The organism is Ruminococcus sp. 5_1_39BFAA (assembly GCF_964240875.1).
In the GTDB taxonomy this organism is placed as follows: Bacteria; Bacillota; Clostridia; order Lachnospirales; family Lachnospiraceae; genus Blautia_A.
Genome location: NZ_CAXSVO010000003.1, coordinates 115344 through 173014 on the forward strand (window position 1 = coordinate 115344; position 57671 = coordinate 173014).

The following is a 57671-nucleotide window of genomic DNA, read 5'->3' on the forward strand; positions in this document are numbered from 1 at the left end:
ATACATATTCTCTCATTTTTTTGCATACCTTATTATGATGTTTCTCTATAATATATGCAGATATTTTAATTTGGGGAGTTTTATGGTATATGAAAAGAATCCGGAGCAAATTTCCCTGCTCCGGATTCTCATATATAGTTTCTATTGTCTGGGCTTCATGTGCAGCCACTGTAACCTTTACCAGGTTAATTCCAAATACAGATCTTTGTACTGCTTTGCGGAATTATCCCAGGACAGGTTTTTATCCATATCTCTCTGGACCATTTCATCCCAGCACCAACGGTTTGTGAAATACAGGGATTTTGCTCTGTTGATGGCATCCAGCAATAAGCCGGCGTCATAATAATCAAAGGTAAAGCCATTTCCAGTATTGGAATACATATTGTACGGCTCTACCGTATCCTTCAATCCGCCTGTCTCACGAACGATCGGGACAGTACCGTAGTGCATGGCGATCAACTGCGTTAATCCGCAAGGCTCAAACTGTGAAGGTACCAGAAGGGCATCCGCACCTGCATAGATCCTATGAGCTCTTGTCTCATCATACATGATATTGGAGCACACATTTCCCTTATAAGCGTTTTCATAATACCGGAAGGAATCCTCATATACTGCATCTCCGGTACCAAGCACGACGATCTGCGTATGCTCATCCATGATCTGCGGAATAATGGCATTGACCAGATCCAGTCCCTTTTGGTCTGTCAGTCTGGAAATCAGTCCGATGACAAATTTGTGGTCATCCTGAACCAGCCCCAGCTCTTCCTGCAGCTTCTGTTTGTTTTCCTTTTTCTTATCTAATACATTGGTGATATCATAGTTTTCATACAATCTGGAATCGGTGTATGTATTCCAGATATCATAGTCAATACCGTTTACAATGCCTCTCAGCTTGCCGGAATGATATCTTAAATGGGCATCCAGCTTTTCGCCGTAGTATGGTGTCTGGATCTCACCTGCATAAGTGTCGCTGACAGTTGTAATGATATTGGAATATGTCAGACCGCCTTTTAACATATTGGCGTCTTCATATCCTTCTTTTAATGCGTCCTTGTTGAATACATAATCCGGCAGTCCTGACCAGTACCGGATCGTAGGGATGTTATAAATTCCCTGGAACCGCAGGTTGTGAATGGTCAGAATGGTTTTTGCGGAAGCCAGCTTCGTATTTTCGAACAACGTTCTCAAATATACAGGAACTAACGCAGCCTGCCAGTCATGGCAATGAATAATATCCGGAGTCCAATCCAAATAGTTCAATACAGCAAGTGCTGCTTTTGCAAAGTAGCAGTATTTCGGAATATCATCCACCAGATTGGTATATGGATTTCCGCTGCTGAAAAACTCTTCATTGTCAATAAAGTCATAGACTACGCCGTCCCAGACATATTCCATGATTCCTACATAATAGGATTTTCCATCGGCGCATAAATCCATTTCGAAGGAACCTCTGTATACCATTTTCTCCTGATATTTCCATGGAATACATTTGTAACGTGGAAGAATTACTTTCACATCGCAATTCTGTTTTACCAATGCCTTGGGAAGTGCATACATAACATCTCCCAAGCCTCCGGTCTTTACAAACGGATAGCACTCTGAGCCTATGAAAGCAACACTCCTTCTGGGTGTGGTGTAGACTTCTGCCTTTGGCTCTTCTGCTTTCAGTGCTTCAGCAGGCTCAGCCTTGGGCTCTTCGTCTTTGATTTTCTCTGCAGGTTTTTCCTCGGATTTTTCTGGTTTGGTTTTCCTGGCAGTATTTTTCTTTGGCTTTTCCGTCTTATCCTTCTCAGCAGTTGTTGTCTTGGATTTTCTTGTTCTTGTTTTTTTAGCAGGCTCAGCCTTTGGCTCTTCCTTGGTTTCTCCGGCAGGCTCAGCTTTAGCCTCCTCTGCCTTGGCCTCCTTTACTGGCTCAGCCTTGGGCTCTTCTGCTTTAGCCTTTCTGGTTCGCTTCGTAACCTTTGGCTCTTCTGCTTTCACCTCTTTGGCTGCCTCGGCCTTGGGCTCTTCTGCCTTGACCTCTTTGGCTGCCTCAGCCTTGGGCTCTTCTGCTTTCACCTCTTTGGTCGGCTCGACCTTGGGTTCTTCTGCTTTCACCTTTCTGGCACGCTTAGCAGTCTTGGTTTCTGCTGCTTTCACCTCTTTGGCTGGCTTAGCTTTTGGCTCTTCTGCTTTAACTTTCTCAACGGCTGCCGCTTTCGTTTCCTCGACTTTGGCTTTTTCAGCTTTCGGCTCTTCCACTGCTTCTGCCTTGCTCTCTACAGAAGCTGCTTCTGATACAGCTTTCTTAGTCTGCTTTTTCGCCGGAGCTTTTTTCGTAGTCGTAGTTTTTTCTACTGCCTTTTTTGTCATGTGGCACCTCCAAAAATAATCCTAATAAATGGTTCTTAAAACACTATTTTATGACTGAAGCACAATTTAATAGTTCTGTTTATCAGTAAGTATACCACAAATACTACCCACAGGCAAATATACGAATAATTTTAATTATGTGCCTTTTCATAGTTTAAACCCAGCAATACCTTCCTATACAGCCAAGCTGACAGATTATAAAAATCTACGCAATATCCTTTCTGCCATACTGCCAGAATGCCGCCCCGATCCCGACAATGGCAAAGGCAATGCCCACAGCCAGATATTTTCCGCTTAAGGCTTCATTGGCTATGATATCCGCGCTTTCCGCATAGGAAAAGGGGGTGATATATTTTAAAAACTCGGCTTTTTTCGTAAGATTGGCTATGAGGTTCAGGAAATAAAAAATTGCTGCAAGGCCCAGTCCCAAGCCGATTTCGCCCCGGCGTACAAAGGCTGATATGCCGAAGCAGATCGCCCCCACCTCGATCTGCATAATAAAATATGCAAGAAATAAAAGTGCCAAAAGACCAGCGTCCACTGTCTCATCAATGAGCAGTACCGAAATTGCTGTGATCACGATCACCACTGCATTGAGGATTAAAATCTGCGTAAATACTGCGCAGAGCTTTTGTCCGATGATTTTTATTCGGCTGTTGGGATGGGTCAGCAAAAACTCTGCCGTATGGTCTTTTTCCTCCTTTGCAAGTGCAGAAGCTCCAAGCAGAGCGGCAAAAAAAGCGCCGCCAAGCCCAAGGATATTTCCGCACTCCACTCCGAAGAATCCGATAAACTCTCCGAAATTGATCCTATCCATTCCGAATGCCTGGGAAAAACCGCCCATCCGGGCAAATATGGCACTGACCACGCTCATCTGATCTGCCATTTCCGGATAGATCAAAATGCACACAGCCATGAGAAAGGCGACTGCCGCGGACCAGATAATCAGTGAGATCCTCCCTGTTTTCAGTTCATGCTTCCAAATCGTCATCTCTTTCCCTCCTCTGTATAGTAATGAAGGAAAATCTCCTCCAGATCCGGCTCTGCTATAGATAAATCATGGACTTTTCCCACAGAAAGGACTTTCAGCAGCTTTTCCATACTTCCGCTGTACAGAAAGCTTGTGCTGCCCTCTCCCTGCTTCAGGTCCCGAAGCCCGCTAAGCCCTGACAGATCCACTTCTCCATGCACGGAAACCCTTTTGGCGCTAGTCCTTGCCAAAGCCTCCACACTGTCACAGGCGATCACGCGTCCTTCCCGGATAATGGCAGCTCTCGTACAGTTCCTCTGGATCTCGGAAAGCACATGGGAGGAGAGAAAAATAGTAGTCCCTTCCTGGTTCCGCTCTCTCAGAATGTCAAAAAACGCTCTCTGAATCAGAGGATCCAGACCGCTGGTAGGCTCGTCCAGGATCAACAGCGCGGGATCATGCTGCAGGGCGCAGACAATCCCAGCTTTTTTGCGGTTTCCCAAGGAAAGCTCCTCCACCTTTTTGGAGGTATCAAGCTGCAGTCTTTCACACAGCTTTTCCGCTTCTGCCCGGCAGTCTTTTTTTCGCAGATCTGCGGAGAGCTTTAACAAGTCCCGGACACGCATTCCGGCGTAAAATGCTGTTTCAGAGGGCAGATAGCCTACACAATCCAGTATTTTTTCTTTTTCCTTCTCAATGTCCATGCCGAAGATTTCTCCGCTTCCGCTGGTTTTCTTCAAAAGTCCCAAAAGGGTTCGGATGGTGGTACTCTTTCCGGCGCCGTTCGGTCCGATAAAGCCAAAGAACTCCCCCTGCTCCACGCTCAGGCTGCAGTCCGTGATGCCCCTTGCCTTTCCGTAATATTTGCATAGCTTTTCTGTTTTAATTGCTTTCATCCTTTTCCTCTTTCCTCAGGTATATCTTTTTCCAGAATGCGATCATGTCCATAAAGTCCTGCTCTATTTTATCCCCGTCCATGGTTGCGTCTGTTCTGAGCATTTCCCACATATATCCCTCTGTGGCAAGATACATTTCACGATACATCATCTTAAGATCCAGGCCCGGAAGAAACTGCTCTGCGTCCAGGCTTTCCAGAACATCCGCTGCCTTATAATTCAGCAGCTTTTGGTAGCTTTCCCAGATGGCTGGGCGCACCGCAGGATCCTTCTCATAAAATGCCTTGATTGCAAATGTCCACATATATGGATATTCCTTGAAAATCTGAAGCTTTGCCCGCATTCCCCGAAGCATCATCTCAAAGAAATCGGTCTGCTCATAACAGCCGTACTTTGCCAGATACCGGATCGTAACCTCTCCGCATGTTTCCCAGAGAAAGAGATACAGCTCACGCTTGTTATAAAAATAGTGAAACAGCAGGGATTTGCTGATTCCTGCCTCCGCCGCAATCTCACTCATAGGGCTCTTTTTATACGAATTCTGAGAAAACACCCGGTAGCCCGCATCCATAATGCTTTTTTGCTTTTCCTCTGGCAGTGCAAAAAACTTTTCATTCATTCCGGTACCTCCCTTAACCGTTCCGGTCAATTACTATTATACCCCATTGACCGTTTGTGAGAAGACCCCTTCTTTTATTTTTCTTCCCCCTGATATTCCAGAATGTCCCCGGGCTGACAATTCAGTACCTTACAGATAGCGTCCAGGGTGGAAAAACGGATTGCTTTTACCTTGCCTGTTTTCAGATTGGATAGATTTACATTGGAAATCCCTACCTTTTCGGACAGCTCATTCAGGGACATTTTCCGGTCTGCCATCACACGGTCAAGCCGTAATATTATTGCCATGTTTTCACCTTCCTGTATATCATAAAGTTTCATCGGAAAACTGCTGAAGCTCACAGCCTCTTTCAAAAATATCACTCATAAGAAGGACGATCACCCCCGCCAGTATCCACTGGGGAACAAATGGATTGTTCATATAAAACGTATGATAGGCAATCGCAGCCATCCCGGTCTGCATCACCAGTTTCTCCAAAAATCCCATGAGAACCATCAGAATTCCGGCTCTTCTGGCATATTTCGTTGTCTTTGCCACAAAGGGTGAGTGGGAGCTGCGGATCGTCTTCAGCAATTTCGCCAGATAAGCCAGCAGCACCAGATAGGGAATATCCCGCACCAGTATGGAAAGTCCCAAAAAAGCCTCACAGAAGGCTTTATTGCTTACAATTTCTCCGTACATGGGCAGATACTGCATCCCGCAACGGACAATCCCTCCCATGCTTGCAAACTCATATGCGTATCCTGTATTTTCCAGTACGATCTCTCCCGCAGGAAGCCGAAATAGTTGGATCATACTGACCACTGTCATAATCAGTGAAAAACCAAACCAGACCATCCCAGCCTCTGCACATAACTGGCACACATAATGGTGAGGAAGCTGCCACTTATCCGGATATTCCTGGTTTTCCATTTTTTTCTGTCTTTTTCTCATCTCAATCCTCCTTATTTCTTAAGCAGTCACAATATATCCTGTTATTTATGGACTCACCTTTTATAGCTGGATTATATCACGAGAATTCATGAATATCAATATATTTTTAATGATTATCGTTAAATTTTGAAGTAATAAAAAGCCCCAACCACATAACACATGCTATGCAGCCGGGGCTTATTTCTTTATCCCAACGGCTCTGCGCCGTTTCAGGGTATATCCTTTATTTTACTACAAAGTTTACAATCTTATTAGGAACATAAATCTCTTTTACCAGATTTTTGCCCTCCATGAAAGCAGCAATTTTCTCGTCCGCTTTTGCGATAGACAATGCTTCTTCCTTATCACAGCCCGTCGGGATCACAATGGTGCCGCGGACCTTACCGTTTACCTGCACACCGATCTCAATGGTAGACTCTACAGTTTTACTCTCATCGTATTCCGGCCACTGGGACAGGGACAGGAAGCCTTCTCCGCCTAAGCTCTCCCAGATCTCCTCGCAAAGATGAGGTGCAAACGGGCACAGCAGCTTGATAAACACGATCAGGTCATCTCTGCTGATCTTGCCTGCAGCATAGATGTCATTGATCAGGGACATCATGGATGCGATGGCTGTATTAAACTTCATTGCCTCAATATCGGAGGTAACCTTCTTAATGGTCTTATGGAACTTCACTTCCATATCCGGTGCAGAAGCTTCCTCGGTCATAATATCCGTCAGACCTGCCACCCTCTCCAGGAAACGCTTGCAGCCGCGCACGGAACTGTCATTCCACGGAGCAGCAGCGCCGTAATCACCCATAAACAGTACATAGGTACGAAGCGCATCCGCGCCGTACTCCTTCACAATATCCAGCGGGTCCACTACATTTCCCTTTGATTTGCTCATCTTGTCCCCGTCAGAGCCAAGGATCATGCCCTGTGCGGAGCGCTTTGCGTATGGCTCCGGAGTATTCACTACACCGATGTCATACAGGAAATGATGCCAGAATCTGGAATAGATCATATGTCTGGTAACATGCTCCATACCGCCGTTGTACCAGTCAACAGGCATCCAGTAGTCCATTTTCTTTCTGTCTGCCAGTGCTTCGCTGTTGTGCGGGTCAATATAGCGCAGGAAATACCAGGAGGAACCAGCCCACTGAGGCATTGTATCTGTCTCTCTCTTTGCATCTGCACCGCACTTCGGACACTTGCAGTTTACGAAGGACTCAATCTTTGCAAGAGGTGACTGTCCGTCCTCTCCCGGCTGGAAGTCCTGAATCTCTGGCAGACGAAGCGGAAGCTCCTCATAAGGTACCGCTACATCGCCGCACTTCGGGCAATGAACGATCGGGATCGGCTCTCCCCAGTATCTCTGGCGGTTGAACGCCCAGTCTTTCATTTTGTACTGCACGCCAGCCTCACCGATGCCTTTCTTTTCAATTTCCTCCAGCATCCGTTTGATGGAATCCTTTTTATTGGTATATCCATTCAGGAATTCGGAATTGATCATCTCGCCGTCTCCTGCATAGGCTTCCTTGGAGATGTCTCCGCCTTTGATTACCTGAATGATATCAATGCCGAATTTTTTCGCAAAATCATAGTCTCGCTGATCATGAGCCGGAACAGCCATGATCGCGCCTGTGCCGTAGCCCATCATTACATAGTCTGCAATATAAACCGGAATCTTTTTGCCGTTTACCGGGTTGACAGCATCAAGTCCCTCAATCCTTACACCAGTCTTATCTTTGACAAGCTGGGTTCTCTCAAACTCCGTCTTCTTTGCACATGCCTCACGGTATGCCTTGATTTCGTCAAGGTTTCCGATCCTGTCCGCATATTTGTCGATCAGAGGATGCTCAGGCGCAATAACCATAAAAGTAACGCCGAAAAGGGTATCCGGTCTGGTGGTATAGATTCGCAGTGTCTCGTCAATGCCGTCCACTGTAAAGTTTACAAAGGCACCTTCGGAACGTCCGATCCAGTTAATCTGCTGCTGCTTGATATTTGCAGGATATTCAACCTCATCCAGTCCTTCCAGCAGCTTGTCCGCATACTGGGTGATCCGCAGATACCAAACGTCCTTTGATTTCTGCACAACATCGCTGTGGCAGATATCACATTTTCCGCCCTGGCTGTCCTCGTTGGACAGAACTACCTTACAGGACGGGCAGTAGTTTACCAGCGTCTTATCACGGAAAACAAGCCCGTTCTCAAACATTTTAAGGAAAATCCACTGGGTCCATTTATAAAAATCCTCCTGGGTCGTATCAATCTCACGGCTCCAGTCAAAGGAGAATCCCACACTCTTTAGCTGATTGGAAAACTTCTCGATATTCTGGTCTGTAATGATACGCGGATGGGTGGATGTTTTGATCGCATAGTTCTCCGTAGGCAGACCGAAGGCATCGAAGCCAATGGGAAACAGTACGTTGTAGCCCTGCATCCTGCGCTTTCTCGCAATTACCTCCACGCTGGAATAGGCTTTGATATGACCTACGTGCATACCTGCACCGCTTGGATACGGGAACTCTACCAGGCCGTAAAATTTAGGCTTGTCGCTTCCGTCAACCGCCTTAAATACTTCTTTTTCTTCCCACTTTTTCTGCCACTTCGGTTCGATTTTCTTAAAATCGTGTCTCATTTGCGGTTCCTCCATACAAAATTCTTTCATAACTCTACTCATTCTAATCCAATCATTTCCTTTTGTCAATGCCCGGAAAGCCCATATTTACAGGCATTCTATTCTCCCAATGCCTTCAGTGCCGCCTGAAGCTGGTTATCATCCTCGCGGCTGATATTCTCTTTGTTCAAAAGGCTTGTGTCAAGTTTTACCTCCACGTCCGGTTTGATCCCCACTTCATGGATGTCATTTCCGTTTGGCGTATAGTATTTCGCCGTCGTCAGCTTAACGGCGCTTCCATCTGAGAGCGGGATGATCGTCTGTACGATTCCCTTTCCGTAGGTGGTGGTGCCCACAATGGTGCCGATTCCATAATCCTGCACAGCTCCTGCAAAAACCTCAGCAGCGCTGGCGCTCTCTTCATTCACCAACACAGACAGTGGGATTTCAAGAGGCGTTTTTCCTTCACACGTGTGCTCCTGCCTGTTGCCGTATTTATCTTCCATATAAACGATCATTCCCTCTGGCAAAATCTGTTCCAGGACTCCGCACACGGAGCTTAGTACGCCTCCTGGATTGTAGCGCAGATCGATCACCAGCTTCTCCATTCCCATTTCCTGAAGTCCGCCAAACTGTTCCTCAAACTGCTTCGGCGTAACCATGGCAAATTCTGAAATCCTCAGATAGCCAACGTGGTCCTCCAGCATATCCGAATAAATGGTAGGCAGCTCTACATCCGTAACGGAAACCGTGATTTCCAGAGGTTCTTCCACATCCGTGCGGTGGATGGTCAGAACCACATTTCCATCCTCATCATTTTTTATCATCTGTGAAACCTGGGCGGTGGTTTTTTCTGTAATGTCCTCTCCGTCAACTGCACTGATCACATCGCCAGCCTCCATTCCTGCCAGCTCTGCCGGACCGCCCTCATAGCATTCTGTCACCAGGATGCCTCCTTCGCTGTTTTCTGTGATCACAACTCCGATTCCTGAATAAGAGCCTTCATTTTCTTTGTTTTCCCGGTCATACTCTTCTTCTGTGTAATATCTCGAATAAGGATCTCCCAAACCGTAAAGCAGTCCTGTGTAAAGGCCCTCTGCCAGCGCCTCCTCATCCTTCTCTTCCAGATAATTTGCATCTATGATCTTCTCCAGATACTCCAGCTTTGCCTTTGTACTTTTATCGCTCACCACGGAATCGGAAGCAGATGCCTTCATCCATCCGGTAAATCCTCCCACTGTCAAAGCGCCTGTTAAAAGCGCTCCTACTGTCACGCCCTTCAAAAACTCCCTGTTTGTCATTCCATACTCCTGTCTATCTACTGATATAACACATTCCCGCGCCGAAGCGCGGTTACGCCAGCAACCATATTCCTCTTGCGCGCAGTGCGCATTCTCGCATAACATGAAAGAAAAGGCTGCCGGATCCTCGACAGCCAATATCTCTTCCGTATTCTGATTGTAAAACAGTTTTCTCACACCTTCAAGTGTTTTCTTGTTGTCCAGAAGCTTCCTACAAGACCGATTCCGATTCCAAGTCCCAGACCTATCGGAAGCAGTGTACGGTAAATTTCTCCTGCCGGAATAAATTCAACCACTCCAGTCAGCACATTAAATCTGTTCAGTACGTAAGAAATAGCACTGTTGTATCCGAAGTAAAGACCTACAAGAGGAATTGCCGCACCGATGATGCCCAATACCACACCCTCCAGAACAAAGGGTGAGCGGACAAAACCGTCTGTGGCACCGATGTATTTCATAATTCCGATTTCCTCTTTTCTGACAGATATACCTACTGAAATGGTATTGCTGATCAGGAAAATGGATATCAGCAGAAGCACAGCGATAATAGCGATGGATACATAGGAAACAAGACGGTTAATAGAACCAAGGGTTTTTGCCGCCTGCTCCGACTGATTGACCTCGCGGACATTTTCCAGACTCTGGATATATGCCACCAGCTCGCTCTGCCTGTTGATATCATTCATGTATACATGGTAATTGGAGGAGTTGATCAAAGGGTTATCATCCTTAAAGCCATCTGCCATATCAGAGCCTCCGAAATAATCCTGCTTCATCTTTTCCCACGCTTCATCCGCAGATTCAAATTCGATCCTTGCCACCTCAGGTCTTTGTGCGATCAAAGCGCCCACCGCTTCCATCTGCTCCTGGGTCGTTCCTTCATTGAAGAATACGGTAACCGGTACTTCTTCCTCAACCTTATGGGCAATGCTGCTCACATTGTTCACAATGGAGTAAAATATGCCGAACAGCAGGATGCATGCTGCCATGGTCAAAACGGATGCAATGGAAAACATCCAGTTACGTTTGATATTTTTAATACCCTGTTTCAGGGTAAACCAGATTGTACTAGGCCTCATAATACTCTCCCTCTCTCTCGTCACTGACGATCACACCGTTATGCATAGTAAGAACTCGCTTCTTCATGGTGTTTACAATTTCCTTATTATGGGTTACCACCAGGACTGTAGTTCCACGCTCGTTGATCTCCTCCAAAAGCTGCATGATCTCTTCAGAGGTTTTTGGGTCAAGGTTTCCTGTAGGCTCATCGGCCAGGAGAATATCGGGTCGGTTTACGATGGCTCTGGCAAGTGCCACTCTCTGCTGCTCGCCGCCGGATAACTCGTCCGGGAAAGCCTTATATTTTCCCGCAAGCCCTACCTCCTGTAAAACCTCCGGTACACGCTTCCTGATCACACGGGTAGGACGGTTGATGACACGCTGGGCAAATGCCACGTTTTCATATACATTGCGGTCACGGAGCAGACGGAAATCCTGAAATACCACGCCCAGCTTTCTGCGGTATTTTGCAACACGGCGGTGCTTCATACCCTCCAGCCGCTCTCCGCTTACGATGATCTCTCCTGATGTGGAATCAAGTTCCTTCAAAAGCAGCTTGATCAGGGTGGATTTTCCCGAACCGCTGCTTCCCACTATAAACACAAACTCACCCTTATCCACATGCAGATTCGCATGATTTACAGCCGGTAGCCCCTGACCGTAGGATTTGGTTACATCTATTAAATCAATCATGATATCCTCCTTCAGATCCTGTGATTATTTCTGAATTGCGTGTGCGCCTTTGCGCATGTAACTTTTTCGTAACATTATTGTAATATATTTATAGATAAAACGCAACCCTTTTTTGCCGCTTTTTTATCCGGTAACCTATTATACACAGTGAACCTCCTGAAATCAAGGTATTTCACAAATGTTACACAAAAACGCCGCCAATCCGTTGCGGCTTTGAGCAGGAACTGGAGTTTTTCTTTGATGATAAAGTCAGAAAGGAGAAAATTAAAACAACGTTTCAAAGCAGAAGGAAATGAAACCGTGATAAATTGTCACGGTTTGAAAATGAAGGCGCCGGATGGAAAAATGCGGAAAACAGACTGTGCTATCTTAACAAACATTCTTACGCAGGCCTAAGCTGTCAACCTGTTTAAATCTGCCATAAAAAAACTTTGTCTACCGCTTCTAAAAACGGTAGACAAATGGTTGACAAATTATGAATTTTAAAGTTTAAAAACACCACAAAGCCGCATTAGTATTCCAACGTCTCCATATACTTCATATACCGTACTACCATCAGAGCAATCTTAAAGGTAATGGCATCCTCAAAGATACGGAGATCCAGTCCTGTGCTTTTCTGCAGCTTATCCAGACGGTAAACGAGAGTGTTTCTGTGAATGTAAAGCTGTCTGGAGGTCTCAGACACGTTCAGGCTGTTCTCAAAGAACTTGTCAATTGTAGTAAGGGTTTCCTCATCAAAATCATCCGGGGACTTGCCGCCGAAAATCTCTTTGATGAACATCTTACACAGCGGAATGGGAAGCTGATAGATCAAACGCCCGATTCCAAGAGAGCTGTATGCGATCACATCCTTTTCCGGTGAGAAAATCTTTCCTACATCGAGAGCCATGCGTGCCTCTTTATAGGAGCGGGATACTTCCTTCAGCTCGCCTACGATGGTGCCGTATGCAATATGTGTGTCATTCTCCCTGCCAAGTCCCAGTGTATCCAGGATCGTCTGGGCAAGCTTATCCATCTCTTCGTAGCCTTCGCCTTCTTCCAGCTCCTTGACAATGATCACACTCTTCTCATCCACTGCTGTGATGAAATCCTTACTCTTGCCGCCAAACAGGCTTTTCACGCTCTCAATCGAACTATGCTCCTTTTCCTGCTGCAATTTCAGGATCATAACAACACGGCGCACATCGGCTTCAATGTGGAGCTTTTTCGCACGGTTGTAAATGTCAACCAGAAGCAGGTTATCAAGAAGCAGATTTTTAATAAAGCTGTCTTTGTCAAAACGTTCTTTATAAGCTACTATCAGACTCTGAATCTGGAAAGCGGCCAGTTTTCCTACCATATAAGTATCTTCGTCGTCACCGTGGGCTACCAGGATATATTCCAACTGATAGTCGTCACACACCTTGAAATACTGGTATCCTTTTACAAGCTGGCTGTCAGCCTGAGACTCCACAAATGCCTGGATATCCGCTGGCTGAATTACAAAATCACTAAAGGTAGACGCCAAAGTCTTACCGTCTGTATCAATGACACAGAACTCCGTTCTGGATATCTCTTTAAGCCCTTCAAGTGTATTTTGCAGTACCTGATTCGATATCATTCCCTTCAATCCCTTCTCGCGTAAAGTGTATGCTTTCTTAAGTTCTTTTCCAAAAAATCTTTCATACCTAGAGATATTTTAATACAAATTCACCAAAAAAGAAAGAGGAAAATAGAAAAAATTTACAAAAACTTGTGCAAAATTTATGCTTTTTTCTCTATAAAGCCCTCACCATGGACCTCACGCGCATCTGAGACAATAACAAAAGCCTTTGGATCAATGGCATCCACCCGCTCTTTCAGGGTCACAATCTCTTTTCTGTCTACCACGCAGTAGAGCAGCATTTTATCCTGCCCGGAATACATTCCCTTTCCATGAATGCCTGTCACGCCCCGGTCCAGCTCCTTCATGATCATTTGCGCGATTTCCTCCGGTTTCTCGGTGATGATATACGTCTGTTTTGAGAATTTCAAACCCTCGATCAGCCCATCGGAAACCTTCGTCACCAGAAATACAGCGATGATGGCATAAAGTGCCTTTTGTACTCCGAACACATACATACCCACCAGCACCACCAGGGCATCAATGACCTGCATGATCTGTGCAATGGAATAATGCCGCATTTTTCTCTGAAGCAGGGCTGCCATCATATCCGTTCCGCCTGTGGTGCCCCGTCCCAAGAAAACAAGGCCGATACCAGCCCCCTGGATCACACCGCCATAAACGGCAGCGAGCAAAAGGTCATCCCCCGCCAGATTAAAAGCCGGGAGCACAGCCAGCCACAGTGACAGAAAAGCCTCTCCTGTCACTGCCTTTCTAACGAACTCAAAGCCGCCCACCTTCATGCCGATAAAAAACAGCGGGATATTCAGTCCAAAGTTTGTCACCCACAGCGGAATACCGTCTCCGACCAATCCTTTTGTCCATTCCTTGACAATGATCGCAACACCCGAAAAGCCTCCTGTGACCATTCCCGCCGTATCAAATACAGAATTGATTGCAACTGCCATCAGCGCTGTTCCCAGGATAATCAATATATAATCTGCATACCAGGGTCTTTTATTTCTGTAAAACATTCCTTCTCCTCCTTATTTTCCTCCTCTAACATGGTAAAGTAATGTATAAAAAGAACGGACCATCCGGCCCGTTCTTAGTTTGCCACTATCCTTCATTCCTATTAGTAAAAACTATAAAATGGTAGCTTTCCATTATCTGGAAATACTTTACGATCCTGGGGTAAAGCGGCTCAGCTTTTTCCCCGAATTTCTCTTTTACAAAGACTGCAATGTCTGCCACTGTTCTTTCCCCGTCGATCAGCGGCCATACAAAGGTCCCCATATCATCCAGATGTACTTTGGTAAAGCGTGGTTTTCCGAAAAACTTCTGTGCAATTGTGTGAAACACTCCTCTGTTCTCTACTTCCAGGATCATGCGTTCCTTATGATCACTATGCCACCGAAGCTCTTCGTTTTTCTTCGGAACCAGGTCCAGATAGTTAATCTTTTTTTCTTGTTTTCTTTTCATCAGGCTTTTTTCTTCTTCCAGAGAGAGAATTTCAGCAGACACAGGATCATGACAACCATAAGGATCACACCGCCTGCGTTTCCAAGATTAATGGTTCCGGACAGATCCAGACTGATTCCCACTACGGTCAGGATCGCCATCAGGATACCCACAAGACCCTCGCCGGCAATCATACCGGCACAGTAAAGGGTTCCGTCTGTCACCTGCTGCTCCTTGGTTTTTTCATCCACATTCTTTCTCTTATCCATAGCCCAGCGTACTATACCGCCGATCATAATGGTCGCATTTAAGTAGATCGGCAGATAAAGACCGATTGCAAAAGGCATAACCGGAACCTGGAGAATCTCCAGACCGATTGCCAGGAATACGCCTACGAATACAAGCGTCCAGGGCAGATTGCCGCCCATGATACCTTCTACGATCATCTTCATCAGTCCTGCCTGAGGTGCGGGAACCTCCGTTCCGCCATAGCCCCATGCCGTGTCAAGCAGATAGAGAACACCGCCGATTGCAAGGCCGGAAGCCACAATGCCGATCAACTCACCGATCTGCTGTCTCTTCGGTGTCGCGCCCAAAAGGTAGCCGGTCTTTAAATCCTGTGAGGTATCGCCTGCAATGGCAGCCACGATACAGATCACAGAACCAATGGCAATTGCGCCTGTCATTCCATTAATTCCGTTATCACCTGTAGCCTTGATTGCAAAAGTTGCGATCAAGAGCGTTGCGATCGCCATACCGGAAACAGGGTTATTGGAGCTTCCTACAAGTCCTACCATACGGGAGGATACAGTTGCAAAGAAGAAACCGAATACCACGATCAGCAGTGCTCCCAGGAAGTTTACCGGGATTGCCGGAACAAACCAAATGACAAATACCATGGCAATGATCCCTAAAAGGATTGCATTCATCGGAAGATCCTGTGCAGTTCTGGCAGTGCTGGTATTTTTTCCGCCTTTCAGACTCTTCATGGAATCGCGGAAGGTACTCACGATCAGAGGAAGTGATTTGATCAGGGAAATAATACCGCCTGTGGCAATTGCGCCTGCACCGATATATTTTACATAGGTGCTCCAGATAGCTGCTGCTCCGCCCTTCGCATAAATGACAGATATGGGGTCTGTTCCGGGATACATAACGGTATCCGGCCCAAACAGGCAGATCAGCGGAATGATCACCATCCAGCCCACCAGGGAACCAACAAACATAAAGGATGCAATCTTTGGCCCTACAATATAGCCAACGCCCAGAAGCGCCGGATACACCTCCATACCGATCTCACCCTTAAAGGATTTAAAGGCTGCCGCAATATCAGCAGGAATCACCTTGATTCCGTCTACAAGGAACTTAAATACTGCGGCAAGTCCCATACCGGTAAATACTGTGGAAGCATTTGCCCCTCCCTCTTCTCCAGCCAGAAGTACATCTGCGCATGCAGTTCCTTCCGGATAAAGCAGGGTTGCATGTTCTTTTACGATCAGAGCGTTTCTTAACGGTACCATAAAAAGTACACCCAGCACACCGCCGCAAAGTGCGATCAAAGTAATTTCCACCAGGCTGGGCTTGTCACACAGGCCCTCCTTAGCCCAGAGGAATAATGCAGGCATGGTAAAAATGGCGCCTGCTGCCAAAGACTCACCGGCTGAACCGATGGTCTGTACCATGTTACTCTCCAGAATCGAGTTTTTCTTCATGATAACGCGGATCACGCCCATGGAGATAACTGCTGCCGGAATAGAAGCCGATACGGTCATACCTACACGCAGACCGAGATACGCATTCGCAGCACCGAATACCACTGCAAGAATTACACCCATGATAACAGATGTAACCGTAAATTCCGGCGTGATCTTTTCTGCCGGGATATACGGTTTGAACTCTTTGTTGTTACTCATTTGATTTCCTCTTTCCTGTATTTTTTTAGATACATCCTATGCCATTATACAGAAAAAGCAACAGCGAATCAAGGAATAGTTTGCTGTTTCCATTAGCTGTCAAGTTCAAGCTGCTTCATAAGATACCGACCCACAATCTTGGAAAAGTTATTGATTGTCCGTATATAGGCGAAATCCTTTCCGAAAATTTTCTTTTCTGTGTCAAGATCCTTCTCCTCTCCCGCAAAAACTCCAAGTACGCTGACACCCTGATTTCTCAGATTTCTGATCTGGGTCGCTGTGTCCGAAACAGCATAGCTTCCGTGATAAGGCGCCGGATTTCTTGCATTTGGACGGTTCACGATCACATCATAAGGGCGTCCGTCACTGAGGATAATGAGGATTTTTTTCTCTTCCTCCCGCATCAAAAGCCCGTAGCCTGCCGCTCTCACAGCAAGCCCGTCCCTATTGTTGGAGGATGTCACATAATTGAAAATGTCTTCATTGGCGCTTCTCGGGTCATCGTACTCCCGGAAACGGTGCAGAATGGTGTAATCCCAAAAAGTGCAGTAGCTCATGACCCTGTGAGGGATCTCCGCATTGCTCAGGGCTTCGCTGATGATATATGCCTGAAGCGCAACCTCCCCCTGACGGCTCATCTGGGAGCCGCTGGCGTCAATAAGCACATCCACCACAAAATCCGACGCGTCCCCTTTCAGCTCCCTTCTGAAAATGGCAGATTCCCTGCTTCTGCCGATGCGCCACACCCGTGAAGGGACAATGATTCCTCTGTCTGACAGGACCTCCTGTGTTTCACTCCTGAGAACCAGCGATTTTTTCAGCATTTCCGTAAGGACTGCGATATTTCGCTTTACGATCCTGTGTTTGTCGTGATAAAGCCATACATTTTTATTTTTCAGCCGTTTAGCATACTCATACTGATAATTACGTTTTACAGGATTTTTCAGGATCCCCTCTGTAAAATACAGGCTGCAGTCGCTGTGGATATCCCGGCACATCAGGTAATTCATGCGCTTTTCCTCTGCTTCTGAGAGATATGTTTTTCCGAAATTCAGTTCCACGTAAGTGTAGGATTTTTCCAGCGCCTCGGGAGGCAGCACAGTGACCTTGCGCCTGATTTCCCGCTTTTCTTCCATCTCCTGGGTAACGGCAGTGTTTTCCATTGCCGCCATATTACCGGCAAGCTGCTCCACATAGCTTTCCAGGGCATCCTCGTACATTTCCTCTGTAAGAAAATCACGCCAGTCATATTCCGTCAGATCCTCCATGGTAACGGCAAGCACCTGTTCCAGAGTTCCCTTTTCCCGTTCAAATCCCGGTTCCACAATGGCATTGTAAAGCTGGTCGATCACGCGCACCAGCTCCATCGTATCCTCTGTCTCTCCTGCAAGCGCCACCATGTCCCGGTACTTCGCCAGCCCTGTTTTTTTCCCTGTCTTTTCAGAGGACTCATATGGCTTTTTTCCAAGGCATTTATCGATGCGCTCCCGGAGGATTGTTACCCGGAGCCGCCCCAGAGTATCGCCCAAAGCAGGCATTCTCTCATACTCCTGCTCCAGAATGTCCTCAAAGGCTTCCCTCTGCATGGACCGGATTCCGGGACGCTGGGCGCAGATTTTTTCTCCGATCGCCTCCTCAATGCAGAGCTGGGCAATGGTCATCAGACTTCCCTCGTCTGCTCCAAGAAAGACTTTTTTTACCAGATAGAGCACCAGGAAATCCTTGTCATAGAACTTCGCCAAAGCCCCCTGCTTGATGCCGTCGTACAGTGCAATGGCCTTGGAGCGCAGAAAAAGAGAGACATCCGGCTTCATTTCCTGGCTGTAATCACCGCTTATGGTCCACAAAAGATTTCGGATCCTGTTTTCCAGATCCATTTGGAATTCTTCAATATTGATTTCTGAAATATTATGCTTCATAGACATCTTCTCTTGTCCACTCTGCAGGGATTCTGGTCCGCACCACATCCTCCACGATTTCCTTCTCAAATACATCAAAGGTTTTATTTACAATTCCCATTTTTACAGCCTGCCATGGAGAAAGTCCTGTCCCCACGATTTTTACCGCAGCCAGAAGGCCACGCAGGTCAAGGGCCTTGGTAGAGATCTCGCTGTTTGCTGACTTTAACTGCAGGTCCAGGAAAAGGCCGATGAACTGCTCCATTGCCTTTTTCTTTACGTCCGGGAACATTTTCCCGAAAATAAAGCCCAGCGTTTCCTCTGTCTGAGGCGGCATATCAATCACGAGAAAACGTGAGACAAGCGCCTCATTCAACTCCTTTGTTCCTGCATATCCGTAGTTCATGGTCCCGATAAAGCGCGCCGCTGGATGCAGGTCGATCTTATCGTAACCCGGCACATCAATGGAACGGCGGTAGTCCAGGGTCGCGTGAAGCACAGACACAGCGTCATTTTTTGCCATGTTGATCTCATCCAGGATGCCAAAGCCGCCGTACTCAGCGCACTGGTAAATGCTGCCCTTCCGAAGCTTTACTTCATTATCCGCAAAAGTGTCCGTACCGATCAGATCGCCGCTGTTGGTATTTACGTGGAAAGACACATTATACACCGGCCTGCCGAAAATGCAGGCAAGGTTTTCAGCCAGAATATTCTTTCCCGTGGCCTTTGGTCCTGCAAGAAGAAGGTTTTCCCCTTCCAGCAGGGCGGCAATCGCCATTTCCAGGATCTCCCTTCCGTAAAACGGAATGTCAGGCTGTATGACTCTATGAACAGCTTCCTTTGACACCTCATATTGTTTCCGGAATTCCTCCACCCCTTTTATGAGGCAGGCAGAAACTCCCTGTTCCTCTAAAAACTTAAATTCCTCCATTGGAATATACCTCTTCTTTCTGTAGAATCGCAGTTCCTTACTGACGACAAAGAGGGCTGCTCATACAGCCCTCTTTTCATGACGCTCGTTCTTATGGCTCAAAAATAAGATCGCCATAGGAGGGCATCGGCCACATTTCTTTGTCTACGATCATTTCCAGCTCATCTACCGGAGTACGCAGCGCCTCCATAGCCGGAACGATTTTTTCCCTGCAGAATACGGCTCTGTCCCTTCCCTCCGGATGATCCGGAATCTGCTCCACCAGCTTGCCCAGCTTATTCATGGCGCTGTTGGTAGTCTTTAAAAGCCTGCAGGATTTTTTCAGCAGGTCTGTCTGTACGCTGACATCGATGGGACCCACTGCCTTTACAGAGTTAATGGACTCCGCAAGCACGGTTGTATATTTGATCACTGCCGGGATGATCTGCTTGGTGGCAATATCGATCATGGTCTTTGCCTCAATGTTGATCGCCTTTGCATAAATCTCATACTGAATCTCTGCCCTGGACTCCAGCTCTGCCCTTGTGAATACGCCGAATTCTTCGAAGAGCTTAACTGCCTTGTCCGTCGTCAGAGCCGGGATGGCATCTACCATGGATGGCAGGTTTGGAAGTCCTCTGCGAATCGCCTCTTTTTCCCACTCCGGTGCATATCCGTTTCCGTTAAATACGATCCTCTGGTGGTCTGTTGCGTATTCCTTGATCAGATCATGAACAGCCAGTTCAAAATCCGTCGCAGCTTCCAGACGGTCACAGGCTTCCTTAAATGCTTCTGCTGTAATGGTGTTCAGAACCACATTGCAGGAAGAAATGGAATCTCTGGATCCCACCATACGGAATTCAAATTTATTTCCTGTAAACGCAAAGGGTGATGTACGGTTTCTGTCCGTAGCATCCTTCATAAAATCAGGCAGCGTCTTTACACCTGTCTCCAGCTTTCCGCCTTTTTTGCTGTGTGTTGCGGTACCTGTGCTGATAAGCTGCTCCAGCACATCCTCAAGCTGTTCTCCTAAAAATACGGAGATTACAGCAGGCGGTGCCTCGTTGCCGCCCAGTCTGTGATCATTTCCCACATCTGCCGCTGACTCGCGCAGAAGATCAGCATGATCGTCAACTGCTTTCAGGATGCAGGTAAGAACCAGAAGGAACTGGACGTTTTCATGAGGAGTTTTCCCCGGATCCAGCAGATTAATACCATCATCCGTAGTCAGGGACCAGTTGTTGTGCTTGCCGGAGCCATTTAAACCTGCAAACGGCTTCTCATGGAGAAGGCAGCGCATTCCGTGACGGCTTGCCACCTTTTTCAGGATTCTCATCATTAACTGATTGTGATCTGCCGCAATATTCACAGGCGCATAGATGGGTGCCAGCTCATGCTGCGACGGAGCCACCTCGTTATGCTGTGTCTTTGCCGTAACGCCAAGCCTCCAGCACTCCTCGTTTACTTCCTTCATGTATGCGGAAACCCTCTGGCGGATCGTCCCCAGATAATGGTCATCCATTTCCTGGCCTTTGGGAGGCATTGCCCCGAAAAGCGTACGGCCTGTATAAATCAGGTCTTTTCTCTCTATGTATTTCTCTTTGTCAATGAGGAAATATTCCTGCTCTGCCCCTACGGACGGCGTAACCCGCTTGGAGGTGGTGTTGCCGAAAAGCCGCAGCAGACGCAGTGCCTGCGTGTTTATTGCCTCCATGGAGCGGAGAAGCGGCGTCTTCTGATCCAATGCCTCACCGGTATAGGAACAGAATGCGGTTGGAATGCAGAGAGTTCCTCCTGCAGCATCGTGGCGCACAAAGGCAGGTGATGTACAGTCCCAGGTCGTATAGCCTCTCGCCTCAAAGGTGGCGCGGAGACCGCCTGATGGGAAGGATGACGCATCCGGCTCGCCCTTGATCAGCTCTTTTCCTGAAAAACTCATCAGTACCTTGCCATTTTCCTTTGGCTCTGAAATAAAAGCATCATGCTTTTCCGCTGTCACTCCCGTAAGAGGCTGGAACCAGTGGCTGTAATGGGTAGCACCCTTTTCAATGGCCCACTCCTTCATCTCATGGGCTACCACATCCGCGATTTCCATGGAAAGCCCCTTGCCCTCTTCAATGGTTTTCTTTAATTCCTTATAGACCTTTTTGGGCAGGCGCTCCTGCATAACGGAATCGTTAAACACATCACACCCAAATGTTTCCGTCACATTAATAAAATCTCCCATTCTCTCTCTCCTCTTTATTCATCAGTCATTTCTCGTGCTTTTCAGATACAGGTTCAGTGCTTCATGCAGGTTCTCAATCTCCACTGTCTTCGGTTCTCCTCCGAACTCCCCATCCAGTGTCCATGGAACCTGATCACTTGCCTCAATGACCAGTTTTTTTGCCTTAAATGAATGTATTAAGTCAGAATTATCCTCTGCTGTCAATAGCCCTGTCATGATTTCCTGCAGCTCCAGCGGATTTTTCGGCCTGACGATCAGGGTCACCTCAAACAGACCGTCATTCATATCCACATTCTTTCCTGTAAGGTTCTTAAAGCCTCCTACAGACCTGGAATTGGTCACCATTCCGTAAATAAAATCATCCTCGATCTCCCTGTCGTCAGCAGTGACTTTCATATGGTAAGATTTTATGTCAAAAAGTCGTTTCATGCCTTCCAGAACATATGCAAGATGTCCAAGAATATTTTTCAGGTCCTGGTCTGTCTGGTAAGACACATCTGTAAATAATCCGAATGCCGCTACATAGGCAAAGGTCTTGTTATTAAATCTGCCGATATCGCAGTGGTAAAGCTCCTCCTCCATGATCATAGATGCCACTGTCAGCATATTCTTTGGCATAAACAGACTGTTGGCAAAATCATTGGTGCTTCCTGCCGGTATGTAGCCAATGGGTGTATTGCTGCCGATTTCCATGATACCGGTGACTACCTCGTCAAGGGTACCGTCACCGCCGCTGCACACGATCAGATCAACCTTATCCGCGTATATTTTCACCTGCTCGTAGGCATCCCTTGGACACTGGGTGGCGTGGATGATCACTTCATATCCGCCTTTATTAAAAATATCCACGATATCCATCAGGGCTGTCTTGATTTTTCCTTTTCCCGCCTTGGGGTTAAATATAAAAATCAGTTTTTTGTCCACAAACAATCCCTCATCTTTTTCCTTATGAATTTATGTTTCGATATGTCAATAAATACTATAAAAAAAAGAGGGGAAAAAGTCAATCTTTTTACCCCCTTATTTTTATAGTATCACTTACAGTCCCCGGATGGCATCCTTCATGGATTTTACATATTCCTTCACATAAGGTACGCATTCTGCTCCATGGGCTGCACAGATTTTTACGATGGCTGAACCTACGATCACGCCGTCTGCCTGGGCTGCCATTTTTTCCGCCTGTTCCGGATTTGAGATTCCAAAGCCCACAGCGCAGGGGATATCCTTTTCCTGCTTTACAAGCGCCACCATAGCTCCAATATCCGTGGTGATCTGGCTTCTCATTCCCGTTACTCCAAGGGAGGAAACGCAGTAGACAAAGCCTTCCGCTTCCTTTGCAATAGTACGGATCCTGTCATGGGAGGTAGGTGCAATGAGAGAGATCAGATCCAGACCATGCTGTTTGCATACAATGTCAAACTCCTCCTTTTCCTCAAAGGGTACGTCAGGCAGGATCAGTCCGTCCATACCAAGTTCTGCCGCTTTTTTTATAAAGCGCTCTGTTCCGTAGGAAAAGACCACATTGGCATAGGTCATAAATACCATGGGAATGTCCGTGTTTTTTCTGATCCTTTCCACCATATCAAAAATTTTATCAGTAGTAACGCCGCCGCTTAAGGCTCTCACGTTGGCTGCCTGGATCACAGGACCTTCCGCCGTAGGATCAGAAAAAGGAATTCCAAGCTCGATCAAATCAGCTCCCGCCTCTTCCATAGCGTAAACGATCTGCTCCGTGATCTCCAGTGACGGGTCGCCGCAGGTGATAAAGGGAATAAATGCCTTTCCCTTCTCAAATGCTTCTGTAATTCTCTTATTCATGGATATCCTCCCCTCTGTATCGTGCAATGGCTGCACAGTCCTTGTCTCCCCGTCCTGAAATGGTAATAACCACGATCTGGTCCTTATCCATCTGGGGAACGATCTTTCTCGCATAGGCTACCGCATGAGCGCTCTCGATGGCAGGGATGATCCCCTCTGTTCTGGAAAGATACTCAAAGGCTTCCACGGCCTCCTCATCTGTTACCGGGACGTATTCGGCTCTGCCTGTGTCGTAAAGGTGAGCGTGCTCCGGTCCGATACCCGGATAGTCAAGCCCTGCGGAAATAGAGTATACCGGGGCGATCTGTCCGTATTCATCCTGGCAGAAATAGGATTTCATACCATGGAAAATGCCAAGCCTTCCGGTGGCAATAGTTGCTGCTGTCTCCGCTGTATTCACGCCTCTGCCTGCTGCCTCGCATCCGATCAGACGCACATCTTTGTCCTCAATAAAGTGGTAAAAGGTTCCAATGGCATTGGAGCCGCCGCCCACACATGCAAGGACTGCATCCGGAAGCTTTCCTTCTTTTTCCAGCATCTGCTCTTTGATCTCTTTGGAAATCACTGCCTGAAAATCCCTCACAATGGTTGGGAATGGATGCGGTCCCATAACAGAACCAAGGACGTAATGGGTATCCGCAATACGGTTGGTCCACTCACGCATGGTCTCCGATACGGCATCCTTCAGGGTTGCGGTTCCGGAAGTCACCGCATGAACCTTCGCACCAAGGAGACGCATTCTGTACACATTCAGCGCCTGACGTTCTGTGTCCTCCTTGCCCATGAAAACCTCGCACTCCATGCCCATCAGCGCCGCTGCCGTTGCCGTTGCAACGCCGTGCTGGCCTGCTCCTGTTTCCGCAATGACACGGGTTTTTCCCATTTTTTTTGCCAGAAGCACCTGACCCAGCACGTTATTGATCTTGTGTGCGCCCGTATGGTTTAAATCCTCTCGTTTTAAATACACCTTTGCTCCGCCCAGGTCTTCGGTCATGTGGGATGCATAGTACAGACGGGACGGACGGCCCGCATATTCGTTTAATAGTTCTGTCAGCTCCCGGTTGAATTCCGGGTCATTTTTATAATGATTGTATGCCTCTTCCAGTTCGATCACTGCATTCATCAGAGTTTCCGGAATGTACTGGCCTCCGTGTATTCCAAATCTTCCGTTCGACATATTTTTGTTCCTTTCTATTTTAATTGTCTTTTTCCATTTTCCTTACCATGGCTACTGCTGCCTTTATTTTTTCCGGGTCTTTTCTGCCGTCTGTTTCCAGACTGCTGCTTAGATCCACTGCCCAGGGCTTCAATCTGGCGATTGCCTCTTCTAAGTTTTCCGTTCCAAGCCCGCCTGCCAGGAAAAAGGGGCGTTTGATTTCCGGTACCAGGGACCAGTCAAAGGTTTTTCCCGTTCCTCCGGCTCCCTGGTCCAGCAGGATGTAGTCTGCCGGGCTTTTCAGGGCTTTCTCCACATCCTGGGAGGTTTTTACGGAAAAGGCCTTGATCACAGGGCAGTGGGATGCTTTCTGCAGTTCCCGGGCGTATGCTTCGTCTTCCTGACCGTGAAGCTGTGCTATGGCTATAGTCCCCTCTCTCAGAAGAAGTGTGGGGAGACGCAGCGGCGCATTCACAAATACTCCTACAGGCAGGATCCGTTTGTCCAGGCGGCACACCATTTCCTTTACCAACAGAGGCGAACAGTTCCGCCTGCTCTTTTCCACATTTATGACAAATCCACAGTAGTCCGGCATAGCTTCATTGACTGCCTGGATATCTTCCATACGGGTTAATCCGCATACTTTTATTTTTGTCATTCTATTCTCCTCATTAGCGGCCGGTAAGGGCATCCAGCGGTCCGCCGTTTAATGCTTCCAGGGCAGCTTTTTTATCAGGGCTTCTCATAAGGGTTTCGCCGATGAGAACTCCGTCCACCTGATTTTCATAAAGAATATTGATGTCCGACGGGGTGCTGATGCCGCTTTCGGATATAAATACCACGTCTTCAGGGGCCATCCGGCGAAGGCGGATGCTGTTTTTCATATCTACCCGGAAGGTTTTAAGATCCCGGTTGTTCACGCCTACGATCCTTGCGCCGCTGTCCAGCGCCCGGGTAACTTCCTCCTCATCGTGGGCTTCCACCAGAGAGTCCATACCAAGCTCCTGGGCAAGCTGCCGGTATGCCTTGAGCTGAGCGTCATCCAGAATGGCGCAGATCAAAAGTATGGCTGATGCCCCCAGGGCTTTTGCCTGATAGATCATGTATTCGTCTACTGTGAAATCCTTGCGGAGGACAGGAATGTTTACCTGGTCCGTGATTTCTTTCAGATACTGGTTGGCTCCCATAAAATAAAACGGTTCGGTAAGGCAGGAGATGGCTGATGCGCCTGCCGCTTCATATTCCCCGGCGATTTTCAGATAGGGAAAATCCGGTGCGATCAGTCCCTTGGAGGGGGATGCTTTTTTTACCTCGCAGATGTAGGACATTCCTGGTTTTTTCAGTGCTTCCAGAAAGGTCTGTTTGGGAGGGTTTACGCTTTCTATGCTTTCTGTTTGTCTGATGAGTTCGGTTAATGGGAGATGGATTTTTTCTTCCTGGATCCTCTCTTTTGTTTTTGCTGCAATTTCATCTAATATATTCATATTTCTCTCACTTATCAGGTTTTGAGGTTCCTTTTTCTGATGAACCTTATACTAGCAGTTTGTTTCCTGGATGAATTCCTCCAGCTTTTTCAGGGCTGCGCCGCTGTCAATGAGGTTTTCTGCCATTTTTACGCCGCTTTCGATGGTGTCTGCTTTTCCGGCAATGTAGAGGGCTGCGCCTGCGTTCAGGCATACGGCCTGGCGTTTTGCGCCTTTTTCCCTGCATTCCAGGATAGAGCGGGTGATCTCAGCGTTTTCTTCGGGGGTGCCGCCCTGCAGTTCTTCCTTATTGCAGCGGGTGTAGCCGAATTGTTCCGGGGTCAGGACGTAGGATGTAAAGTTTCCGTCTTTGATCTCGCAGACAGAGGTGGGAGCGCTCATGGAAATTTCATCCAGTTTATCCTGTCCAAATACTACCATTCCACGTTTTACGCCCAGGTTTGCCATGACTTCTGCAAGGGGCTTTACCAGGGACTCATCGAATACGCCCATAAGCTCCATGTTGGCTCCGGCGGGGTTGCTTAACGGGCCAAGGATGTTAAATACGGTGCGGATGCCAAGCTCCTTACGGATGGGAGCAACGTATTTCATGGCAATGTGATAGTTTTGGGCGAACAGGAAGCAGATGTTGATTTTTTTCAGGATTTCTGCGCTTCGCTCAGGGGTAAGGGTAATTTTTACGCCCAGGGCTTCCAAAACGTCGGCAGCGCCGGATTTTGAGGAGGCGGCGCGGTTTCCGTGTTTTGCGACAGGTACTCCGCCTGCTGCGATTACCAGGGAGGAGGTGGTGGAGATATTGAAGGAGTTTGAGCCGTCGCCGCCTGTACCCACAATTTCCAGGACATCCATGTCGTGGAGGAGCTTGATGCAGTGGGCGCGCATTCCGGCAGCGGAGGCGGTGATCTCGTCTATGGTTTCGCCTTTCAGGGAAAGGGCGGTGAGGTAGGCGGACATTTGGACGGGGGTTGCGGCGCCGCTCATGATTTCGTTCATGACAGACTCGGCTTCCTGGTAGGTGAGGTTTTGTTTTTTGGATAGTTTGATTATGGATTCTTTGATCATGATTTTTTTCTCCTTTTGATAAAATGAGGGAAAACCGTGAGTGGGCAATCTCGGAGTTGCGAAGGCCGAATGCCCCCTCGCACTCCCCCTGTTGGCCCCGCTTGCAGCGTGAGGTTTTTCTTTGCACGGGCGCGTGGTTGGGGTGTGATTTTCGTGTTCTCTCCTTGTGCGGTTAGGAGACTCGGTTGGTGTTTTTATCTCCTATACGGTTGGGGGTGGTTGCTGTTTTTTATCCGCTCCGTTATGGAATGGGATTGGGAGTGCTTTGTTTGCTTTATTTGATGGTGGTTATGAAGTTTTGGATCATGGTTTTGCCGGTGGGGGTCATGACGGATTCGGGGTGGAATTGGACGCCGAAGGTTGGGTGGGTTTTGTGTTCCACGGCCATGACTTCGCCTTGGGGGGAGGTTGCGGTTACTTTTAGCTCTTCCGGGAGGGTTTGAGGGGCGGCGGCCAGGGAATGGTAGCGGGCGGCTGGGAATTCCTGGGGGAGGCCTTTAAATAGTTTATTTTCGCGGACCTGGCATATTTTCTTTTGTTTTCCGTGCATAAGTTCCTGGGCGTAGGTGATGGTGGCGCCGAAGGCTTCGCAGATTGCCTGGTGACCAAGGCATACGCCGAGGATGGGAAGCTGGCCGGAAAATCTTTGGATGACGGGGATGCAGATTCCGGCGTCGGAGGGGCGGCCGGGGCCTGGTGAGAGGACGATGGCTTTTGGGGCCATGGCGGCGATCTCTTCCAGGGTGCATTCGTCGTTTCGGATTACCTTTATGTCGGGCTCTACGGAGCCGATCAATTGGTACAGGTTGTAGGAAAAGCTGTCATAGTTGTCAATTAGTAGAATCATTCTAGTCCCTCCTCTGCCAGGTGAATGGCATTTACTACGGCTTTGGCTTTGTTGCAGCACTCTTCAAATTCTTTTTCCGGGACGCTGTCGGCTACGATTCCGGCGCCGGAGCGAATGCAGATTTCTCCGTTTTTCTTATAGACCAGGCGGATGGCGATGCATACGTCCAGGTTTCCGGTAAAGTCCATATAGCCAATGGCACCGCCGTAGATGCCGCGTTTGCTTTGTTCCAGCTCCTGAATAATCTGGCAGGCGCGGAATTTTGGCGCGCCGGACAGGGTTCCTGCAGGGAGTATGGCGTCTACGGCATCTACGGCGTCTTTGTCGTCCCGGATTTCTCCGGTTACGGTGGAGCCGAGGTGCATGACGCAGGAAAAGCGTTCAATGGTCAGGTACTTTTCTACTTCTACTGTGCCAATCTTGCTGATCTTCCCTATGTCGTTTCTGCCCAGGTCTACCAGCATATTGTGCTCTGCCAGCTCCTTTTCGTCATTCAGGAGATCTTCCTCTAGGGCTTTATCTTTTTCCGTTGTTTTTCCTCTTGGTCTTGTTCCTGCCAAGGGGAAGGTGCTGAGTTTTTTGTTGTCCAGCTTTACCAAGGTCTCCGGGGAGGCTCCGGCGATTTCTATGTCATCGCTGGAAAAATAAAACATATAGGGCGATGGGTTTGTGGCTCGCAGTACCCGGTAGGTGTCAAAAAGGCTTCCCTGGGCTTTGGCTCTCATGGGATTGGACAGGACTACCTGGAAAATGTCGCCTTCCCGGATATAATGTCTGGCTGTTTCCACCATTTCACAATATCTTTCCTTTGGAAACTGTGGTTTTATTTCAGACTCCAGCCTGATGGGAGGGAATTCTGTGCGCGTTCCTGTTTTGATCAGATTTGCCATTTCCTCCAGCTTTTCCTCTGCCGCTTTGTAAGACTGATCCAGATTTTCCGTCATGACGCCTGTGATCAGCAGTACCTTTTGCCTGTAATGGTCAAAGGCTATCACCTGATCAAAAAGCATCAGATCCATGTCGCGGAAGTCCTGTTCTTTTTCGTCGTGAAGCTCCAGCTTCGGCTCACTGTATTTAATATAATCATATGAAAAATATCCTACCAGGCCACCTGTAAAGGTAGGCATATTTTCCATCACAGGACTTTTATACTGTGCCAGGATCTCCCTTAAAACGCTGCCCGGATGGGTAACATGCCGTATTTCCTCACTGCCCTCGACTCTTGTTTTCCGAATCTTCATAAGACCGTCTGTGCAGGTGATTTCCATTTCCGGTTCATAGCCCAGAAAAGAATACCGGCCCCATACCTCGGTCTGGCTTGCGCTTTCCAAAAGATAACAGTGGCGGCTTGCGCCCCGCAGTATCCGCATCACTTCAACAGGTGTGTAACGGTCTGCATAAAGCTCACGGTACACTGGAATCCGTCTGTATTCCCCTGTTTCTGCCAGTTGTTTTATCGTTTCATAGGTTGGATACATCTGAACACCTCCATTTTAATTAAAATATCTGCAATACAAAAAGCCCATCCCTGACAGAATTTCTTCTTCTGTCAAGGACGAGCTTATCATTCACCCGCGGTGCCACCTTGCTTCACAGCCTTTGCTGTGCACTTAGCGAAATACTTTCATATTCCCGGCAACTGACGTATGCCCACACGTCGCAGAATACTGAGCTAATGCCTTTCCCTGCGCCCTCCGCGGCCCATTTGGCAGCCTGCCTCTCCATCCGGCTCTCACCTCCCCGGACTCTCTGTGCGCGCATAACTGCTTTTATCCCCGCTTCATCGGTTTAATCTGTTAAATTTGTATATAAAATTAGCACAAATTCCTCTGTTTGTCAACCCTTTTGCGAAAATTTATCCCGAAAAGATACTGGCGCGCCGGTCCAAATCGTGCTATAATGATACAAAGCATTTCATTTCTATTGTTCTGAAAGTTTTTCATATCTGATATCATTTCTGCCGTCCGGCATCAGCAAAGAAATCTCAATGCTTTATCCAGATAACAGCAGCGGGGTTTCGGGGGAACGAAAGGGTATGTGAGAGCCTCCTGCACTTAGAAAAAAGGAGGTATTTTATGACATCTACGAACGGTTCATTTGTCAGCCCGCAGCCCAACCGCACCTACAAGGCCAGGATATTTGAAATGGTATTCAGCGATAAGAAGGAACTGCTGGAGCTTTATAATGCGGTGAACGGGACTCACTACGATGATCCAGAGGACCTGGTGGTAAATACATTGGAAAACGCGGTGTATATGTCCATGCGCAACGATGTATCCTTTATCATAGACCTGCGCCTGAACCTGTATGAGCACCAGTCCACCTACAACCCCAATCTTCCGCTGCGTTTTTTGATGTATGCGGCGGATATTTATTCCGAACTTACAAAAGATGAGAATTTATATGGAACAAAAGCCATTCAGATCCCCACGCCCAGGTTTGTGATCTTTTACAACGGAGAGGCGGATCATCCGGACAGAAAGGTGCTGCCGCTGTCGGCGCTGTACACCGTACCGGATGAGGCGCCGTCCCTGGAACTGACCGCAGTGATGCTGAACATAAACAAAGGCAGAAACGGCAGGCTCATGGAAGCCTGCAAAACGCTGAAGGATTATGCGGAGTATACGTTCCGGGTGCGAAGCTACGCGAAAGAAAGTCCCATAGAGGCGGCAGTGGAGCGCGCCATCACGGAATGCATCCGGGAGGGGATCCTGAGTGACTTTCTGAGCAGGAACAGAGCGGAGGCGAAAAAAGTGAGCATATACGAATACGATGAAGAAAAGCATATTCGCCAGACCAGGGAAGAGGGCTGGGAAGACGGCAAACAGGAGGGCCTGCGGGAAGGCAAACAGGAGGGCATACAGCAGGGAATACAACAGACGAAATCAGAGGATATTGCAAAAATGATGAAAGCCCTGAATATGACGGCAGATCGTGCAATGGAGATACTGGAAATACCGGAGAACGAACGGGAGGAGTATCTTTCAAAGCTGCCGGAATAACAGACTGCAGAAGAGTCCCACGAGACGAAGGTCCGGATCACACCGGAACCGGATAAAAGACAACTAATAAAAGCAATAAATCTGAGATGTGGATACATTTCTTCATCTCAGATTTTTTGTTACGACTCCTTCGCGTATGTATGAGCACAGCTATGGATCGCGGCGCAGTCTTTTTCCTGATCACAAACCATTCCCTATCATTTGTTCAACCCAAAAGTGCTTTCTTATGACACACAAAAAAAGACGCCCTGTCCGACGTCTTCTCCATAGTAGCGAGAGGGGGACTTGAACCCTCGACACCACGGGTATGAACCGTGTGCTCTAGCCAGCTGAGCTATCTCGCCATAAACTGTTTTTACTCAAAAGTATGGGGCCTATAGGGCTCGAACCTATGACCCTCTGCTTGTAAGGCAGATGCTCTCCCAGCTGAGCTAAGACCCCATATCGAAAGAAAATTGAAAATCAATTAGTTCTTTCGTAACTTGCTTTGCTATTATACTATTTATTGTAAGGAATTGTCAATAACTTTTTTCGATTTTTTTCAAAAAAATCGGCCCCGCCAGGAGGCAGGGCCAGTTGATTTATTTAAAGTATTCCACGCCGGATTCAAAGATTTTGATATCCTGCTCGCCGTAAATGTTGATGGCTACGCCGTTGTCACGACGCTCGCTGTGTGCCATCTTGCCCAGGACACGTCCGTCCGGGCTGGTGATTCCCTCGATGCTGTAGTAGGAACCATTTACATTCCATTCCTCGGACTGATCCAGATTTCCGTCCACATCTACATACTGGGTAGCCACCTGACCGTTTGCCAGAAGCTTTGCGATCCACTCCTGGCTTGCCACGAAGCGTCCCTCGCCGTGTGATGCCGGATTGCAGTAAACACCGCCAAGCTTTGCCAGCTGCAGCCATGGGGATTTGTTGCTCACTACCTTTGTATAGACCATCTTGGAAATGTGGCGTCCAATGGTATTGTAGGTCAGTGTTGGAGAGTCCTCCTTCTGCCCGCAGATCTCGCCGTACGGTACAAGTCCCAGCTTGATCAGAGCCTGGAAACCGTTGCAGACACCAAGAGCAAGTCCGTCACGCTCATTTAACAGCTTCATAACCGCTTCTTTGATCTTTGCATTCTGGAATGCGGTTGCAAAAAACTTGGCAGAGCCGTCCGGCTCATCGCCTGCGGAGAAGCCGCCTGGGAACATGATCATCTGCGCCTGGCTGATGGCTTTCTCAAAAATCTCCACAGAATCGCGGATATCCTCAGCGGTCAGGTTTTTAAATACCTTTACATCCACCTCTGCGCCGGCCCGCTCAAACGCACGGGTGCTGTCATACTCACAGTTGGTACCAGGGAATACAGGAATAAATACCCTCGGTTTTGCCACTTTATTTTTGCACACATAAACCTTTTTCGTATTGTAAAGACCATTTTCATAGGTCGCATCCTCATCATCCGGTTTTACAAAGACAGAGGTCGGGCCGTCAAACGGGCCGCTTTCGCCGGAAACCGTCTTAAATACCTTCTCCAGTGTGCCAGTCCATGTGTCATAAGCCTTAGCCAGATCGATCTCTGCATTTCCATAGGAGAATTTCCGGTCATCTGTCACTTCACCGATCACAGTATAGGTAATGGACAGCTCGCCAACCTTGCCGTCCGGAACCTCCATGATAATATCGCCAAAGCCCGGTGCAAAGAAGTCTCTCGGGTCAAGGTTATGCTCAATCTTCACACCCATGCCGTTTCCAAATGCCATCTTGCTCACCGCTGCCGCAATACCATGGCGGTCAAGTGCATAAGCAGAAACTACTTTGCCAGCCTGGATGTCATTGTGAAGCTTCTCATACTGCTCCATAATAGCCGGGTAATCCGGAAGATCAAAGGAATCCTTCGGGGCACGCAGCCAAACCAGCTTATTGCCGGCTTTTTTCAGCTCAGGTGTAATAATGTCTTTCAGCTTCGCAGTATCTACCGCAAAGGAAACAAGTGTAGGCGGAACATCAATATCATTGAAGGTTCCGGACATACTATCCTTACCTCCGATGGAAGGCAGGCCAAAGCCCATCTGTGCGGAATAAGCGCCTAACAGCGCTGCAAAAGGCTGGCTCCATCTCTTGGGATCCTCTGTCATACGACGGAAGTATTCCTGGAAGGTGAAACGGATCTTCTTATAATCACCGCCTGATGCCACGATTCTTGCCACGGATTCCGTAACTGCATATGCAGCGCCGTGGTATGGGCTCCAGGAGGACAAATACGGGTCAAAGCCATAGCTCATCATGGTTACGGTGTTCGTCTTTCCGTTCTGTACCGGAACCTTTGCCACCATGGTCTGTGTTTCGGTAAGCTGGTATTTGCCGCCGTGAGGCATAAACACGCTGCCGGCGCCGATGGAGCCGTCAAACATTTCTACCAGGCCCTTCTGAGAGCAAACATTTAAATCGCCCAGAACTTCCAGCCATTTTCCTTTTACATCCTGTACATCCGGACGCTCCCGGAACATGTTGCCCTCTTTATTTGGGATCTCCACTTCCACAGTTGTCTCCTGATGTGCTCCATTTGTATCCAGGAACGCACGGGAAATGTTTACGATTTCCTTTCCTCTCCAGGTCAGCACAAGACGCGGCTCCTCTGTTACCACAGCAACCGGAACAGCCTCCAGGTTCTCCTCGTTTGCAAAGCCCAGGAACTTCTCCACATCTTTCGGATCAACCACAACTGCCATACGCTCCTGTGATTCGGAAATGGCAATCTCTGTTCCGTCAAGGCCTGCATATTTCTTCGGAACCTTATCCAGATCTACGCGCAGACCTGCTGCCAGCTCTCCGATTGCAACGGAAACGCCGCCTGCACCGAAGTCGTTGCATTTCTTAATAATATAGCTTACCTCCTCGCGGCGGAACATACGCTGGATCTTACGCTCGGTAGGTGCATTTCCCTTCTGAACCTCTGCGCCGCAGACCTCGATGGAAGCCTCCGTATGAACCTTGGAGGAACCGGTAGCGCCGCCGATACCGTCACGTCCTGTACGACCGCCAAGAAGGATGATGATATCTCCCGGGTCAGAGTTTTCACGGATCACCGCACGTCTGGGAGCTGCTCCCATAACCGCGCCGATCTCCATACGCTTTGCCACATAGTTTGGATGATAAACCTCTTTTACATATCCTGTAGCAAGTCCGATCTGGTTTCCATAGGAGCTGTAGCCGTGAGCTGCGCTTCTTACCAGCTTTTTCTGTGGAAGCTTGCCCCTTAATGTCTCCTTCACGGAAACAGTGGGATCTGCCGCTCCGGTCACACGCATTGCCTGATATACATAGGTACGTCCGGAAAGGGGATCACGGATGGCGCCGCCCAGACAGGTGGCTGCTCCACCGAAAGGCTCGATCTCAGTAGGATGGTTGTGTGTCTCATTTTTAAAGTTGATCAGCCACTCTTCTTCTTTTCCGTCAACATCAACAGGCACCACAATGCTGCAGGCGTTGATCTCGTCTGACTCTTCCTGGTCTGCCAGTTTTCCTTCTGCCTTAAGCTTTTTCATAGCCATAAGAGCAAGGTCCATCAAGCACACAAACTTGTCGTCACGGCCTTTGTAAATGATCTCTCTGTCTGCAAGATACTGCTGGTAAGTGCTGACGATGGGCTCCTTGTAATCGCCCTCGTCAAATTTTACGTCTGTCAGCTCTGTGGAGAAGGTGGTGTGACGGCAATGGTCTGACCAGTAGGTATCCAAAACACGGATCTCTGTCATGGATGGATCACGCTTTTCCTCATCGCGGAAATAATTCTGGATATGAAGGAAATCCTTAAAGGTCATTGCCAGATTCAAAGATGCATAAAGCTCTTTCAGCTCGTCCTCCGGCATATTGGAAAATCCCTCAAAGATTTTTACATCTTCCGGATCCTTAAACTCTGTGATCAGGGTTTCCGGCTTTTCTATACCTGTTTCTCTGGAATCTACCGGGTTAATGCAGTGTTCTTTGATCGCCTCAAACTCTTCTTCTGTGATCTCACCCTCGATCACATAAGTGGTTGCGGAACGGATCACTGGCTCTGCGTTCTCATCCAGAAACTGTACACACTGTACTGCGGAGTCTGCTCTCTGGTCAAACTGTCCCGGCAGATATTCTACGGAAAAAATGCGGGAACCTTCTGCCGTGTCGAATTTCTCCAGGTAAAGATCATCTACCGGAGGCTCTGCAAATACGGTTCTGCATGCTTTTTCAAATACATCATCGGAAATATTTTCTACATCATAGCGAATCAGTTCTCTTACGGCTGTCACGGTTTTAATGCCAAGATAGCTGCTGATCTCATGTTTCAGCTCCTTTGCCTTTACAGCAAAAGCAGGTTTCTTTTCTACATACACTCGTCTTACGTTGCTCATAGAAAACTCCTTTCAACTTTTGGTATGGATACAATACGCGTTCCATCTATCTCTTGCACTTTTACGGTTACTATAGTATCATAAGTTATATCATTAGTAAAATTAATATATCTTATATTTTTTTATTATATACACAAATAAGTAAAGGAATACTGCCATGGACGTTAATCTGGAATTGTACAAGGTTTTCTATTATGTCGCCTCTACCTTAAGCTTCTCGGAGGCTTCCCGACAGCTTTTCATCTCTCAGTCTGCTGTGAGTCAGTCTGTAAAAACCCTGGAAAAAAAGCTGAACCATCCTCTTTTTATCCGCAGTACTAAAAAGGTTTCCCTTACCCCGGAAGGTGAAATCCTTTTTTCTCATGTAAAGCCTGCCATGGAGCTTTTGAACGGCGGCGAGGCACTTCTCTCCAATGCAAATGCCCTGAACGGGCAGCTCCGCATCGGCGCCAGCGACACCATCTGCCGCTATTTCCTCATTGATTACCTGCGGCGCTTCCACCAGGATCATCCGAATGTCCGCATTAAAGTGACCAACAGTACCTCCATCGGCTGTGTGGACCTTCTTGAAAACCGCCAGGTAGATCTGATCGTGTGCAATTTTCCCAATTCCCGGCTCTACGGTCACACCAGAATGAAAACCGTAAAGGAGTTTGAGGATGTTTTTGTGGCAAATCCCACCTGCTTTCCCATAGAAGAAAAGCCCATGGAGCTGAAACAGCTTCTGGACTTTCCGATCCTCATGCTTTCCTCCAAGAGCACAACCAGTGAATATCTGCACCGCTTTTTTGCCGCGCAGGGCATGAATCTGGCTCCTGAAATCGAGCTGAACAGCAATGACCTTCTGATCGACCTGGCGCGCATCGGCCTTGGTTTTGCCTGTGTTCCGGACTATATGCTCACTGACCGGGAAAAGAACCTGGTCCGTGTCAATCTGACACAGCCTCTCCCCAGGCGCCGGATGGTGCTGGTTCCACATCCTTCTGTCCCGCTTCCCCAGGCCGCGGAACGGTTTGTGGAATATTTTCCTGAAATATAACAGCGCCGCCCGGTCTTACTCCGGACGGCGTTTTATCTGCTCTGAAAACCGCAGATTACTGCGGCATTACCGCATCTGCTTCTTCAATATAGAAATTGTCAATCTCCTCAAAACACCCTGCATCTGCCTTTGATGCGTAGGTCGGCTCAATCGGCATTTTGCCCAAAACCTTCAATCCCAGAGACTGGGCAACCTCGTCAATATGGCTTTCTCCAAACACCTTGATCTGCTTTCCGCAGTCTGGACAGGCTACATAGCTGTAGTTCTCCACAATGCCCAGAACAGGAACCTTCATCATTTCAGCCATGTTGTAGGCTTTCTTTACGATCATGCTTACAAGATCCTGCGGTGAGGTAACGATCACTACACCGTCAATAGGCAGTGACTGGAATGCGGTCAGCGGTACATCGCCGGTTCCCGGAGGCATATCTACAAACAGATAGTCCAGATCTCCCCAGATCACATCTGTCCAGAACTGCTTTACCATATTTGCCAGGATTGGTCCTCTCCAGATAACGGGGGTTTCCTCTGTGGGAAGCAGCAGGTTAATGGACATTACTTTGATCCCGTTTTTGGTTTCCATTGGGAAAATACCGTCATCATTTGCCTGTGCAGCGCCTTTTAAACCATACATCTTCGGAATGGACGGTCCGGTAATGTCAGCGTCCATAATACCTACTTTATAGCCTTTTTTAGCCATACGGTTTGCCAGTGATGCGGTAACAAAGGATTTTCCTACGCCGCCCTTTCCGCTGACAATGCCAATGACATGCTTCACATCAGAAAACACGTTCATTGTCTCCTGGAGACTTTGAGGGTTATTCTTTTTGGAACAGCCTTCGCAGCTTGATTTGTCACATGTTGTACTGTTGCATTCTTTTGCCATTGTAATTTATTCTCCTTTAACAATTTATTTCATAAAGCGGTCTATCGCTTTTTCCAGCTCCTTGATGGCATCTCTGTCTCCATGCTCCACCGCATCTACGATACAATGCTCGATATGATCCTGGAGTATGATCTTTCCTGTATTATTAATGGCAGACTTTACTGCTGAAAGCTGGATCAAAACCTCCGAACAGTCCCGTCCGTCCTCTACCATCCTTTTGATGGATTCCAGATGACCGATAGCCCTCGAAAGACGGTTCAGCACGGCTTTCGTCTGCGCATGGCTGTGCTTATGTCCGTGGCTGTGATGAATCACCGTCCCATCCTCCAGAACATGAATATGGTCACCATGTATCTCCTCTGTCCCTTGGTCCCGGACAGCTTTTGTCTCATTCTCTGTGCTCATGGATTCTCCTTCCCACTGGCAGAGCGGACGTTACGTCCTGTTGTCACGGCTGATTTCGGGTCAATCCCGTGCGCCTGACGGCTTGCACTCGCCAAGTGTTGACATTATATCATATCGTCTATATTTCTGTAAAGGAGCAGCGCTGTTTTATCTGAGAGGTCACGATATCAAAAATGATGGTTCCATCTGCAAGAACAGTCTTTTCGTAGGAAACCTCTTTTCCCTCGAATTTCTTTTTTACATACTCCTCCGGGTCATCCAACTCCACTTCCTCCACCATTACATCACGCATCTGGTTTCGGGGGCATTTATTAAAAATTTCCCATATTACTTCGTACTCTTTCATAGGCTCATCCTTTCCTAAAATGCAGGAACTGCGGGTATCGCTGCAATTTGCTTTCGCAAATCGCACCGCGGCGAATAGCTTCGCTCTACGGCTCAGCTATTCTTCATTATAACATTTTATGTTTTTTTGTCAAAAATAATTGAACTTCTCCGAAGAATGTCGTATCATAAAGAATAATTCATTTTGAGAAGCCAAAGGAGAGGGAATCATGAAGCTTTTAAAAGACCGCATTTTAAAAGACGGCGTTGTAAAACCAGGTAATATTTTAAAAGTAGACAGCTTTCTGAATCATCAGATGGATATCGACCTTATCAACGAAATCGGCAAGGAGTTTAAAGCCCGTTTTTCTGATTGTCCTATCACCAAGATTCTTACCATCGAGGCATCCGGTATCGGAATTGCCTGCATTGCAGCTCAGTATTTCCATGTACCCGTTATTTTTGCAAAAAAAGCACAGAGCGTCAATCTGGATGGTGAAATGTACACCACAAAGGTGGAATCCTTCACCCACAAAAAAGTATATGATGTAATCCTTGCGAAAAAATTCCTCCAGCCTGAGGACCATGTCCTCCTGATCGACGATTTTCTTGCAAACGGCTGCGCACTGCTTGGCCTCATTGATATCGTCCAGAAATCCGGAGCTGTACTGGAGGGCGCCGGAATCGTCATTGAAAAAGGCTTTCAGCCCGGTGGTCAGCAGATCCGTGACATGGGTATCCGCCTGGAATCCCTTGCCATCATTGATTCTATGAGCGACGATTCTCTGACCTTCCGTTAATAGCTGCTTCCGCAGCAAATATCCCTATTTATATCGGTACATAATCATACCCGCCGTATATTTTCCATACGGCGGGCATTTCATTATGGATAAAGATATTCCTATGCCTTCTTATTCTCGGAATCTGTTGCTTTTTCAGGCGCCTCTTCAGGCTTTTCTGTCGGCTCCGGTGCCGAAGTTGTTTTCGGTGAAGGTGTCGCCGTAGCTTTTGGAGTAACCGTAGCTGTCGGTTCCGGTGTTGGCGTGGTCGTCGGCTCTGGTGTCGGCGTGGCTGTCGGTTCCGGTGTCGGTGTGGCACTTGGTTCCGGAGCGACCTCGTGCTCCAGGTAATATCCATTATCAATCAAGATCTGGTAATTATCCTTATCGATGACCCTGCCGTCACAGGTATATGTTCCGATGATCTTCACACCATTGTCATACTGATTGTAATCCTGGACCTCCGGCGTTTCTCCCTGCAGATAGGTGTCAACCATTTTTACACATTCTTCTGCCAGAGTTCTGCTGTCTAAAAATACAGTAAAGCTCTGTTTTTCCTCTGCTACGCTCTTTACAGCTTCCGCTGTTGCTCCAACGCCTGTCACAACAGGCCAGTTCTCATTGCCCGGATAGATTTCCTTTTCTCCCAGAAGCTCTATAGCTGATTGGGCAAAAGCATCATAAGCCGTACAGATAATATCCGGTGTTCCCTCTTCCTGATAATACTGGCTGATGATCTCTTTCAGCTTATCCTTTGCCGTATCGCTGCTCCAGCGCATCACAGACGTGTCATCAAAAGTAAGGTTCTCAGACCTGCATACAAGTGTTCCCGCATCAAAATAGGGCTGCAGTTTTTCCATGATTCCGTTAAACAGAAACAGCGCTGCACTGTCATCCGGCGCACCCATAACAAATTCAATGGTATAGGTTCTGCCTTCTTCCTGCGCCTTTTCCAAACCCTTAAGCTTTATGAGATTTTCTGCGATCTGGTTTCCAACCGCCCTTGTATCAAATGTTATAAAATACTTCAGCGTATCGGTATCCATGATCAGCTTGTCGTAATCAAATATGGGAATTGACAGTTCGTCTGCCTCCTCCAATACTTCAGACAGAGAATACTCATCCACAGGAGCAACGATCAATGCTGCCAGCATCTCATCCTCCAAAAGTCCGCGGATCTGTGAAATCTGGGTATCTGCATCATCCTGAGCAAACAGGATCTCAGCCTCATAGCCATCTTCCTTCAAAAGCGCCTTCATTTCATTTCTGTCAAGGATCCACCTTTCGTCAGAGCTGTCAGACGGAAAAAGCACTCCCACCTTCTGAAGCGGCTCTGCCGGCTCCTCTTCTGCTTCTTCCTCATCGCTTTCTTCTGTTGTCTGCTCCTCTTTTTCCTCCTTTTTTTCCGATGCGGTTTCCTTTTCCGAATCAACGGTCTTCTCAGCCTTTTCAGCCTCCTCTTCCGCTTTCTTCTCCTGCTTTTCTTTTTCCTTTTTTTCTTTTTCGGCTTCCTCCGTCTCCGCGTCGTCTCCGTTTCCCTCTTTTTCTGTTTCCACGCTCTCGTTGACTGCCTCGGTTGCTTCATTTTTGCCGCATCCGGCAAGGAACGCAGCAGATATGATCAGCCCCAGCAGGATTCCTGCCGTTTTTTTCTTCATAATCCAACCCTTTCTCAAATACCTTTATATTCCTTAGCCAGCCCTTTCAGGTAGTCCCGGTACGCCTGTGCTGCTTTTTTCGGCTTCGCGATATGTACCTCATGTCCCATCGCAGTCAGCCAACCATAAAACTGCGGCGTTTCCGCCACCTGTACGGAAGCGGTAAAATATCCGGCTCCCTTATCTTTATATTGGGCAAAGTCTCCGAAATAATCCTGTACCTCTTTTTTTACAGAGTTTCCACAGAGGAGCTTCAGTGTTTTCATGTCCTTCCGGCGTACTCCCGGATCAAATTTCCAGACAGTGCCGGATATAGCTGCTTCCTGCTTTTCCGCCACCTGTGCATCCTGCACTTCTGCTACCTGGTACACTGCTTCTTTGGATTCCGTTTCTGTCTTCTCCGGTGCTTTTTGGCCAGCCAGATAATATCCTCCCGGCCTTCCTCTGCGATATCTGACATCCATACCAAAAGAGCGCAGCACTTCCATATCATCGTAAATACTCTTGCGCTCCGCTGTCACTCCATACTTCAAAAGCTCTGAAAGGATCTCCTGCATAGTAACCGTGCGGTCCTCCCCTGTTTCATGCAGAATTCTCTCCAGATACAAAATCTTTCCTTTCTGATTATTCGATTTTGGCATAACTCTCCCCTTATCCCTGATACTCCATTCTTCCCCTTTGTTTTCGCTTATACGATAAAAAGGTGTCAAAAGCTCCCCTGCTTTCGGCACCTTTCTAACCGGTAAGATTATTCCTCCGGTGCGAACTCATCCTTTCCTAAACCGCAAATCGGGCAAACCCAATCTTCCGGAAGGTCTTCAAATGCCGTTCCTGGTGCGATTCCGCTGTCTGGATCGCCAACCTCCGGATCATACACATACCCACATGGTCCACAAACATATTTCTGCATTATATTTTCTCCCTTCTAATTATCATTAAACTAATGAAAATTCAGAAAATTCATACCCATGACTTGAATTTTCTTCAGTTTCATCTCATATCGACATTATACAATCTGCTTTCTATGAATGCAAGAGTTTTCATTAGGAAATATTTTCTTTCACAAAACGATGGTATACATAATCGTTTGCTTCTTTTTCCTGGCTGTCATCAAGCTCCGGAAGCTCCACAGGCTTTCCGTATTTCTTTTCAAGCGCGTGGGAAATAAGCCAGTCCGCGAGCTGCGGATTTTTTGGCAAAAGAGGTCCGTGAAGGTATGTGCCGATCACATTTTTGTAAACAACTCCCTCGTATCCGCTTTTCCCGTCATTACCTGAACCGTAAAGCACTTTGCCAAGCGGTTTGCAGCCGTTGATACAGGTGCGTCCGCCATGATTCTCAAAGCCCACCACAGGCATGTCAAACAGATCACTTTTCAGAACAATATTGCTGATCAGTCTGCCCTCTCCCTGTTCTGTATATAAATCCACCAGATCAAGTCCCGTGATCGTCCCCTGTTCTGTCTTATAGTATTTCCCAAGGAGCTGATAGCCGCCGCAGATTGCGATCACTACCCCATTATCTTCCACATATGCCTTAAAATCGTGCTGAATCTCTTTTAACTTCTCATTGACCAGCAGCTGCTCCCTGTCTGAGCCGCCCCCCAAAAGTACAATATCCAGTCTGGAAAAATCAATCTTATCGTCCAACTCAAAAGCAATTGTTTCTGCTTCGATCCCACGCCATTGACAGCGCTTCATCAGACATTGGATATTTCCCCTGTCACCGTACAGATTCAGGAGATCCGGATATAAATGTCCAATCGTCAGCTTCATTCCTTTTCTCCCTCCATCCTCTTCAGTATATTTCTGGTGGAAAACAGTGCCGTATAATTCACAAGCACATACAGATTGCCTACACCATCCTCAATACGGGCTCTGATCGCTTTCTCCACATCCCCTTCCAGCATGGAAGGAATATCCACATATTTCATCCTCAGCCGCATATCCTGACAGCGGATTCCGCTGACTGTAATGGATTTGATGCTCTCATCCCGCAGTCTGTCAAAATCCACATCCCACAGCCAGGAAATGTCAGTTCCGTCCTGGGCATTATCGTTGATGGTGATAATGATATCCTTTGGGTTTTTATCCTGCATAACTGCGGAGATATTCTGGTTAAAACCAGCCGGATTCTTTGCCAGATTCAATGTAACGCCACAGCCCCTGATGCGGAACTGCTCCATTCTTCCGTTTTCCGGATTGAATCTTTTCAGCATATCGTTGAAATGCTCTGCGGCAAAACCAGCCGTACGCACACCTGCATAAGCGGCAAGAATATTATATACATTGTAAAAGCCTTTATAGTTGGCAGTAATCTGCCTGCCCTCCACCCTGAAGGAAATCTGATCATCTACCTTTACATCGTCTGCGTCGTACTGAATCTCCGGTCTTGCAAAACCGCATTTCGGGCATTTGTAATCTCCAAGCTGGCTGTAATGGTAAAAACTGTATATAAGCCTCTCACCGCAGCATTTACAAAAACGCCCCTCCCGGATCTCATTTGTCTCATTTTTCATAACCGGCTTGCTGATTCCGTAAGTAACGAACTCATTTCCGCTGTCCATGGCAAGATATGCCGACAGTGCATCATCACCGTTTACGATCACCTTCATTTTGGGTACCTTACGGATCATTTCTTCCAGAATATTCATAGTAATATCAATTTCGCCGTATCGGTCAAGCTGATCACGGAAAAGATTTGTCATTACCATATAGTCTGGTTTGATTGCCGGGAAAACGTGGCGGGTGGAAGCCTCATCCACCTCGATGCAGGCATAGTCGGCATCAACCTTTCCCCCTAAGCCGGACGCCAGCACGAAAGCCGCCACCACACCGTTCAGCATATTGGAACCTGTGTGGTTGCATATGACCTTTTTTCCCTCTGCTTCCAAGGCAGCACAAAGCATATTATTCGTGGTTGTCTTTCCGTTTGTCCCGCACACAACGAAAATCTTCTCTCTCACCTGACCGGAAAGCTCCTCCAGAATATGTGGATCGATCTTCAATGCGATTTTTCCTGCCCAGGTCACACCCTGACGCCCCATCTTACGGCAGGCAAAGCCCGCGAATTTTGCTGCGCAGACGGCAGCCATTGTTCTTATTTTCATTGGTTTTTTATCCTTTAATCACTGTTGTTCTAAAAAGTTACATGTATAGTATAACCTTTTTTTGGGAAATGTACAGAGGGAGCCAGATAAAAAAGAGATATCTACATAAGTAAATATCTCTTTTCATGCGTATTTTCAATTCAATTTACAGGAAATTAAACCAGCTCGATTAAAACTTCCATAGCACCATCGCCCTTACGCGGTCCAATCTTTACGATTCTGGTGTAACCGCCGTTACGGTTAGCGTACTTCGGAGCGATCTCATCGAACATTTTAGCAACCATGTCAACGTCTTTGGTGTTTTTCTTTTTACCAGCGCCTTTAGCCGGAACTTCTTTAACCGGATAGAATACTTTCAGCATCTGACGGCGTGCGTGAAGTCTGGAAGGAGCGTCTTTCTTGATCTCTTTCTGTACTTCATCGTATACGGTTTTCTTCTTTCCGTCAACAACCTCTTTTACTCTCTTGCCTTCAGCGTCTTTTCTTGCAACCTTTGCAGTTACGGTAACTGTCTCAAAGTTGTCTCTCTCGCGAACTGCCATAGCAACAAGACCTTCAGCAATTTTGCGGATCTCTTTTGCTTTCGCTTCAGTGGTAACGATTTTTCCGTGATATAACAGATTTGTTACCTGATTTCTTAAAAGAGCTTTTCTCTGATCAGAAGTTCTGCTTAATTTTCTATATTTTGCCATTTTATTTTCCTCCATCTGTGGGACAACAATACATGCTTGTTCGGTCTTACTGTACCATTGCTTTGGCACCCCACTGTAATATAGTTAGCTAACAAGTTCTACAGTTTCCTCAACTAACCTCGCATTCGCTTCGCTCATGCTCGCTGAGGAAGCTCGATTCACTAAATTCGGCCTGCGCTTTCGCTTGTCCTCATTAAGTTCCTTCGAGCGGAATTCGCACTAACCTCAAGCTGCGCCTAACAGCTTGCTTTCGCTAAGTGCTCTATTCCTCTGTAGGCTGGAGCTGTAATCCCAGCTCTTTCAGTTTTGCAAGTACTTCTTCAAGTGACTTACGACCAAGGTTACGAACCTTCATCATATCGTCAGAAGTCTTATTGCACAATTCTTCAACTGTATTAATGCCAGCTCTCTTCAAGCAGTTATAGGAACGAACAGACAGCTCAAGCTCGTCAATGCTCATCTCCAGAACCTTTTCTTTTTCATTGTCTTCTTTCTCGATCATAACCTCAGCGGTCTTTGCATTTTCGGAAAGGTCAATGAAAAGGCTTAAGTGCTCGCTTAATACTTTTGCTGCAAGGCTCACGGCCTCGTCCGGATCTAATGTACCGTTGGTGTACACATCCAATGTCAGCTTATCAAAGTCAGTTACCTGACCAACACGTGTATTCTCTACAATCATGTTTACTCTGTCTACCGGAGTGTAGATCGCATCAACAGCGATAACGCCGATAGGCATGTCCTCAGTTTTGCCTTTATCCGCACTGATGTATCCGCGTCCTTTGGTGATGGTAAGCTCCATTGCAAGTCTGCAGTCCTTACCTCCATTTAAGGTCGCAATTACCTGATCCGGATTCATGATTTCGATATCCTGATCTGCCTGAATATCAGCCGCAGTCACAACACCTTTTCCCTCACACTCAATGTATGCGGTCTTCGGCTCATTGTCAGAGCTGTTATTCTTAATAGCAAGACTCTTCAGATTCATAATGATCTCGGTAACGTCTTCTTTTACGCCCGGGATGGAGCTGAATTCATGAAGGACACCATCAATCTTTACCTGGCTTACTGCTGCTCCCGGCAGGGAGGACAGCATAATTCTGCGAAGAGAATTGCCAAGTGTGGTACCGTATCCTCTTTCCAGAGGTTCTACAACGAATCTTCCAAATTTTTTATCTTCGGATATCTCGGTAATTTCGATTTTTGGTTTATTGAAATCAAACACTAAAAGTTCCCTCCTTCTGGGTTGATCAACATTTTGAGGGTATTAATCAAAAGGCGTAACTATTCAGCAATACCTGCTGAATAGTTACCAAAAGGCTTACTTAGAATACAGCTCGACGATAAGCATCTCGTTTACAGGAACGTCAATCTCTTCTCTTGTAGGAAGCTCTTTTACAACGCCCTTTAAGTTCTCCTGGTCAACATCCAGCCAGTTCGGAACAAGTCTTCCGCCGGTTACTTCCAGGATTCCTTTGTATCTGTCAGAACCTTTGCATTTTTCTTTGATTTCTACAGTGTCGCCAGCTTTTACAAGGTAGGACGGAATCTTTACGCATTTTCCGTTTACCAGTACATGCTTGTGGTCAACGATCTGACGTGCCTCTTTTCTTGTTCTTGCAAATCCCATACGGAAGATCACATTGTCAAGTCTGCTCTCCAGCATAACCATCAGGTTCTCACCAGTCTGGCCTTTCATTCTGTCGGCTTTCTTGTAGTAGTTACGGAAAGGTTTTTCCAGTACTCCGTAAATGAATTTTGCTTTCTGTTTTTCTTTTAACTGTGTACCATACTCAGATACTTTACGGTTAGCACGTTTTAACTGTCTTGTGGATTTTTTATCAATTCCTAAATAGATTGGGTCAAGTCCCAGGGATCTACATCTTTTCAGAACCGGTGTTCTATCTACTGCCATCTCAGCCTTACCTCCTAATTAGACTCTTCTGCGTTTTGGTGGACGACATCCGTTATGTGGTACCGGAGTTACGTCACGGATACTTGTTACTTCAAGTCCGCATGCCTGAAGGGCACGGATTGCAGCTTCGCGGCCGGAGCCAGGTCCTTTTACCATTACGTCTACTGTTTTTAATCCATGAATAAGAGCAGCTTTTGTTGCAGTCTCTGCTGCCATCTGTGCTGCATAAGGGGTAGATTTCCTTGAACCTCTAAATCCCAGACCACCGGCACTTGCCCAGGAAAGAGCATTTCCTTCGCTGTCAGTCAGAGTAACAATTGTGTTGTTAAAGGAAGACTGAATATGTGCCTGTCCGTGTTCAACGTTTTTCTTGACACGGCGTTTTGTTGTCGTTTTCTTAGTTGTTTTTGCCATTTTAAAACTAACCTACGCTTTCCTTTTTTCAATTTAATTTATCGATTACTATCTGGTTACTTTATTTCTTTTTGTTTGCTACGGTTCTCTTCGGACCTTTGCGGGTTCTTGCATTGGTCTTGGTCTTCTGACCACGAACCGGAAGTCCTTTACGATGACGGATTCCTCTGTAGCATCCGATTTCCTGCAGTCTCTTAATGTTGAGGGCGATTTCTCTTCTAAGGTCACCTTCTACCATCATTGTCTCATCAATAACAGCGCTGATTCTCTTTACTTCGTCATCTGTTAGATCTCTGACACGTGTGTCAGGATTTACATTTGCTGCAGCAAGAATTTTGTCTGCGCTTGGTCTACCAATTCCATAAATGTAGGTAAGACCGATTTCGATTCTTTTTTCTCTTGGTAAGTCTACACCAGCTATACGAGCCATGTACTGTTTCCTCCATTTTCTTTTTTTGAAAGTTCTGCGTCCTGTACACCACTTGCACATATGTACAAGGTGAAATGGGGTGCATCTGTACGTTCCCTTTCTGTCTAGTTTTTACTAGTTCCTAATTGGGGTGCCTCGGTAAAACACCCAGCTGCACTTGGCGTTTTGCAGCCTTTCCGAAATCCTTTGGCCTAAGGGCCAGCGTTGCCTCTCGGTATTAGGCAATACATGCTTCAGAAATTAACATGAATAGTTGGACAACCCTTCCGGGTGTTTCAACCACAGCCGCTTTTTCATTAAAGATTTTAGCCTTGACGCTGTTTGTGCTTTGGATTCTCACAGATAATTCTGATAGATCCTTTTCTCTTAATGACCTTGCATTTCTCGCAGATCGGTTTTACAGATGATCTTACTTTCACTGGAAATCCTCCTTCCGTAAAATATAGCATTAAAATCTGCAGTTTCTGAGCGCACCTATACACAGGTATACGCGCGTTCGCAGTATATTCTAGCATTATCAACAAAAAAAAGCAAGTAAAAATTAAAGAAAATTTCCGTTTTTTTACGGCTCTTCTTGATTTCTTCTCGATTTAACAGAAATGCCGCACCATCCGGTACGGCATTCCTCATAATTCTCCCTTTATTTTCCGCTGTCCCCTTGGAAAATCTGTGCAATGGGTGAATCAGCCGAAAGTATCACAGTCTTATCCCCGCCCTGCATGGACGCCTTCAGTGCATCCAGACTGCGGACAAAGGAGTAAAAATCGCTTCGTCCATCCTCACTGTAGGCTTCGGCAAGAATCTTCATGTATTCCTGCTCGCCTTCTGCTTTGAGGATCTCTGCCTGCTTCTCCGCCTCGGAAATCTGGATTGCAACCTCTTTATCCGTAGTGTTGCGGATAACCTTCGCCTCGGAATCACCTTGCGCTGTATAGGTAGCGGCAATGTTTTCCCTCTCAGAGATCATGCGCTCATATACTGCCTCCTTGTTATCGTCCGGGAGGTCTAGCTGTTTCGTCTCACACATAAGAAGCGTGATCCCGTACTGGGCCATATTGTCGCCAATGGAATCCATCACCGCCTGGGAAAGCTCTCCGTCGCGGCTGGTGATCACCTCGTCCTGACTCATGCTGCTGATGACGTTTTTCGTTGCATTGTAAACCGCTGTGTTGATTCTGCTTTCCCCGCTCTCAATGGATGAGTTCAAGGTCTGTGCAAATTTCAAAGGGTCCGAGATGCGCCACAATATGTAACTGTCACAGATCATGGTCTTTTTATCCTTTGTGATCACGTCAGAAGGTGCCAGATCATACAAGATCGTTTCTTTTGGAAGGGTGGCTGCTGTCTGCACAAAGGGCACCTTCATACTGATACCAGGCGACTCAATGACACGGCTCACTTTTCCAAACTGCCGGATCAGCTTATATTCATTTTGGGCTGTGACCGTAATGGAAGCTCCCAGTCCTATCACGATCACCGCTGCCGCTATAGGCAGCAACACGTTTTTCTTTTTCATAGCTTACTTAGCCTCCTTTTCACTCGCCGCATCATTTGATGTACTGTCTGTACCGCTGCCAGTATCTGCTTCTCCCGTAAAGCTGTCTAATGGCAGCACCTTCTGCACGCTGTCCCCGCTGTCAATCACGATTTTCATTCCCGGCAGAACATCTTCCATTGTCTCGTAAAACATTCTCTGCTTTGTAACTGCCGGATTCTTCGTATATTCCTCATACATGGCATTAAACCGTGCCACCTCTGCCTCCGCCTCATTGATCCGCACCTGCTTCTGGGCCTCTGCATCCTGTATGATCTGGTCAGCCTTTGCTTCCGCCTCGGGCAGCTTTTCGTTGCGGTACTTGTTTGCATTATTGATGGCTGTCTCTTTTCCCTGCTTGGCAGTTTCTACTTCCTTAAAGGATTTCATAACCTCCTGTGTAGGCGGTTCGGAATCCTGAATGGTGATGTTCACAAGCTGAATACCGATATCCTGAGATTCCATCTGCTTCATGATCATTTCCTTGATCTTGCTTTGAATCTCACTTTTTCCGGTAGTGAGCACATCATCTACTTTATAGCTGGCGATCACGCTGCGGATGCAGGACTGGGAAATATTTTTCAATATTTCTTCCGGAGTCCGGGAAGTATATAAATATTTCACCGGATCAGCTATCCGGTATTCCACAAAGAAATCTACATCGATAAAATTATAATCTGAAGTGATCATGATCCCCTCATCTTCTATCGTCTCGTCCGTATCCAGTTCATACCCAATGGGAAAGCCCTGAATGGTTGTATTTACCTTGGAAACCTTCTGGATAAACGGAATTTTAAAATGAAGTCCCGTTTCAGATACAGCCTTGGGAACACCGAAGGTTGTCACGACAGCCTGTTCCTGCTCCTGTATCTGATATGTAGCATTCCCTGCCAGAAGGACTATTGCTGCAGCTCCTACAGCCAAGCCGACCGCAAGCCCTGCGTGTTTCTTTACATTTGGCATTTTTCTTTTCGGTGAGTTGTCTTTTTTCATATTAAAATGATACTCACCGGAACCATTGCCAAAATGCTGCTCATCAGTATTGTCCATAAAATTGTTATTAGAATCATAATCTGACACTATGTCTCCTCCTTCTTAAACTGAGAATCCATCTCCCATGGTAAACGGATCGCATCGGTTATCTGTTCCGGCATTCACCGCAAGCTTTTTCGGTCTGCCTTTTTCAAGAAAAGAAAAAGACCTTTGCTTCAGACAACCAATTAGTCCTGAAACAAAAGTCTCGCTGTTTATGCTATAACGCGGGTATCACTACCGTACTGACGCATATGCTCCATTTTCCTGAAAATACATTCTCGATTCTCAATAAATGGCCGCTACTCCCTTTTCTTTGTCGGATATTGTAGCACCCTTTTTCCAAAAAGTCAATAATTTTCTGTCTTTTTCCATATAATATCTCATAGAAAGCAAATACAAAACTGGAAAGGAATCAGACACTATGAAAGACAAAATATTTGGAGTGTTGCAGAGAGTGGGCAGAAGCTTTATGCTTCCCATCGCCATTCTCCCTGTAGCCGGACTACTACTGGGGCTTGGAAGCTCCTTTACAAACCCCACAGCAATAGCCACCTACCATCTGGAAAAAATCCTCGGGGAGGGAACTCTTCTCCATGGTCTTCTGGTGATCATGAACAATGTGGGCAGCGCCATATTCGACAATCTTCCTCTGATTTTCGCCGTGGGTGTTGCTATTGGTATGGCGAAACGTGAAAAGGAGGTTGCTGCCCTCTCCTCCCTCATCGCCTTTTTTGTCATGCACATTTCTATCAATGCAGTGCTGCAAAATGCAGGAAAAATCCTGCCGGACGGTTCCATCTCGAACGACGTGCTGGAAGGCACCATAGCCTCTGTCTGCGGTATTGATACTCTGCAGATGGGTGTGTTCGGCGGAATTATCGTAGGGCTTGGAGTGGCTGCTCTCCACAACCGTTTTCACAGGATCGTACTGCCTAATGCACTTTCCTTTTTCGGCGGTTCCCGATTCGTTCCGATCATCTCTACCATCGTATACATGTTTGTAGGAATCCTCATGTATTTCCTGTGGCCTCTCGTTCAGAGTGGCATCTATGCACTGGGCAGCCTTGTGACAGGCACTGGCTATTTCGGCACTCTCATTTTTGGTATTGTAAAGAGGGCGCTCATTCCCTTTGGACTTCATCACGTATTCTATCTGCCTTTCTGGCAGACTGCTGTGGGAGGCGCCATGAATGTGGCGGGACAGCTTGTACAGGGCGGACAGAATATTTTCTTTGCCCAGCTCGCCGATGCTGCAAATGTAACCCATTTCAGTGCGGATGCCACCCGCTATTTCTCCGGCGAATTTATCTTTATGATCTTCGGTCTGCCCGGTGCGGCACTTGCCATGTACCGCACTGCCAAACCGGAAAAGAAAAAGGCGGCAGGAGGCCTGCTTCTCTCCGCTGCCCTTACCTGTATGCTCACTGGTATTACGGAACCGATTGAATTTTCATTTCTCTTTGTAGCACCTATTCTTTTCGTGGTGCAGGTCATCCTGGCAGGAAGCTGCTACATGGTGGCCCATATGCTGAACATTGCAGTGGGGCTTACCTTTTCAGGCGGCTTTATTGACCTTCTTCTGTTCGGTATTTTACAGGGAAATGCAAAGACAAGCTGGATCAGAATCATTCCTGTGGGTATTATTTATTTCTTCTTATACTATTTTATCTTTACCCTTCTTATTAAAAGGCGCAATCTGAAAACACCCGGACGTGAAGATGATGATGCTGAGACAAGGCTTTACACAAAAGCGGATGTTAATGCTGCAAGATCAGGAAAAATCTCTGATAATCCCAATGAAAAGGCGGGTACGGATCACTTAAGTGCAGCAATCGCGCAGGGATTGGGGGGTGCTTCCAATATTTCAGATGTTGATTGCTGTGCCACAAGGCTGCGAGTGACTGTGAAAAATCCGGAAAAGGTTTCTGAAGCAGTCCTGAAGCAGACAAATGCAAGAGGCGTTATCACCAAAGGACAAGGGGTTCAGGTTATCTATGGACCTCACGTTACTGTGATCAAAGCGAACCTGGAAGATTATCTGTCAAATCCAAATGAAATCGAAGAATCGTCTTTTGGCAAACTCGAAAACACTACTATAGGCATGACGGACCGCGCACAGCAGGAAACTAATAAATCTGCATCCGATATTCTTTCTCCGATCACCGGAACTGCAATTGAATTGTCCAGAATTGAGGATGGTGTATTTTCGGAAGGAATGCTGGGACAGGGTGCTGCCATCGAACCTTCCGAGGGTAAGGTATATGCACCCTTTAACGGCAGGGTCAGTATGGTGTTTGATACCAAGCATGCTCTTGGATTAACCTCAGATAACGGAGTAGAGCTTCTGATCCACATTGGGATTGATACTGTGAAGCTTGAGGGCAGACCATACACCATCCACGTTGAAAACGGTGCAGAGATAAAAGCAGGCCAGCTTCTCGCTGAATTTGATATTTCCGCTATCGGAAAAGAAGGTTTCCGGACCATCACACCCGTTATTATCACAAACTCTGATGCATACACTTCCATTTCCCTGCAAAAGACGGGTGAAATACGGAAAGGCGAAAAATTCTTAATTGTAAAATAGCGCCAAGACTTAGAAAACGCCGCCCACAAAAGGACGGCGTTTATCTTAGTTATCGTTTTTATTTGTCTCTCCAGATGATTCTGCCCTTAGACAGGTCATACGGTGAGAGCTCCATGGTTACTTTATCCCCCGGAAGGATACGAATAAAGTTCATTCTTAATTTACCACTAATATGTGCAAGCACAACATGCTTGTTTTCCAGTTCCACTTTAAACATTGCATTAGGCAGCTTTTCCAGAACAGTGCCTTCTACTTCGAGTACATCTGCTTTTGACATTTTTAACCTCCTATGTTACAAAAGTCATATTATTTGGTGAGTGTCAGAATCTCCGGTTCGCCATCTGTAATCAGGATGGTGTTCTCATAGTGCGCGGAAAGGGAACCATCCATGGTTACCACTGTCCAGTTATCGTCCAGCCATTCCACATCTGCCCGTCCCATGTTAATCATAGGTTCAATGGCAAGTGTCATTCCCGGAATCAGTCGAACTCCCCTGCGTTTCTGGGGAAAATTAGGGATTTGCGGGTCCTCATGAAGATGGGTGCCAATTCCATGACCAACCAGATCGCGCACCACTCCATAGCGGTACTTTGCCGCATAGTTGCCGATCGCGCTTGAAATATCATTCAGATGATTTCCAGCCTTTGCCATTTTGATCCCCTCAAAAAAGCATTGTCTGGTGACATCCATAAGTCTGCGGGCATCCTCAGAAACCTCGCCCACTGCATAGGTACGTGCAGCATCAGAATGATAGCCTTTGTAGATCAATCCGGCATCTATCTTAACCAAATCCCCATCCTGGATAATTTTGTCCTCCGAAGGAATTCCGTGGACCACCTCATCATTGAGACTAATGCAGAAGGAGCCAGGAAAGCCTCCATAATTTAAAAAGTTTGGAATACAGCCCATGGAGCGGATCATATCCTCACCGATACGGTCGATCTCCTTTGTGCTGACTCCCGGCTTAATGTAGGGGATCAGGCCATCATGGACCTTTTCCAAAAGATGGCCCGCTTCCCTCATAAGCTCAATCTCATGTGCTGTTTTAATTGAAACTGACATATTCCCTTTTATCCTCTATCTTATTCACCAAGGATCTGGGTGATATCGCCAAACACTTCTTCCAGGTTCTTAGTACCGTCTACAGTCTTTAAAACACCCTGGTTTGTATAATAGTCAATCAACGGCTGTGTCTGGTCATGATATACATTCAGACGCTTCTGCACTGTCTCAGGCTTGTCGTCATCGCGAAGCACAAGCTGCTCACCGCAGGCATCGCAAACACCCTCAGCCTTTGGAGCTGCATATACGATATGATAGGTAGCTCCGCATTTTAAGCAGGCACGTCTTCCACCCATACGGTTTACAATATTCTCATCCGGAACATTTACATCAATTGCATAGTCAATTTTGCTGCCCAGCTTATTCAGGGCATCGGTCAGGCACTCAGCCTGAGGAATGGTTCTTGGGAAACCGTCCAGTACATATCCTTTTTCTGCATCCGGCTGCTGGATTCTGTCCACAACCAGATCACAGGTCAGTTCATCCGGAACAAGAAGTCCCTGATCCATGTAAGTTTTTGCTTTCTTTCCAAGCTCGGTTCCGTTCTTGATGTTTGCACGGAAGATATCGCCTGTAGAAATGTGCGGAATACCGTATTTCTCAGCAATCTTTTTTGCCTGTGTTCCTTTTCCTGCACCTGGTGCACCCAACATAATGATTCTCATAAATATACCCTCCATAATACGGTCTGTATAAACAGACATGATCTTTTGGTGACGGGGAAAACCCAATCAAGGCTGCAGTGCAATGCACCACAACCTTAACTGTCACTTTAGTTATTGAGGAAGCCTTTATAATTGCGCACAAGCATCTGGGATTCAATCTGTTTTACAGTCTCCAGGATAACTCCTACAATAATGATAATAGAAGTACCGCCGAAAGAAACATTTGCTCCAAATACACCGTTAAAAATAAACGGAATCACGGCTACAATAATCAGACCTACCACACCTATAAATATAATATAATTCAGGATTTTAGTCAAATAGTCTGAGGTTGGTTTTCCCGGACGGATGCCAGGAACAAAACCGCCCTGCTTCTTGATATTATCTGCCACTTCCAGTGGATTGAAGGTAATGGAAGTGTAGAAATATGCAAAGAATACACACAGAACGATATAAACAAGCAGACCCCAGCTATACTGAATCTGTTTCGGATTACACCAGTTATTAGAGGAAAGTCCTCTCAGGATCTCGCTTCCGATACCAGTACCATTTGCTTTGCCAGCTAACTGAGCAATGACATTTGGAAATGACATAATAGAAGAAGCAAAAATAACCGGAATAACACCTGCTGTGTTGACCTTCAACGGAATATTGGTTGTCTGACCGCCCATCATTTTTCTGCCGACCATTTTTCTGGAATACTGAACCGGAATTCTTCTCTCAGCTCCGTTCAGGATCAGAACAAATACAACCATCACAACGATGATAGCCAAAATGATCAGACCTGCAAGCAAGCCCTTTGCAATCGTCTTTCCTTTGATGAAGTTCTCATAAAGCAAAGCCAGATCGCTTGGTACACGAGAAATAATGTTTACGGTAAGTACGATAGAGATACCGTTTCCAACACCCTTCTCAGTAATCCGCTCACCGATCCACATCAGCATAGCAGATCCTGCGGTAAGGCAAACTACTACTGTAAAACCTTTTAAAAAGTTCATATTCGGAATCAGACCCTGACGTCCAAAACCGATAGCCATAGCAACAGACTCAAACAGCGCAAGACCTACTGTTACATAACGGGTAATGGCTGTAATTTTCTTTCTGCCTTCCTCTCCATCTCTCTGCATCTCCTCCAGTGCCGGAATGGCAATGGTGAGAAGCTGCATGATAATGGATGAAGTAATGTATGGCGTGATGTTCAATGCGAAGATTGACATCTGGGTAAATGAACCTCCGGTGAACGCATCAAAAAAATTGAATGCGTCACCGGTATTATTTGCAAACCACTCTTTGAAGAAATCGCTGTCCACTCCCGGTACAGGAAGCTGAGAACCGATTCGGATGACAAGGATCATCCATAGTACGTAGAGAAGTTTACGTCTCATTTCTTTGACTCTAAAAACATTTTTAAGAGTTTCTAACATTAGATCACCTCTACTGTACCACCCGCAGCCTCGATTTTAGCTTTTGCAGTTTCGCTGACAGCGTCTACTTTGACATTCAGTTTCTTTGTCAGCTCGCCGTTTCCAAGAATCTTAACACCGTCTCCGGCTTTGGAAATCGCCCTGCTTGCAAGTAAGCTCTCAACAGTTACTTCTGCGCCGTCCTCAAAACGGTTCAGAACGTCAACGTTGATCGCGATGATCTCTTTAGAGTTTCTGTTTGTGAAGCCTCTCTTCGGCAGACGTCTGTATAAAGGCATCTGTCCACCTTCAAATCCCGGTTTCTTATGTCCGGAACGTGCTAACTGTCCTTTGTGTCCTTTACCGGCTGTTTTGCCGTTTCCAGAACCATGTCCACGGCCTCTTCTGAAGTTATCGCTGTGCTTAGAACCCTCTGCTGGTCTTAAGTTTGATAATTCCATTTTGGCACCTCCTTTTAGTATTCAAATAGTCTAACTTTTGCTATCAAAAATCTTTATGCTTCTTCTACTTTTACCAGGTGCTGTACCTGCTGAATCATTCCTCTGGTTGCCGCATTGTCCGGCATCTCAACTGTCTTGTGCATTTTTGTAAGACCCATAGCTACAACAGTCTTTTTGTGCTTCGGTACTGCGCCAATCGGAGATTTTACTAATGTAACTTTTAATGTGTTTGCCATTTCAATTCTCCTCCTTAAGCCAGAATCTCATCAACAGATTTTCCGCGAAGTTTTGCAACTTCTTCCGGAGTCTTTAACTGCCTTAAGCCTTCGATGGTTGCAAGAACAACGTTCTGCTTATTTCTGGAACCCATACATTTTGTACGGATGTTTTTGATACCAGCTAACTCGATCACGGCACGAGCCGGACCGCCGGCGATAACACCAGTACCTTCCGGAGCTCTCTTCAGAAGCATTTCAGCGCTTCCGTATTTGCCCACGAAGTCATGTGTGATAGAACCATTCTCATCTCTTGCTACTGTTACTAATTTCTTCATAGCATCCTCTTTTCCTTTGCGGATCGCTTCAGGAATCTCGGCTGCTTTTCCTAAGCCTGCACCAACGTGTCCGTTGCCGTCACCTACAACAACTAAAGCTGTGAAACGGAAGTTACGACCACCTTTAACAACCTTGGTAACACGCTTGATTGATACTACTTTATCTTCTAACTCTAACTGACTAGCATCAATAAGATTACGTTTCATGTGTTTCGCTCCTCCTTTTAGAATTTCAGTCCAGCTTCTCTTGCTGCGTCTGCCAGTGCTTTAACTTTACCGTGGTAAATATAGCCGCCTCTGTCAAATACAACCTGCTCAATGCCGGCTTCCAGTGCCTTTTTACCGATTACGGTTCCTAAGTAAGCTGCTGCTGCTACATCGTCGGTGTTCTCAAGCTGTGCTTTTACGTCTTTCTGAAGAGTAGAAGCAGATACTAAAGTCTTGCCAACGGTGTCATCAATAATCTGTGCATACATATGCTTGTTGGAACGAAATACTGCAAGACGCGGAGCAGTTGCAGTGCCATTTAAATGATGACGTAATCTTCTATGCTTTTTCTGACGAATTTCCGCCCTAGATGCTTTATTAACCATTTTCTCACTCTCCTTAATTATTTCTTACCAGTCTTACCAACTTTACGTCTGATAACCTCAGTATCATATTTGATACCTTTGCCCTTATATGGCTCAGGTCTTCTCTTATCTCTGATCTCAGCCGCAAACTGACCAACTTTTTCTTTGCTGATACCGGATACGATAATCTTGTTACCATCAACTTTGGTCTCAATACCTTCCGGATCTTCCATTTCTACCGGGTGAGAATATCCAAGGTTTAAAGTAAGCTTTTTGCCCTGCTTTGCTGCTCTATAACCTACACCGTTTACCTCAAGGGTCTTTGTATAACCCTCGCTTACACCAACAACCATGTTGTGGATCAAGCTTCTGGTTAAACCGTGAAGAGATTTGATTCTCTTTAAGTCGTTCGGTCTTGCTACAACCACATGACCATCTTCAACTTTGATTTCCATTTCTTTTGGAAGTTCTCTTACGAGAGTTCCTTTTGGTCCTTTTACGGTTACTACGTTTCCTTCTGCGATGGATACTTCAACTCCTGCCGGAATAGCAACCGGAAGTCTACCGATACGTGACATACTATGTGTCCTCCTTACTTAAATTATCGGAGAGGAAAGGGGTTCCTCTCTGTTTTCAGTTGTGCTGCTTTATATAAGACGATACACATCCCTCAACTAAGCTCAACTCTCGCCTTTGGCTCGGTTTCGCCAAGGTTCGGGATGGACCTCGCACTAAATTCGCCCGACGCGCAAGCGCTTGGGCTCATTAAGTTGCTTTCGGTCTACCATACAAACGCTAAAACTTCGCCGCCGACCTGAAGCTTACGAGCCTCTTTGTCAGTGATTACGCCTTTGTTTGTGGAAAGGATTGCTACGCCAAGTCCGCCAAGAACTCTTGGAAGCTCATCTTTGCCAGCGTAAACACGAAGACCTGGTTTGGAGATTCTCTTTAAGCCAGTGATAATCTTCTCGTTTTTGT

General features: G+C 46.8%; 57 protein-coding genes and 2 tRNA genes (2 of these 59 cut by a window edge). 4 read left to right on the forward strand and 55 right to left on the reverse strand.

Annotated features, from left to right (window positions below):
• The 26 genes from ACESZH_RS05475 to trpE all read right to left on the reverse strand — a co-directional run.
• Window positions 1–16, reverse strand: the start of a protein-coding gene (locus ACESZH_RS05475) for a DUF2935 domain-containing protein (RefSeq protein WP_373213411.1). 896 nt of this gene lie to the left of the window's left edge; the window shows 16 of its 912 coding nt (coding positions 1–16); it begins with the start codon at window positions 14–16; the stop codon falls past the left edge of the window.
• A gap of 161 nt (window positions 17–177) precedes the next feature.
• Window positions 178–2352 (reverse strand): glycogen/starch synthase, encoded by a 2175-nt coding sequence (locus ACESZH_RS05480; protein WP_373213409.1) that lies wholly within the window; start codon window positions 2350–2352, stop codon window positions 178–180.
• 205 nt (window positions 2353–2557) lie between these two features.
• On the reverse strand, window positions 2558–3343 hold the full coding sequence (locus ACESZH_RS05485) for an ABC transporter permease subunit (protein ID WP_373213406.1): 786 nt from the start codon (window positions 3341–3343) through the stop codon (window positions 2558–2560).
• Window positions 3340–4218, reverse strand: coding sequence for an ABC transporter ATP-binding protein (locus tag ACESZH_RS05490; protein ID WP_373213404.1), 879 nt, complete (start codon window positions 4216–4218; stop codon window positions 3340–3342). Before ACESZH_RS05490 ends, ACESZH_RS05485 begins: the two co-directional genes overlap by 4 nt.
• Window positions 4205–4837, reverse strand: a complete 633-nt coding sequence (locus ACESZH_RS05495; protein ID WP_373213402.1) for a TetR/AcrR family transcriptional regulator — start codon at window positions 4835–4837, stop codon at window positions 4205–4207. The genes ACESZH_RS05490 and ACESZH_RS05495 overlap by 14 nt, the downstream gene beginning before the upstream one ends.
• Before the next feature lie 74 nt (window positions 4838–4911).
• A complete protein-coding gene (locus ACESZH_RS05500) occupies window positions 4912–5124 on the reverse strand; it encodes a helix-turn-helix domain-containing protein (protein ID WP_373213400.1) in 213 nt (70 codons plus the stop codon).
• A 19-nt stretch (window positions 5125–5143) separates the two neighbouring features.
• Window positions 5144–5770: a hypothetical protein gene (locus tag ACESZH_RS05505; RefSeq protein WP_373213398.1), complete on the reverse strand. Its 627-nt coding sequence runs from the start codon at window positions 5768–5770 to the stop codon at window positions 5144–5146.
• Window positions 5771–5993: 223 nt separating this feature from the next.
• On the reverse strand, window positions 5994–8396 hold the full coding sequence (leuS, locus tag ACESZH_RS05510) for a leucine--tRNA ligase (protein WP_373213396.1): 2403 nt from the start codon (window positions 8394–8396) through the stop codon (window positions 5994–5996).
• Between the two features lie 98 nt (window positions 8397–8494).
• Entirely contained in the window at window positions 8495–9676 is a 1182-nt protein-coding gene (locus ACESZH_RS05515; protein WP_373213393.1) for a S41 family peptidase, read from the reverse strand.
• Window positions 9677–9849: 173 nt separating this feature from the next.
• Window positions 9850–10755, reverse strand: a complete 906-nt coding sequence (gene ftsX, locus ACESZH_RS05520; RefSeq protein WP_373213391.1) for a permease-like cell division protein FtsX — start codon at window positions 10753–10755, stop codon at window positions 9850–9852.
• Window positions 10745–11428, reverse strand: a complete 684-nt coding sequence (gene ftsE / locus ACESZH_RS05525; protein WP_373213389.1) for a cell division ATP-binding protein FtsE — start codon at window positions 11426–11428, stop codon at window positions 10745–10747. The genes ftsX and ftsE overlap by 11 nt, the downstream gene beginning before the upstream one ends.
• Window positions 11429–11939: 511 nt before the next feature.
• A complete protein-coding gene (locus ACESZH_RS05530) occupies window positions 11940–13028 on the reverse strand; it encodes a PucR family transcriptional regulator (RefSeq protein WP_373213387.1) in 1089 nt (362 codons plus the stop codon).
• A 143-nt stretch (window positions 13029–13171) separates the two neighbouring features.
• Complete coding sequence (locus tag ACESZH_RS05535) at window positions 13172–14044, reverse strand: YitT family protein (RefSeq protein ID WP_373213385.1); 873 nt, start codon at window positions 14042–14044, stop codon at window positions 13172–13174.
• 85 nt (window positions 14045–14129) lie between these two features.
• Window positions 14130–14492 (reverse strand): PqqD family protein, encoded by a 363-nt coding sequence (locus ACESZH_RS05540; RefSeq protein ID WP_373213382.1) that lies wholly within the window; start codon window positions 14490–14492, stop codon window positions 14130–14132.
• The gene (locus ACESZH_RS05545; protein WP_373213380.1) at window positions 14492–16384 is read right to left on the reverse strand and encodes an OPT family oligopeptide transporter; all 1893 of its coding nucleotides are present in this window, start codon (window positions 16382–16384) and stop codon (window positions 14492–14494) included. The genes ACESZH_RS05540 and ACESZH_RS05545 overlap by 1 nt, the downstream gene beginning before the upstream one ends.
• Window positions 16385–16476: 92 nt before the next feature.
• The gene (locus tag ACESZH_RS05550) at window positions 16477–18303 is read right to left on the reverse strand and encodes a nitric oxide reductase activation protein (RefSeq protein WP_373213378.1); all 1827 of its coding nucleotides are present in this window, start codon (window positions 18301–18303) and stop codon (window positions 16477–16479) included.
• Window positions 18293–19213, reverse strand: a complete 921-nt coding sequence (locus tag ACESZH_RS05555) for an AAA family ATPase (RefSeq protein WP_373213375.1) — start codon at window positions 19211–19213, stop codon at window positions 18293–18295. Before ACESZH_RS05555 ends, ACESZH_RS05550 begins: the two co-directional genes overlap by 11 nt.
• A gap of 91 nt (window positions 19214–19304) precedes the next feature.
• Entirely contained in the window at window positions 19305–21419 is a 2115-nt protein-coding gene (locus tag ACESZH_RS05560) for a glutamine synthetase III (RefSeq protein WP_373213373.1), read from the reverse strand.
• 21 nt (window positions 21420–21440) lie between these two features.
• Complete coding sequence (locus ACESZH_RS05565) at window positions 21441–22343, reverse strand: diacylglycerol kinase family protein (protein ID WP_373213370.1); 903 nt, start codon at window positions 22341–22343, stop codon at window positions 21441–21443.
• Window positions 22344–22457: 114 nt separating this feature from the next.
• On the reverse strand, window positions 22458–23237 hold the full coding sequence (trpA, locus tag ACESZH_RS05570; protein WP_373213368.1) for a tryptophan synthase subunit alpha: 780 nt from the start codon (window positions 23235–23237) through the stop codon (window positions 22458–22460).
• Window positions 23230–24414, reverse strand: a complete 1185-nt coding sequence (trpB, locus tag ACESZH_RS05575; RefSeq protein WP_373213365.1) for a tryptophan synthase subunit beta — start codon at window positions 24412–24414, stop codon at window positions 23230–23232. Before trpB ends, trpA begins: the two co-directional genes overlap by 8 nt.
• Window positions 24415–24433: 19 nt before the next feature.
• Window positions 24434–25051 (reverse strand): phosphoribosylanthranilate isomerase, encoded by a 618-nt coding sequence (locus ACESZH_RS05580; RefSeq protein ID WP_373213363.1) that lies wholly within the window; start codon window positions 25049–25051, stop codon window positions 24434–24436.
• Window positions 25052–25064: 13 nt separating this feature from the next.
• Window positions 25065–25877 (reverse strand): indole-3-glycerol phosphate synthase TrpC, encoded by an 813-nt coding sequence (trpC, locus tag ACESZH_RS05585; protein WP_373213361.1) that lies wholly within the window; start codon window positions 25875–25877, stop codon window positions 25065–25067.
• Between the two features lie 51 nt (window positions 25878–25928).
• On the reverse strand, window positions 25929–26939 hold the full coding sequence (trpD, locus tag ACESZH_RS05590; RefSeq protein WP_373213359.1) for an anthranilate phosphoribosyltransferase: 1011 nt from the start codon (window positions 26937–26939) through the stop codon (window positions 25929–25931).
• Between the two features lie 274 nt (window positions 26940–27213).
• Entirely contained in the window at window positions 27214–27786 is a 573-nt protein-coding gene (locus ACESZH_RS05595) for an aminodeoxychorismate/anthranilate synthase component II (RefSeq protein WP_373213358.1), read from the reverse strand.
• Window positions 27783–29264 carry an anthranilate synthase component I gene (trpE, locus tag ACESZH_RS05600; protein ID WP_373213355.1) on the reverse strand — a complete coding sequence of 494 codons (1482 nt, stop codon included), beginning with the start codon at window positions 29262–29264 and terminating at the stop codon, window positions 27783–27785. The genes ACESZH_RS05595 and trpE overlap by 4 nt, the downstream gene beginning before the upstream one ends.
• Before the next feature lie 597 nt (window positions 29265–29861).
• On the opposite strand from trpE, the gene ACESZH_RS05605 reads away from it, so the two are divergent.
• Entirely contained in the window at window positions 29862–30788 is a 927-nt protein-coding gene (locus ACESZH_RS05605; protein ID WP_373213353.1) for a hypothetical protein, read from the forward strand.
• Between the two features lie 270 nt (window positions 30789–31058).
• Here the strand turns inward: ACESZH_RS05605 and ACESZH_RS05610 are convergent.
• From ACESZH_RS05610 to ACESZH_RS05620, 3 genes are all read right to left on the reverse strand, one after another.
• Window positions 31059–31132 (reverse strand) — tRNA-Met (locus ACESZH_RS05610).
• Between the two features lie 24 nt (window positions 31133–31156).
• A tRNA-Val gene (locus tag ACESZH_RS05615) sits at window positions 31157–31229 on the reverse strand.
• Between the two features lie 140 nt (window positions 31230–31369).
• Complete coding sequence (locus ACESZH_RS05620; protein ID WP_373213352.1) at window positions 31370–35173, reverse strand: phosphoribosylformylglycinamidine synthase; 3804 nt, start codon at window positions 35171–35173, stop codon at window positions 31370–31372.
• 157 nt (window positions 35174–35330) lie between these two features.
• Between ACESZH_RS05620 and ACESZH_RS05625 the strand changes: the two genes are divergently transcribed.
• Entirely contained in the window at window positions 35331–36212 is an 882-nt protein-coding gene (locus ACESZH_RS05625) for a LysR family transcriptional regulator (RefSeq protein ID WP_373213349.1), read from the forward strand.
• A gap of 55 nt (window positions 36213–36267) precedes the next feature.
• Here ACESZH_RS05625 and ACESZH_RS05630 read toward each other — a convergent pair whose 3' ends face one another.
• From ACESZH_RS05630 to ACESZH_RS05640, 3 genes are all read right to left on the reverse strand, one after another.
• Window positions 36268–37098, reverse strand: a complete 831-nt coding sequence (locus tag ACESZH_RS05630) for a P-loop NTPase (RefSeq protein WP_373213347.1) — start codon at window positions 37096–37098, stop codon at window positions 36268–36270.
• 24 nt (window positions 37099–37122) lie between these two features.
• Entirely contained in the window at window positions 37123–37452 is a 330-nt protein-coding gene (locus tag ACESZH_RS05635) for a metal-sensing transcriptional repressor (RefSeq protein ID WP_373213684.1), read from the reverse strand.
• Between the two features lie 169 nt (window positions 37453–37621).
• On the reverse strand, window positions 37622–37849 hold the full coding sequence (locus ACESZH_RS05640; RefSeq protein WP_373213345.1) for a hypothetical protein: 228 nt from the start codon (window positions 37847–37849) through the stop codon (window positions 37622–37624).
• Between the two features lie 208 nt (window positions 37850–38057).
• Between ACESZH_RS05640 and ACESZH_RS05645 the strand changes: the two genes are divergently transcribed.
• Window positions 38058–38627, forward strand: a complete 570-nt coding sequence (locus ACESZH_RS05645) for a xanthine phosphoribosyltransferase (protein ID WP_373213342.1) — start codon at window positions 38058–38060, stop codon at window positions 38625–38627.
• 101 nt (window positions 38628–38728) lie between these two features.
• Here ACESZH_RS05645 and ACESZH_RS05650 read toward each other — a convergent pair whose 3' ends face one another.
• From ACESZH_RS05650 to hflK, 13 genes are all read right to left on the reverse strand, one after another.
• Window positions 38729–40264, reverse strand: coding sequence for a sugar-binding protein (locus tag ACESZH_RS05650; protein WP_373213339.1), 1536 nt, complete (start codon window positions 40262–40264; stop codon window positions 38729–38731).
• Window positions 40265–40278: 14 nt separating this feature from the next.
• Window positions 40279–40905: a WYL domain-containing protein gene (locus tag ACESZH_RS05655; protein WP_373213337.1), complete on the reverse strand. Its 627-nt coding sequence runs from the start codon at window positions 40903–40905 to the stop codon at window positions 40279–40281.
• A gap of 107 nt (window positions 40906–41012) precedes the next feature.
• Entirely contained in the window at window positions 41013–41174 is a 162-nt protein-coding gene (gene rd / locus ACESZH_RS05660) for a rubredoxin (RefSeq protein WP_373213336.1), read from the reverse strand.
• 133 nt (window positions 41175–41307) lie between these two features.
• The gene (locus ACESZH_RS05665; protein WP_373213333.1) at window positions 41308–42039 is read right to left on the reverse strand and encodes a type 1 glutamine amidotransferase; all 732 of its coding nucleotides are present in this window, start codon (window positions 42037–42039) and stop codon (window positions 41308–41310) included.
• Complete coding sequence (locus ACESZH_RS05670) at window positions 42036–43373, reverse strand: MurT ligase domain-containing protein (RefSeq protein WP_373213331.1); 1338 nt, start codon at window positions 43371–43373, stop codon at window positions 42036–42038. The genes ACESZH_RS05665 and ACESZH_RS05670 overlap by 4 nt, the downstream gene beginning before the upstream one ends.
• 155 nt (window positions 43374–43528) lie before the next feature.
• A complete protein-coding gene (gene rplQ / locus ACESZH_RS05675; protein ID WP_373213328.1) occupies window positions 43529–44065 on the reverse strand; it encodes a 50S ribosomal protein L17 in 537 nt (178 codons plus the stop codon).
• A 262-nt stretch (window positions 44066–44327) separates the two neighbouring features.
• A complete protein-coding gene (locus tag ACESZH_RS05680) occupies window positions 44328–45287 on the reverse strand; it encodes a DNA-directed RNA polymerase subunit alpha (RefSeq protein WP_373213326.1) in 960 nt (319 codons plus the stop codon).
• Between the two features lie 96 nt (window positions 45288–45383).
• Entirely contained in the window at window positions 45384–45977 is a 594-nt protein-coding gene (gene rpsD / locus ACESZH_RS05685) for a 30S ribosomal protein S4 (protein ID WP_373213324.1), read from the reverse strand.
• An 18-nt stretch (window positions 45978–45995) separates the two neighbouring features.
• Window positions 45996–46391: a 30S ribosomal protein S11 gene (gene rpsK / locus ACESZH_RS05690; protein WP_373213322.1), complete on the reverse strand. Its 396-nt coding sequence runs from the start codon at window positions 46389–46391 to the stop codon at window positions 45996–45998.
• Window positions 46392–46452: 61 nt separating this feature from the next.
• On the reverse strand, window positions 46453–46821 hold the full coding sequence (gene rpsM / locus ACESZH_RS05695; protein WP_373213320.1) for a 30S ribosomal protein S13: 369 nt from the start codon (window positions 46819–46821) through the stop codon (window positions 46453–46455).
• A 305-nt stretch (window positions 46822–47126) separates the two neighbouring features.
• The gene (rpmJ, locus tag ACESZH_RS05700) at window positions 47127–47240 is read right to left on the reverse strand and encodes a 50S ribosomal protein L36 (RefSeq protein ID WP_003022746.1); all 114 of its coding nucleotides are present in this window, start codon (window positions 47238–47240) and stop codon (window positions 47127–47129) included.
• A 221-nt stretch (window positions 47241–47461) separates the two neighbouring features.
• A complete protein-coding gene (gene hflC, locus ACESZH_RS05705; protein ID WP_373213317.1) occupies window positions 47462–48337 on the reverse strand; it encodes a protease modulator HflC in 876 nt (291 codons plus the stop codon).
• Between the two features lie 3 nt (window positions 48338–48340).
• The gene (gene hflK / locus ACESZH_RS05710; protein WP_373213313.1) at window positions 48341–49435 is read right to left on the reverse strand and encodes an FtsH protease activity modulator HflK; all 1095 of its coding nucleotides are present in this window, start codon (window positions 49433–49435) and stop codon (window positions 48341–48343) included.
• Window positions 49436–49811: 376 nt separating this feature from the next.
• On the opposite strand from hflK, the gene ACESZH_RS05715 reads away from it, so the two are divergent.
• Window positions 49812–51977, forward strand: coding sequence for a glucose PTS transporter subunit IIA (locus tag ACESZH_RS05715; protein WP_373213311.1), 2166 nt, complete (start codon window positions 49812–49814; stop codon window positions 51975–51977).
• Window positions 51978–52035: 58 nt separating this feature from the next.
• Here ACESZH_RS05715 and infA read toward each other — a convergent pair whose 3' ends face one another.
• The 10 genes from infA to rpsH form a co-directional block, all read right to left on the reverse strand.
• On the reverse strand, window positions 52036–52254 hold the full coding sequence (gene infA, locus ACESZH_RS05720) for a translation initiation factor IF-1 (RefSeq protein WP_373213309.1): 219 nt from the start codon (window positions 52252–52254) through the stop codon (window positions 52036–52038).
• 29 nt (window positions 52255–52283) lie between these two features.
• Window positions 52284–53039 (reverse strand): type I methionyl aminopeptidase, encoded by a 756-nt coding sequence (gene map, locus ACESZH_RS05725; protein ID WP_373213306.1) that lies wholly within the window; start codon window positions 53037–53039, stop codon window positions 52284–52286.
• Between the two features lie 20 nt (window positions 53040–53059).
• Window positions 53060–53704, reverse strand: coding sequence for an adenylate kinase (locus tag ACESZH_RS05730; protein ID WP_373213304.1), 645 nt, complete (start codon window positions 53702–53704; stop codon window positions 53060–53062).
• 107 nt (window positions 53705–53811) lie between these two features.
• Window positions 53812–55128, reverse strand: a complete 1317-nt coding sequence (gene secY, locus ACESZH_RS05735; RefSeq protein ID WP_373213302.1) for a preprotein translocase subunit SecY — start codon at window positions 55126–55128, stop codon at window positions 53812–53814.
• Window positions 55128–55568 carry a 50S ribosomal protein L15 gene (gene rplO / locus ACESZH_RS05740; RefSeq protein WP_373213299.1) on the reverse strand — a complete coding sequence of 147 codons (441 nt, stop codon included), beginning with the start codon at window positions 55566–55568 and terminating at the stop codon, window positions 55128–55130. Before rplO ends, secY begins: the two co-directional genes overlap by 1 nt.
• Before the next feature lie 53 nt (window positions 55569–55621).
• The gene (gene rpmD, locus ACESZH_RS05745) at window positions 55622–55804 is read right to left on the reverse strand and encodes a 50S ribosomal protein L30 (protein ID WP_118252532.1); all 183 of its coding nucleotides are present in this window, start codon (window positions 55802–55804) and stop codon (window positions 55622–55624) included.
• A 14-nt stretch (window positions 55805–55818) separates the two neighbouring features.
• Window positions 55819–56328: a 30S ribosomal protein S5 gene (rpsE, locus tag ACESZH_RS05750; protein WP_373213296.1), complete on the reverse strand. Its 510-nt coding sequence runs from the start codon at window positions 56326–56328 to the stop codon at window positions 55819–55821.
• A gap of 17 nt (window positions 56329–56345) precedes the next feature.
• Entirely contained in the window at window positions 56346–56714 is a 369-nt protein-coding gene (rplR, locus tag ACESZH_RS05755) for a 50S ribosomal protein L18 (RefSeq protein WP_373213294.1), read from the reverse strand.
• A gap of 17 nt (window positions 56715–56731) precedes the next feature.
• Entirely contained in the window at window positions 56732–57271 is a 540-nt protein-coding gene (gene rplF / locus ACESZH_RS05760; RefSeq protein ID WP_373213293.1) for a 50S ribosomal protein L6, read from the reverse strand.
• 203 nt (window positions 57272–57474) lie between these two features.
• Window positions 57475–57671 carry the final stretch of a 30S ribosomal protein S8 gene (gene rpsH / locus ACESZH_RS05765; RefSeq protein ID WP_373213292.1) on the reverse strand. Its footprint extends 205 nt past the window's final position, so the window shows 197 of its 402 coding nt (coding positions 206–402); its start codon lies off the right edge, out of view; its stop codon occupies window positions 57475–57477.

Excerpts from the sequence above, each read along its gene's own strand:
- ACESZH_RS05480 (WP_373213409.1), bottom strand. The coding sequence starts at position 2,352 with ATGACAAAAAAGGCAGTAGAAAAAACTACGACTACGAAAAAAGCTCCG.
- ACESZH_RS05485 (WP_373213406.1), bottom strand. The coding sequence starts at position 3,343 with ATGACGATTTGGAAGCATGAACTGAAAACAGGGAGGATCTCACTGATT.
- ACESZH_RS05490 (WP_373213404.1), bottom strand. The coding sequence starts at position 4,218 with ATGAAAGCAATTAAAACAGAAAAGCTATGCAAATATTACGGAAAGGCA.
- ACESZH_RS05495 (WP_373213402.1), bottom strand. The coding sequence starts at position 4,837 with ATGAATGAAAAGTTTTTTGCACTGCCAGAGGAAAAGCAAAAAAGCATT.
- ACESZH_RS05500 (WP_373213400.1), bottom strand. The coding sequence starts at position 5,124 with ATGGCAATAATATTACGGCTTGACCGTGTGATGGCAGACCGGAAAATG.
- ACESZH_RS05505 (WP_373213398.1), bottom strand. The coding sequence starts at position 5,770 with ATGAGAAAAAGACAGAAAAAAATGGAAAACCAGGAATATCCGGATAAG.
- leuS (WP_373213396.1), bottom strand. The coding sequence starts at position 8,396 with ATGAGACACGATTTTAAGAAAATCGAACCGAAGTGGCAGAAAAAGTGG.
- ACESZH_RS05515 (WP_373213393.1), bottom strand. The coding sequence starts at position 9,676 with ATGACAAACAGGGAGTTTTTGAAGGGCGTGACAGTAGGAGCGCTTTTA.
- ftsX (WP_373213391.1), bottom strand. The coding sequence starts at position 10,755 with ATGAGGCCTAGTACAATCTGGTTTACCCTGAAACAGGGTATTAAAAAT.
- ftsE (WP_373213389.1), bottom strand. The coding sequence starts at position 11,428 with ATGATTGATTTAATAGATGTAACCAAATCCTACGGTCAGGGGCTACCG.
- ACESZH_RS05530 (WP_373213387.1), bottom strand. The coding sequence starts at position 13,028 with ATGATATCGAATCAGGTACTGCAAAATACACTTGAAGGGCTTAAAGAG.
- ACESZH_RS05535 (WP_373213385.1), bottom strand. The coding sequence starts at position 14,044 with ATGTTTTACAGAAATAAAAGACCCTGGTATGCAGATTATATATTGATT.
- ACESZH_RS05540 (WP_373213382.1), bottom strand. The coding sequence starts at position 14,492 with ATGAAAAGAAAACAAGAAAAAAAGATTAACTATCTGGACCTGGTTCCG.
- ACESZH_RS05545 (WP_373213380.1), bottom strand. The coding sequence starts at position 16,384 with ATGAGTAACAACAAAGAGTTCAAACCGTATATCCCGGCAGAAAAGATC.
- ACESZH_RS05550 (WP_373213378.1), bottom strand. The coding sequence starts at position 18,303 with ATGAAGCATAATATTTCAGAAATCAATATTGAAGAATTCCAAATGGAT.
- ACESZH_RS05555 (WP_373213375.1), bottom strand. The coding sequence starts at position 19,213 with ATGGAGGAATTTAAGTTTTTAGAGGAACAGGGAGTTTCTGCCTGCCTC.
- ACESZH_RS05560 (WP_373213373.1), bottom strand. The coding sequence starts at position 21,419 with ATGGGAGATTTTATTAATGTGACGGAAACATTTGGGTGTGATGTGTTT.
- trpA (WP_373213368.1), bottom strand. The coding sequence starts at position 23,237 with ATGAATAAGAGAATTACAGAAGCATTTGAGAAGGGAAAGGCATTTATT.
- trpB (WP_373213365.1), bottom strand. The coding sequence starts at position 24,414 with ATGTCGAACGGAAGATTTGGAATACACGGAGGCCAGTACATTCCGGAA.
- ACESZH_RS05580 (WP_373213363.1), bottom strand. The coding sequence starts at position 25,051 with ATGACAAAAATAAAAGTATGCGGATTAACCCGTATGGAAGATATCCAG.
- trpC (WP_373213361.1), bottom strand. The coding sequence starts at position 25,877 with ATGAATATATTAGATGAAATTGCAGCAAAAACAAAAGAGAGGATCCAG.
- trpD (WP_373213359.1), bottom strand. The coding sequence starts at position 26,939 with ATGATCAAAGAATCCATAATCAAACTATCCAAAAAACAAAACCTCACC.
- ACESZH_RS05595 (WP_373213358.1), bottom strand. The coding sequence starts at position 27,786 with ATGATTCTACTAATTGACAACTATGACAGCTTTTCCTACAACCTGTAC.
- trpE (WP_373213355.1), bottom strand. The coding sequence starts at position 29,264 with ATGTATCCAACCTATGAAACGATAAAACAACTGGCAGAAACAGGGGAA.
- ACESZH_RS05605 (WP_373213353.1), top strand. The coding sequence starts at position 29,862 with ATGACATCTACGAACGGTTCATTTGTCAGCCCGCAGCCCAACCGCACC.
- ACESZH_RS05620 (WP_373213352.1), bottom strand. The coding sequence starts at position 35,173 with ATGAGCAACGTAAGACGAGTGTATGTAGAAAAGAAACCTGCTTTTGCT.
- ACESZH_RS05625 (WP_373213349.1), top strand. The coding sequence starts at position 35,331 with ATGGACGTTAATCTGGAATTGTACAAGGTTTTCTATTATGTCGCCTCT.
- ACESZH_RS05630 (WP_373213347.1), bottom strand. The coding sequence starts at position 37,098 with ATGGCAAAAGAATGCAACAGTACAACATGTGACAAATCAAGCTGCGAA.
- ACESZH_RS05640 (WP_373213345.1), bottom strand. The coding sequence starts at position 37,849 with ATGAAAGAGTACGAAGTAATATGGGAAATTTTTAATAAATGCCCCCGA.
- ACESZH_RS05645 (WP_373213342.1), top strand. The coding sequence starts at position 38,058 with ATGAAGCTTTTAAAAGACCGCATTTTAAAAGACGGCGTTGTAAAACCA.
- ACESZH_RS05650 (WP_373213339.1), bottom strand. The coding sequence starts at position 40,264 with ATGAAGAAAAAAACGGCAGGAATCCTGCTGGGGCTGATCATATCTGCT.
- ACESZH_RS05655 (WP_373213337.1), bottom strand. The coding sequence starts at position 40,905 with ATGCCAAAATCGAATAATCAGAAAGGAAAGATTTTGTATCTGGAGAGA.
- rd (WP_373213336.1), bottom strand. The coding sequence starts at position 41,174 with ATGCAGAAATATGTTTGTGGACCATGTGGGTATGTGTATGATCCGGAG.
- ACESZH_RS05665 (WP_373213333.1), bottom strand. The coding sequence starts at position 42,039 with ATGAAGCTGACGATTGGACATTTATATCCGGATCTCCTGAATCTGTAC.
- ACESZH_RS05670 (WP_373213331.1), bottom strand. The coding sequence starts at position 43,373 with ATGAAAATAAGAACAATGGCTGCCGTCTGCGCAGCAAAATTCGCGGGC.
- rplQ (WP_373213328.1), bottom strand. The coding sequence starts at position 44,065 with ATGGCAAAATATAGAAAATTAAGCAGAACTTCTGATCAGAGAAAAGCT.
- rpsD (WP_373213324.1), bottom strand. The coding sequence starts at position 45,977 with ATGGCAGTAGATAGAACACCGGTTCTGAAAAGATGTAGATCCCTGGGA.
- rpsK (WP_373213322.1), bottom strand. The coding sequence starts at position 46,391 with ATGGCAAAAACAACTAAGAAAACGACAACAAAACGCCGTGTCAAGAAA.
- rpsM (WP_373213320.1), bottom strand. The coding sequence starts at position 46,821 with ATGGCTCGTATAGCTGGTGTAGACTTACCAAGAGAAAAAAGAATCGAA.
- hflC (WP_373213317.1), bottom strand. The coding sequence starts at position 48,337 with ATGAAAAAGAAAAACGTGTTGCTGCCTATAGCGGCAGCGGTGATCGTG.
- ACESZH_RS05715 (WP_373213311.1), top strand. The coding sequence starts at position 49,812 with ATGAAAGACAAAATATTTGGAGTGTTGCAGAGAGTGGGCAGAAGCTTT.
- infA (WP_373213309.1), bottom strand. The coding sequence starts at position 52,254 with ATGTCAAAAGCAGATGTACTCGAAGTAGAAGGCACTGTTCTGGAAAAG.
- map (WP_373213306.1), bottom strand. The coding sequence starts at position 53,039 with ATGTCAGTTTCAATTAAAACAGCACATGAGATTGAGCTTATGAGGGAA.
- ACESZH_RS05730 (WP_373213304.1), bottom strand. The coding sequence starts at position 53,704 with ATGAGAATCATTATGTTGGGTGCACCAGGTGCAGGAAAAGGAACACAG.
- secY (WP_373213302.1), bottom strand. The coding sequence starts at position 55,128 with ATGTTAGAAACTCTTAAAAATGTTTTTAGAGTCAAAGAAATGAGACGT.
- rplO (WP_373213299.1), bottom strand. The coding sequence starts at position 55,568 with ATGGAATTATCAAACTTAAGACCAGCAGAGGGTTCTAAGCACAGCGAT.
- rpmD (WP_118252532.1), bottom strand. The coding sequence starts at position 55,804 with ATGGCAAACACATTAAAAGTTACATTAGTAAAATCTCCGATTGGCGCA.
- rpsE (WP_373213296.1), bottom strand. The coding sequence starts at position 56,328 with ATGAAACGTAATCTTATTGATGCTAGTCAGTTAGAGTTAGAAGATAAA.
- rplR (WP_373213294.1), bottom strand. The coding sequence starts at position 56,714 with ATGGTTAATAAAGCATCTAGGGCGGAAATTCGTCAGAAAAAGCATAGA.
- rplF (WP_373213293.1), bottom strand. The coding sequence starts at position 57,271 with ATGTCACGTATCGGTAGACTTCCGGTTGCTATTCCGGCAGGAGTTGAA.